The 57671-nt window shown below is 38.0% G+C and carries 54 protein-coding genes and 1 other annotated feature (2 of these 55 cut by a window edge); of the genes, 40 read left to right on the top strand and 14 right to left on the bottom strand.

Annotated elements, in window-relative coordinates; translation table 11 throughout:
• Positions 1-260, top strand: partial view of a rhodanese-like domain-containing protein gene (locus tag ACQ5H4_RS16550; RefSeq protein WP_119709527.1) — the 3' portion only. The gene continues 40 nt to the left of window position 1, outside the view; only the last 260 of its 300 coding nucleotides appear in the window; its start codon lies beyond the left edge, outside the window; the stop codon is at positions 258-260.
• An 89-nt stretch (positions 261-349) separates the two neighbouring features.
• The gene (locus ACQ5H4_RS16545; RefSeq protein WP_066057499.1) at positions 350-532 is read left to right on the top strand and encodes a sporulation protein Cse60; all 183 of its coding nucleotides are present in this window, start codon (positions 350-352) and stop codon (positions 530-532) included.
• 14 nt (positions 533-546) lie between these two features.
• On the opposite strand, the gene ACQ5H4_RS16540 is transcribed toward ACQ5H4_RS16545, so the two are convergent.
• Positions 547-1818: a BaiN/RdsA family NAD(P)/FAD-dependent oxidoreductase gene (locus ACQ5H4_RS16540; protein ID WP_430776097.1), complete on the bottom strand. Its 1272-nt coding sequence runs from the start codon at positions 1816-1818 to the stop codon at positions 547-549.
• Positions 1819-2020: 202 nt separating this feature from the next.
• On the opposite strand from ACQ5H4_RS16540, the gene ACQ5H4_RS16535 reads away from it, so the two are divergent.
• Together ACQ5H4_RS16535 and ACQ5H4_RS16530 are read left to right on the top strand one after the other, a co-directional pair.
• Positions 2021-3637, top strand: coding sequence for a putative polysaccharide biosynthesis protein (locus tag ACQ5H4_RS16535; RefSeq protein WP_430776096.1), 1617 nt, complete (start codon positions 2021-2023; stop codon positions 3635-3637).
• Positions 3638-3659: 22 nt separating this feature from the next.
• Positions 3660-4379 carry a pseudouridine synthase gene (locus tag ACQ5H4_RS16530; RefSeq protein ID WP_391558761.1) on the top strand — a complete coding sequence of 240 codons (720 nt, stop codon included), beginning with the start codon at positions 3660-3662 and terminating at the stop codon, positions 4377-4379.
• 39 nt (positions 4380-4418) lie between these two features.
• Here ACQ5H4_RS16530 and ACQ5H4_RS16525 read toward each other — a convergent pair whose 3' ends face one another.
• Complete coding sequence (locus ACQ5H4_RS16525) at positions 4419-4640, bottom strand: DeoR family transcriptional regulator (protein ID WP_066057490.1); 222 nt, start codon at positions 4638-4640, stop codon at positions 4419-4421.
• Between the two features lie 350 nt (positions 4641-4990).
• Between ACQ5H4_RS16525 and ACQ5H4_RS16520 the strand changes: the two genes are divergently transcribed.
• The 3 genes from ACQ5H4_RS16520 (at position 4991) to dat (ending at position 8687) form a co-directional block, all read left to right on the top strand.
• The gene (locus ACQ5H4_RS16520) at positions 4991-6259 is read left to right on the top strand and encodes a M48 family metallopeptidase (protein ID WP_430776095.1); all 1269 of its coding nucleotides are present in this window, start codon (positions 4991-4993) and stop codon (positions 6257-6259) included.
• Positions 6260-6395: 136 nt separating this feature from the next.
• Complete coding sequence (pepV, locus tag ACQ5H4_RS16515) at positions 6396-7808, top strand: dipeptidase PepV (protein ID WP_430776094.1); 1413 nt, start codon at positions 6396-6398, stop codon at positions 7806-7808.
• Positions 7809-7832: 24 nt separating this feature from the next.
• Positions 7833-8687 carry a D-amino-acid transaminase gene (gene dat, locus ACQ5H4_RS16510; RefSeq protein WP_430776093.1) on the top strand — a complete coding sequence of 285 codons (855 nt, stop codon included), beginning with the start codon at positions 7833-7835 and terminating at the stop codon, positions 8685-8687.
• A 40-nt stretch (positions 8688-8727) separates the two neighbouring features.
• Here the strand turns inward: dat and cysK are convergent, their stop codons facing one another.
• The gene (gene cysK / locus ACQ5H4_RS16505) at positions 8728-9654 is read right to left on the bottom strand and encodes a cysteine synthase A (RefSeq protein ID WP_430776092.1); all 927 of its coding nucleotides are present in this window, start codon (positions 9652-9654) and stop codon (positions 8728-8730) included.
• Between the two features lie 210 nt (positions 9655-9864).
• Here cysK and thpR point away from each other — a divergent pair, with 210 nt between their 5' ends.
• The 5 genes from thpR (at position 9865) to ACQ5H4_RS16480 (ending at position 15545) form a co-directional block, all read left to right on the top strand.
• Positions 9865-10428: an RNA 2',3'-cyclic phosphodiesterase gene (gene thpR, locus ACQ5H4_RS16500; RefSeq protein ID WP_430776091.1), complete on the top strand. Its 564-nt coding sequence runs from the start codon at positions 9865-9867 to the stop codon at positions 10426-10428.
• A 29-nt stretch (positions 10429-10457) separates the two neighbouring features.
• Positions 10458-11438, top strand: a complete 981-nt coding sequence (locus tag ACQ5H4_RS16495) for an NERD domain-containing protein (protein ID WP_430776090.1) — start codon at positions 10458-10460, stop codon at positions 11436-11438.
• A 20-nt stretch (positions 11439-11458) separates the two neighbouring features.
• On the top strand, positions 11459-12427 hold the full coding sequence (locus ACQ5H4_RS16490; RefSeq protein ID WP_430776089.1) for a diacylglycerol/lipid kinase family protein: 969 nt from the start codon (positions 11459-11461) through the stop codon (positions 12425-12427).
• A complete protein-coding gene (gene pulA, locus ACQ5H4_RS16485; protein ID WP_430776088.1) occupies positions 12424-14562 on the top strand; it encodes a type I pullulanase in 2139 nt (712 codons plus the stop codon). The genes ACQ5H4_RS16490 and pulA overlap by 4 nt, the downstream gene beginning before the upstream one ends.
• Before the next feature lie 197 nt (positions 14563-14759).
• Positions 14760-15545 (top strand): phosphotransferase, encoded by a 786-nt coding sequence (locus ACQ5H4_RS16480; RefSeq protein WP_430776087.1) that lies wholly within the window; start codon positions 14760-14762, stop codon positions 15543-15545.
• Here ACQ5H4_RS16480 and ACQ5H4_RS16475 read toward each other — a convergent pair.
• Positions 15533-15811 (bottom strand): YtzH-like family protein, encoded by a 279-nt coding sequence (locus ACQ5H4_RS16475; protein WP_430776086.1) that lies wholly within the window; start codon positions 15809-15811, stop codon positions 15533-15535. The two genes, ACQ5H4_RS16480 and ACQ5H4_RS16475, sit on opposite strands and share 13 nt — an antisense overlap.
• 178 nt (positions 15812-15989) lie before the next feature.
• Between ACQ5H4_RS16475 and trmB the strand changes: the two genes are divergently transcribed.
• The 3 genes from trmB (at position 15990) to ACQ5H4_RS16460 (ending at position 18467) form a co-directional block, all read left to right on the top strand.
• Entirely contained in the window at positions 15990-16634 is a 645-nt protein-coding gene (gene trmB, locus ACQ5H4_RS16470; RefSeq protein ID WP_430776085.1) for a tRNA (guanosine(46)-N7)-methyltransferase TrmB, read from the top strand.
• A gap of 89 nt (positions 16635-16723) precedes the next feature.
• The gene (gene speD, locus ACQ5H4_RS16465) at positions 16724-17533 is read left to right on the top strand and encodes an adenosylmethionine decarboxylase (protein ID WP_430776084.1); all 810 of its coding nucleotides are present in this window, start codon (positions 16724-16726) and stop codon (positions 17531-17533) included.
• A 94-nt stretch (positions 17534-17627) separates the two neighbouring features.
• On the top strand, positions 17628-18467 hold the full coding sequence (locus ACQ5H4_RS16460; RefSeq protein WP_430776083.1) for a YtnP family quorum-quenching lactonase: 840 nt from the start codon (positions 17628-17630) through the stop codon (positions 18465-18467).
• Between the two features lie 26 nt (positions 18468-18493).
• Here ACQ5H4_RS16460 and ACQ5H4_RS16455 read toward each other — a convergent pair whose 3' ends face one another.
• Positions 18494-18805 (bottom strand): PepSY domain-containing protein, encoded by a 312-nt coding sequence (locus ACQ5H4_RS16455; RefSeq protein WP_430776082.1) that lies wholly within the window; start codon positions 18803-18805, stop codon positions 18494-18496.
• Positions 18806-18965: 160 nt separating this feature from the next.
• On the opposite strand from ACQ5H4_RS16455, the gene ACQ5H4_RS16450 reads away from it, so the two are divergent.
• From ACQ5H4_RS16450 to murC, 7 genes are all read left to right on the top strand, one after another.
• Complete coding sequence (locus tag ACQ5H4_RS16450) at positions 18966-20039, top strand: M42 family metallopeptidase (RefSeq protein WP_430776081.1); 1074 nt, start codon at positions 18966-18968, stop codon at positions 20037-20039.
• Positions 20040-20098: 59 nt separating this feature from the next.
• Positions 20099-20629 (top strand): DUF84 family protein, encoded by a 531-nt coding sequence (locus ACQ5H4_RS16445; RefSeq protein WP_430776080.1) that lies wholly within the window; start codon positions 20099-20101, stop codon positions 20627-20629.
• Between the two features lie 82 nt (positions 20630-20711).
• Positions 20712-21230 (top strand): hypothetical protein, encoded by a 519-nt coding sequence (locus tag ACQ5H4_RS16440; protein ID WP_430776079.1) that lies wholly within the window; start codon positions 20712-20714, stop codon positions 21228-21230.
• 119 nt (positions 21231-21349) lie between these two features.
• The gene (locus tag ACQ5H4_RS16435; protein WP_430776078.1) at positions 21350-21661 is read left to right on the top strand and encodes a thioredoxin family protein; all 312 of its coding nucleotides are present in this window, start codon (positions 21350-21352) and stop codon (positions 21659-21661) included.
• Positions 21662-21753: 92 nt separating this feature from the next.
• Entirely contained in the window at positions 21754-22557 is an 804-nt protein-coding gene (locus ACQ5H4_RS16430) for a DUF1444 domain-containing protein (protein WP_430776133.1), read from the top strand.
• 185 nt (positions 22558-22742) lie between these two features.
• On the top strand, positions 22743-25304 hold the full coding sequence (locus ACQ5H4_RS16425; RefSeq protein ID WP_430776077.1) for a DNA translocase FtsK: 2562 nt from the start codon (positions 22743-22745) through the stop codon (positions 25302-25304).
• Positions 25305-25539: 235 nt separating this feature from the next.
• Positions 25540-26835: a UDP-N-acetylmuramate--L-alanine ligase gene (gene murC, locus ACQ5H4_RS16420; protein WP_430776076.1), complete on the top strand. Its 1296-nt coding sequence runs from the start codon at positions 25540-25542 to the stop codon at positions 26833-26835.
• A gap of 32 nt (positions 26836-26867) precedes the next feature.
• On the opposite strand, the gene ACQ5H4_RS16415 is transcribed toward murC, so the two are convergent.
• A complete protein-coding gene (locus tag ACQ5H4_RS16415; protein ID WP_430776075.1) occupies positions 26868-27983 on the bottom strand; it encodes an aminopeptidase in 1116 nt (371 codons plus the stop codon).
• 193 nt (positions 27984-28176) lie between these two features.
• Between ACQ5H4_RS16415 and ACQ5H4_RS16410 the strand changes: the two genes are divergently transcribed.
• The 3 genes from ACQ5H4_RS16410 to ytxJ all read left to right on the top strand — a co-directional run bounded on the left by ACQ5H4_RS16410 (position 28177) and on the right by ytxJ (position 29559).
• On the top strand, positions 28177-28647 hold the full coding sequence (locus tag ACQ5H4_RS16410) for a DUF948 domain-containing protein (protein ID WP_430776074.1): 471 nt from the start codon (positions 28177-28179) through the stop codon (positions 28645-28647).
• Positions 28648-28661: 14 nt separating this feature from the next.
• Entirely contained in the window at positions 28662-29123 is a 462-nt protein-coding gene (locus ACQ5H4_RS16405; RefSeq protein ID WP_430776073.1) for a YtxH domain-containing protein, read from the top strand.
• Positions 29124-29232: 109 nt separating this feature from the next.
• Positions 29233-29559, top strand: coding sequence for a bacillithiol system redox-active protein YtxJ (gene ytxJ, locus ACQ5H4_RS16400; RefSeq protein WP_430776072.1), 327 nt, complete (start codon positions 29233-29235; stop codon positions 29557-29559).
• A gap of 20 nt (positions 29560-29579) precedes the next feature.
• Here ytxJ and pilM read toward each other — a convergent pair whose 3' ends face one another.
• Positions 29580-31745 (bottom strand): pilus assembly protein PilM, encoded by a 2166-nt coding sequence (gene pilM, locus ACQ5H4_RS16395; protein WP_430776132.1) that lies wholly within the window; start codon positions 31743-31745, stop codon positions 29580-29582.
• 247 nt (positions 31746-31992) lie between these two features.
• Between pilM and ACQ5H4_RS16390 the strand changes: the two genes are divergently transcribed.
• The 4 genes from ACQ5H4_RS16390 to motS all read left to right on the top strand — a co-directional run bounded on the left by ACQ5H4_RS16390 (position 31993) and on the right by motS (position 35899).
• Positions 31993-33069, top strand: a complete 1077-nt coding sequence (locus ACQ5H4_RS16390) for a bifunctional 3-deoxy-7-phosphoheptulonate synthase/chorismate mutase (protein ID WP_430776071.1) — start codon at positions 31993-31995, stop codon at positions 33067-33069.
• Between the two features lie 234 nt (positions 33070-33303).
• Positions 33304-34305: a catabolite control protein A gene (gene ccpA / locus ACQ5H4_RS16385; RefSeq protein ID WP_430776131.1), complete on the top strand. Its 1002-nt coding sequence runs from the start codon at positions 33304-33306 to the stop codon at positions 34303-34305.
• A gap of 60 nt (positions 34306-34365) precedes the next feature.
• A complete protein-coding gene (gene motP, locus ACQ5H4_RS16380; RefSeq protein WP_430776070.1) occupies positions 34366-35184 on the top strand; it encodes a flagellar motor protein MotP in 819 nt (272 codons plus the stop codon).
• Positions 35171-35899, top strand: coding sequence for a flagellar motor protein MotS (motS, locus tag ACQ5H4_RS16375; protein WP_430776130.1), 729 nt, complete (start codon positions 35171-35173; stop codon positions 35897-35899). Before motP ends, motS begins: the two co-directional genes overlap by 14 nt.
• A 19-nt stretch (positions 35900-35918) precedes the next feature.
• Here the strand turns inward: motS and ACQ5H4_RS16370 are convergent, their stop codons facing one another.
• From ACQ5H4_RS16370 to ACQ5H4_RS16360, 3 genes are read right to left on the bottom strand one after another with little or no spacing between them, the layout of a single operon-like run.
• On the bottom strand, positions 35919-37097 hold the full coding sequence (locus tag ACQ5H4_RS16370) for an acetoin utilization protein AcuC (protein WP_430776129.1): 1179 nt from the start codon (positions 37095-37097) through the stop codon (positions 35919-35921).
• Positions 37094-37741 carry an acetoin utilization AcuB family protein gene (locus ACQ5H4_RS16365; protein ID WP_430776069.1) on the bottom strand — a complete coding sequence of 216 codons (648 nt, stop codon included), beginning with the start codon at positions 37739-37741 and terminating at the stop codon, positions 37094-37096. Before ACQ5H4_RS16365 ends, ACQ5H4_RS16370 begins: the two co-directional genes overlap by 4 nt.
• Before the next feature lie 50 nt (positions 37742-37791).
• Positions 37792-38424: a GNAT family N-acetyltransferase gene (locus ACQ5H4_RS16360; protein WP_430776068.1), complete on the bottom strand. Its 633-nt coding sequence runs from the start codon at positions 38422-38424 to the stop codon at positions 37792-37794.
• A 208-nt stretch (positions 38425-38632) separates the two neighbouring features.
• Between ACQ5H4_RS16360 and acsA the strand changes: the two genes are divergently transcribed.
• Complete coding sequence (gene acsA / locus ACQ5H4_RS16355; RefSeq protein ID WP_430776128.1) at positions 38633-40351, top strand: acetate--CoA ligase; 1719 nt, start codon at positions 38633-38635, stop codon at positions 40349-40351.
• A gap of 42 nt (positions 40352-40393) precedes the next feature.
• On the opposite strand, the gene ACQ5H4_RS16350 is transcribed toward acsA, so the two are convergent.
• A complete protein-coding gene (locus ACQ5H4_RS16350) occupies positions 40394-43291 on the bottom strand; it encodes a transglycosylase domain-containing protein (RefSeq protein ID WP_430776067.1) in 2898 nt (965 codons plus the stop codon).
• Positions 43292-43435: 144 nt separating this feature from the next.
• Positions 43436-43665, top strand: a binding site (T-box leader).
• 56 nt (positions 43666-43721) lie between these two features.
• On the opposite strand from ACQ5H4_RS16350, the gene tyrS reads away from it, so the two are divergent.
• The 4 genes from tyrS (at position 43722) to floT (ending at position 48588) form a co-directional block, all read left to right on the top strand.
• Positions 43722-44981: a tyrosine--tRNA ligase gene (gene tyrS, locus ACQ5H4_RS16345; protein WP_430776066.1), complete on the top strand. Its 1260-nt coding sequence runs from the start codon at positions 43722-43724 to the stop codon at positions 44979-44981.
• A 118-nt stretch (positions 44982-45099) separates the two neighbouring features.
• On the top strand, positions 45100-45408 hold the full coding sequence (locus ACQ5H4_RS16340) for a nuclease-related domain-containing protein (RefSeq protein WP_430776065.1): 309 nt from the start codon (positions 45100-45102) through the stop codon (positions 45406-45408).
• A 1125-nt stretch (positions 45409-46533) separates the two neighbouring features.
• Positions 46534-47064, top strand: a complete 531-nt coding sequence (locus ACQ5H4_RS16335) for an NfeD family protein (protein WP_430776064.1) — start codon at positions 46534-46536, stop codon at positions 47062-47064.
• Between the two features lie 12 nt (positions 47065-47076).
• Positions 47077-48588 (top strand): flotillin lipid rafts scaffold protein FloT, encoded by a 1512-nt coding sequence (gene floT / locus ACQ5H4_RS16330; protein ID WP_430776063.1) that lies wholly within the window; start codon positions 47077-47079, stop codon positions 48586-48588.
• Between the two features lie 40 nt (positions 48589-48628).
• Here floT and rpsD read toward each other — a convergent pair whose 3' ends face one another.
• Positions 48629-49231 (bottom strand): 30S ribosomal protein S4, encoded by a 603-nt coding sequence (gene rpsD / locus ACQ5H4_RS16325; protein ID WP_119709411.1) that lies wholly within the window; start codon positions 49229-49231, stop codon positions 48629-48631.
• Positions 49232-49552: 321 nt separating this feature from the next.
• On the opposite strand from rpsD, the gene ACQ5H4_RS16320 reads away from it, so the two are divergent.
• From ACQ5H4_RS16320 to megL, 3 genes are all read left to right on the top strand, one after another.
• The gene (locus ACQ5H4_RS16320) at positions 49553-50137 is read left to right on the top strand and encodes a hypothetical protein (RefSeq protein ID WP_430776062.1); all 585 of its coding nucleotides are present in this window, start codon (positions 49553-49555) and stop codon (positions 50135-50137) included.
• A 65-nt stretch (positions 50138-50202) separates the two neighbouring features.
• A complete protein-coding gene (locus ACQ5H4_RS16315; protein WP_430776061.1) occupies positions 50203-52071 on the top strand; it encodes a sensor domain-containing diguanylate cyclase in 1869 nt (622 codons plus the stop codon).
• A gap of 113 nt (positions 52072-52184) precedes the next feature.
• Positions 52185-53375 carry a methionine gamma-lyase gene (gene megL / locus ACQ5H4_RS16310; protein WP_430776060.1) on the top strand — a complete coding sequence of 397 codons (1191 nt, stop codon included), beginning with the start codon at positions 52185-52187 and terminating at the stop codon, positions 53373-53375.
• A 25-nt stretch (positions 53376-53400) separates the two neighbouring features.
• Here the strand turns inward: megL and ACQ5H4_RS16305 are convergent, their stop codons facing one another.
• Complete coding sequence (locus tag ACQ5H4_RS16305) at positions 53401-53883, bottom strand: GAF domain-containing protein (protein WP_430776059.1); 483 nt, start codon at positions 53881-53883, stop codon at positions 53401-53403.
• 149 nt (positions 53884-54032) lie between these two features.
• On the opposite strand from ACQ5H4_RS16305, the gene refZ reads away from it, so the two are divergent.
• On the top strand, positions 54033-54656 hold the full coding sequence (refZ, locus tag ACQ5H4_RS16300) for a forespore capture DNA-binding protein RefZ (protein WP_430776058.1): 624 nt from the start codon (positions 54033-54035) through the stop codon (positions 54654-54656).
• On the opposite strand, the gene hisJ is transcribed toward refZ, so the two are convergent.
• The gene (hisJ, locus tag ACQ5H4_RS16295; RefSeq protein WP_430776057.1) at positions 54653-55444 is read right to left on the bottom strand and encodes a histidinol-phosphatase HisJ; all 792 of its coding nucleotides are present in this window, start codon (positions 55442-55444) and stop codon (positions 54653-54655) included. The genes refZ and hisJ overlap by 4 nt on opposite strands.
• A 219-nt stretch (positions 55445-55663) precedes the next feature.
• Here hisJ and ezrA point away from each other — a divergent pair, with 219 nt between their 5' ends.
• A complete protein-coding gene (gene ezrA, locus ACQ5H4_RS16290; protein ID WP_430776056.1) occupies positions 55664-57361 on the top strand; it encodes a septation ring formation regulator EzrA in 1698 nt (565 codons plus the stop codon).
• Positions 57362-57481: 120 nt separating this feature from the next.
• Positions 57482-57671, top strand: partial view of a cysteine desulfurase family protein gene (locus ACQ5H4_RS16285; RefSeq protein ID WP_430776055.1) — the beginning only. The gene runs 953 nt beyond the window's last position; only the first 190 of its 1143 coding nucleotides appear in the window; its start codon is at positions 57482-57484; its stop codon lies beyond the right edge, outside the window.

Genomic DNA, 57671 nt, shown 5'->3' with positions numbered 1-57671 from the left:
TAGAAAAAGGGGAAAAGCTAGAACTGATCGACGTGCGTGAGGACGAAGAAGTAGCTGCTGGAATGATTCCTGGTGCAAAGCATATTAAAATGGGGGAAATCCCTATGCGTTTAGACGAATTAGATCAAGATACGGAGTACATATTCATTTGTCGCTCAGGTGGAAGAAGTGAAAATGTATGCTATTTCCTGCATGACCATGGCTATAATGTAGTGAATATGGTCGGCGGCATGATGAAATGGACTGGAAAAGTAGAATAATGTAATGGGGCCTAGGAAACTAGGCTTTTTTTATGCTTTTAAAATATCTGAATTTTGTTAATACTCTATAATAAAAGGGAGTGAGACTAATGATTCAGGTAAAACTGTTTGATGAGGAGCATGAAAAAGACCTTGAAAAGAAAATGAATCGTTTTCTCGAAAAGGTGGATGAACAAAAGCTAGTTGATATTAAATACAATATTGCTGCCTTACCAGAAGACGTGGATGAGCAAATTTATTGTTTTACCGCCATGATTATATATAAAGCCTGAGGAAGAAAACATCCTCAGGCTTGACTTAAAGCATATTCAGCACTATTCACTCCAGCTAATCGTCCCGTTACGAGGGCAGAAGTAATATTATACCCACCAGTATATCCGTGGATATCTAGTATCTCCCCACAAAAATACAACCCATCAACAAGCTTGGATGCCATTGTTTGCGGTTCAACTTCTTTCACAGACACTCCGCCACCTGTAACGAAAGCTTTTTCAAGGGAAAGAGTTCCATTCACCTTAAACTGAAACTGTTTGCAAGCTTTTACAAAGTTTCGAAGCTTATCATGGGAAATGACACCACCCTGTTCGTTTGCATCGATGTCAGCAACCTGTAATAAAAACAATAAATAGCGTTCGGGCAAATACCCCTTAAGTATATTTTTTACACTTTTCTTTGGGTCGGCTTTTACCATCGCAATGATTTCCTGGAATAGTGGTTCCTCTTTTTTACCAGGAAGGGCATCAATACTCATTACCACTTCCTTTAGATCCCATTTTTTCATCGCCTTCACCACATACTGGCTGCAACGAAGAACTGCCGGGCCACTAATCCCAAAGTGAGTGAAAATCATATCCATCTCATGGGTGATGAGAGGCTTGCCCTTTGGATTTAACACACTAAGGCCGACTCCACGTAATGACAATCCTTGAAGCTCCTTTGACTGAATAAAAGGTTCATTTGAAGTAATAGGAACTTCGGTTGGAAATAGGTCAGTGATTGTGTGTCCTGCCTTTTCCGCCCAAGCATATCCGTCTCCCGTTGAACCTGTATGAGGAACAGACTTTCCACCGACTGCTAAAATAATCGCAGAGGCAGAGTATCTTTCTTTGTTTTTTAATCGTACTGCAACCGCCTTGCCATTTTCATACTCAACTGTTTCGACTGGGGAGTTTGTCTGTATATCCACCTTAAGCTCTTTCATCCTTCTGATCATTGCATCAACAACAGATTGGGCTTTATCTGAAACAGGAAACATCCGTCCATGGTCTTCCTCTTTTAGTTGAATTCCAAGCTTTTCAAAAAAGGAAATGATATCCTCGTTACTAAATATCGAAAACGCGCTATATAAAAATCGACCATTACCAGGGATATGCTTGATAATTTCATCCACTGGAAGTCGATTCGTCACATTACAACGACCACCACCAGATATAGCAAGCTTTCTCCCTAGCTTGTCTCCTTTATCAATTAAAAGCACCTTAGCTCCTTTTTCACCTGCAGCAATGGAAGCCATTAAACCAGAAGGGCCACCACCGATGACGATTACGTCATAATTCATATCAATCACCAACTTTCATTACATCATTATAAGACAGCTTGCATAGAAAGAAAACTTTTCCACAAAAAGTAGCATCAAAGCACGGAGTTGTGTACACTCAAATTAGGTTCACACAAAAATCACAGTTTTTTTCATACTTTATGATAAAATATGAATTTGGCGTTTGAAATCATTTCTGCATTTCTACATAGGAAGGGATCACATGCAATCTAAGTTATTACGAGGAACATTTATTCTAACTTTAGGAACATTTATTTCAAAATTATTAGGTCTTTTTTATGTTATTCCGTTTGCAAGGATTGTAGGAGAGACAGGGACCGTCCTGTATCAATATTCCTATGTTCCTTATACCATATTTATCAGTCTTGCAACCGCTGGAGTACCTCTAGCTGTAGCTAAATTTATTTCTAAATATAATGCCATGGATGAATATGCGGTTGGCAGGAGGCTCTTTAAGTCAGGATTAGTCGTCATGCTTGGGACAGGTTTGGCTGCCTTCCTAATTCTATATTTATCAGCACCAATTGTTGCAGACATAATCATTGCTGATCATGACAAACAAACCAACCCAAAAGATGTTGTAACAGTCATTCGAGCAGTAAGTTTTGCACTTATCATAATTCCGTTTATGAGTTTAATACGTGGATTTTTTCAAGGTCATCAATCGATGGGACCTTCGGCTGTGTCACAGGTGGTTGAACAGATTGTTCGAATCGCTTTTCTATTATCGGGAGCCTTTATCGTCCTAAATGTAATGAAAGGTGAAGTTGTTACTGCCATTAGTATTGCAACATTCTCAGCCTTCGTTGGAGGTTTGGGTAGTTTATTTGTTCTCTTTTGGTATTGGTATAAGAGAAAGCCACATCTTGATGAATTACTTCTACAAGATAAGGGAACCGTTCAAGTATCATTAAAAGATATGTACAAGGAAATTCTGATTTATTCCATTCCATTTATTCTTGTTGGAATTGCCAATCCTTTATTCCAATGGATTGATACGATGACCTTTAACCGGGCAATGACTTCGATTGGTCTTGGAAGTATTTCAGAAATAGAGCTTGCTAAATTAAGCTTTAATACCCATAAGTTAGTGATCATTCCTGTATCGTTGGCAACGGCTTTTTCATTAACACTAGTGCCTAGTATTACTCAAGCCTTTATTTCAAAAGACCAAAAGGCAGTAAACAAGCAACTCAACCAAACCTTTCAGGTGCTGATGTTCATCACCTTGCCAGCAGCACTTGGACTTTCACTACTTGCTGAGCCTGCGTATACGGTTTTTTACGGACCTAATGCATCTGGGACTGACATCCTCCAGTTATATGCACCAGTTGCGGTTTTGTTTGCCCTTTACTCAGTGACAGCAGCGATATTACAAGGAATTGACCAGCAAAAGTTCACCATACTAAGCCTGTTAGTAGGAATTCTGGTGAAGCTCTCCCTAAATATTCCATTCATAAAGTGGTTTGAGACAGACGGAGCAATTTACGCAACCGCACTTGGTTACGGAGTTGCGATTGCGATTAATTTGGTCGTTATTAAAATATTCTCTGGGTATCGTTTCCGCCTCGTTATGCGGAGAGGATTGCTGATTGTTATTTTTAATGTGCTTATGATACTCGTAGCAGCCCTTGTATACTATTTAACAACACTGGTTTTATCTCCAAAATCTGAGATGGAGTCTATTATTATTATCCTCCTCTCAGCAGCAGCTGGCGCAGGAATTTATGTATATTTAAGCTTTAAAACTCGTCTCATCTACTTTTTATTTGGTGAACGTGTGGAAAGAATCATGAAGAAGGTCAAACTAAGAGGGTAAGACTCCACTGGGAGGGAAACAATTGCGTATTGATAAAATGCTTGCTAATTTAGGCTATGGAAGTAGAAAAGATGTAAAAAAACTGTTAAAAGACGGCGCAGTAGTCGTGAATGATAAAGTAATAAAAGATTCCAAACAACATATTGATCCAGACAATGACGTGGTTACCTTAAATGGAGAGGTAGTCGAGTACAAGGAATTTGTTTATTTAATGATGAACAAACCACCTGGTGTCATATCAGCTACTGAAGATAATCATGATGAGACAGTGATTGATCTGCTTGAATATGAGGATCAAGTGTTTGAACCGTTTCCAGTAGGACGCCTTGATAAAGATACGGAAGGACTCTTATTGATAACAAACGATGGGCAGCTATCTCATCGTTTGTTATCTCCAAAGAAGCACGTACCCAAAACTTACTTCGCAGTTATTGAAGGAATGGTCACTAACGATGATGGGGAAGCTTTTCAAAAGGGAGTCACACTCGATGATGGGTATGTGACGAAGCCAGCATATTTAACGATTTTGAAATCAGGAATAACATCTGATATTGAGCTAACGATTACAGAAGGGAAATTCCATCAAGTAAAACGAATGTTTGAAGCCGTAGGAAAAAGAGTCATTTATTTAAAAAGATTATCAATGGGGCCACTAAAGCTTGATGAGACTCTAGAATTAGGGGAGTATCGAGAATTAACGGACGAGGAACTAGAAGAGTTAATCAATTACGAAGTGAAATAAAGAGTTCGCCCTTCCGATGAGGGAAGGGCGAACCGTCATTTAAGATGATATTTTTACCTTTTTTTCGGTTGTTGTCCATTTTCCACGACTTGGACTTTCGACTAGGTCATTATAAGCTAAAACATTTAGATCTCTCTGGATCGTTCGAGGAGTGATACCAAATTCCTCCACAAGCTCTTGCGTCGTGACAATTCCATGGTTATTAATAAACATGTAGATGGATTTGATACGGTTTAACATCCGGTTAGTCGAAGGTTTCAAAAAACCACTCCCTATCCTTTTTTCAAACCTTTGGCAAATAGCTACAACGGACGACTTCTTGAAGATGACTCTCCAAATGTATGTAAGCTTCTTTTCCCTAGACAACCCCTTTACAAGTGAATTATAAGCTGACTAAATGAAAATGTCTTTTCTTGTAGATTATTGTACTCTTATTTACAGATAATTTCTACTTTTACATAATAATTTAATAAAACGGTAATCTTTTCTTTAAAATATCCCTCCTTTTTCTTGCTGCTGTTACATTCTATTACTTAAGTCATACCAGTTATGATAAGAAATTTGATTTTTGAAAAAATAGGACAATAATAATTTGAAAGGAATGACACAGATTGAATACTTATTTACCTGCACAGCTTGTCCATCGCAAAGAGAATATCTATTTTGCACTTGTTTTAACTTTTAGTATTTTAACCTATCTTTTTTTAGTTTTTTCTATTCTAGGTATAGGAATTATTATCGTCATGGTCCTCTTATCCGTATTTTTTCATGGATTAATGGTCGGAGGCATTAGAAGAAATGGTGTACGTATAAGTGAAGAACAATTTCCTACCCTTTATCAAAAGGCACAGGAAACGGCCGCACAAATGGGCTTAGAAAAGATGCCCCAAATGTATGTTATTGAATCACAAGGAACATTAAATGCATTTGCGACCAGATTTTTTGGGAGAAATATGGTGGTCCTTTATTCGGAGATATTTGAACTTATTGAAAGAGATGCAGAAGATGAAGTACTATTTGTTCTTGCTCATGAGTTTGCTCATTTAAAAAGGAAGCATGTAACGGTGAATTTTCTTCTATTACCAGCCATGTGGGTCCCTTTTTTAGGAGATGCCTACTTACGGGCATGTGAATATACATGCGACCGTTATGCAACCTATTACTCTGGATCACTACCAGCATCAAAAAACGCTTTGACCATTTTAGCAATTGGGAAGGAGCTTTATAAAAAAGTCAACAAAGAGTCATATATGAGACAAATAGAATCGGAAGCAGGCTTCTTTGTTTGGTTAAATGAAAAGCTCTCTACACATCCTCATCTGCCAAAAAGATTATATGAAGTTGATAAATTCTTTTCAGAAACAGAAGTGGAGACGTTAAAGGAACCAAAAAGAGGAATCGTAATTGGAGTAATCGTAGCTTTATTGCTATCACTTGTATTTGCTGGCGGCGTGTATATGACCTACAAGGCACTAGAGAAGTTCAATGTATTCTCTGAAGCTTTTGAAATCGAGGGTATGACACCCCTAATGGAAGCGGCAAGTGAGAACGATACGGATGCCATATCCACTCTTTTAGATGAAGGTGCTGATGTAAATGAAGCAGATAGTGAAGGCTCAACTGCTCTACATTGGGCGGTTTACTCGGGTTACTATGATGCTGCAGCTTTATTACTTGAAAATGGAGCAGATGCCAATACGGTCGATATATATGATGCCACCCCACTCATCAGTGCTGTTTTTGCGGAGGACGTAGAAATGGTAAAGCTATTGTTAGAATACGGGGCAGATGCAAACTACATCGATGCTTCTGGCTACACCGCCTATGATTACGCATTAGATTACGAAAATGCCGAACTGCAAGAGCTACTGGGTCCATAAGAAAAATGCTGTCCACAAAAAAGGACAGCATTTTTTATTTTGAAACTTCTTCTAGGAATTGTCATTGCGGTTGTCTTTTCCAGCACGGGGATATATTATTTAAGTCAAGTAGATTGGATTTTTTAGGAGGATTTTCGTGACAAACATCAATTGGTTTTCAGAAGTCGAAAAAAGAAAAGATTCATTAATTGAAGATACAAGAAAGCTTTTACAAATAAAAAGCGTTCTAGATGAAGAAAATGCCACTGATGATGCACCGCTCGGACAGGGGGTAAAGGATGCACTCGTCCACATGCTTGAACTTGGGAAGTCTGATGGCTTTGCAATCAAGAATGTAGGAAATCTTGCTGGGCATGTAGAATTCGGAGAAGGACAGGAAATCGTCGGCATTCTTTGTCACGTTGATGTGGTGCCAGAAGGAGATGGATGGTCGAGTGATCCGTATGCAGCAGAAATTCGTGATGGAAATATATATGCTCGTGGGGCCATTGATGATAAGGGACCAACAATGGCCGCTTATTATGCAATGAAAATTGTAAAAGAACTTCAATTGCCTCTTTCGAAAAGAGTGAGAATGATCATTGGAACGGATGAAGAAAGCAACTGGCGCTGTGTGGAGCATTATTTTGAACAGGAAGAGATGCCGACTATGGGTTTTGCGCCAGATGCTGATTTCCCGATCATATTTGCTGAAAAAGGAATCTCGGATTTTGACATTGTGCAAAGGGTTTACGAAACGGAGGAAAACAGTGGAACCACTGTTTTATCTTTTCAAGCAGGCAGACGCTACAATATGGTTCCAGACTTCGCCAAGGTGGCCTTACATACCAATCAAGAAGAAACACATATTATTCAAGAATTCCAAACCTTCCTAAATGAGCAACAGCTGAATGGAAAATACTTAGTTGATAATGGACAACTTATTTTAGAACTAGAAGGAGTATCTGTGCATGGGATGGAACCTGATCTTGGGAAAAATGCCGGCATCCTTCTCGCTGTTTTCCTAAATAAATTATCGCTAAGTGGCCTAGCCAAACAGTATTTTTCGTTTATTCAAACCTATTTCTATCAAGATAGCCGTGGAAAACAATTGGGAATTGCTTATACAGATGAGATCTCTGGGGATCTTACGTTGAACGTTGGTAAACTTTCCTTTACAAAAGAAAATGGCGGGATGTTAGGAATCAATCTTCGTTACCCAGTTACAGCTGAACTTGATCAAATACAGGAAAAGTTAGCTCCTGTTCTACATGAACAAGGGTTTGAGGTTCAAAATATATCAGACTCCAAACCTCATCATGTGGATGAAAAGGATTTTCTAATTCAAACCCTGAAAAAGGTTTATGAAGAACAAACAGGTGAGAAGGCAGAGTTGCTTGCGATTGGTGGGGGCACTTATGCACGTTCACTGCAATCAGGAGTTGCCTTTGGGCCATTATTCCCAGGTCGACCGGACGTGGCTCACCAAAAGGATGAGTATATGGTTGTAGAGGATTTGCTAAAAGCAACAGCAATCTATGCTCAAGCCTTATATGAATTAGCTAAATAAATAGAGAACAAAGGGAGTGTATGTATGGAATACGTTATTGTGGGTGGAGAAATAGTAGATCGTGAAATTGCAACGGTAGATATTGAAGATCGTGGCTATCAGTTCGGCGATGGTGTTTATGAAGTAATACGGGTGTATAATGGAAAAATGTTTACGGCAAAAGAGCATTTGAATCGATTGCAGGAAAGTGCGGAAAAGATAAGCATTCAAATACCTTATCAACCGTCGGAACTAGAGGAAATGTTAAAAGGTCTTATTGAGAAAAATGGGCTGGCAAATGGCATTATTTATATGCAATTTACAAGAGGGGCGTCTCCGCGTAATCATGCCTTCCCTCACAACGTAGCTCCTACTTTTGTTGCATATACGAGAAAAGTGGACCGTCCGGTTAGCAGTATGCAAGAAGGCATAAAGGCTATATTCATTGAAGACATTAGATGGCTTCGCTGTGATATTAAGAGTCTCAATTTACTAGGAAATCTACTTGCTAAACAAAAAGCAGTTGAAGCTGGTTGCTTTGAGGCCATACAACATCGAGGGAATATCGTAACAGAAGGCAGTTCCTCTAATGTTGCCATTGTGAAAAACGGAACGGTTATCACTCATCCTGCGAACAACTTGATATTAAACGGAATTACAAGGCAAAAAGTAAAGCAAGTATGTGAGCAAAATCAAATTCCTTTTGAAGAAAGAGAATTCACAGTTGAAGAGGTTTTACGTGCAGATGAAGTATTTTTATCTGGAACAACCGTGGAGGTAACACCCATTGTAGAAGTAGAGAAGAAAAAAATTTCTGAAGGAACTCCAGGTGAAGTTACGAAAAAGCTTCAGCAGTTGATAAAGGACGAAATAGAGAAGGAATGCGGATCGATAGAGTAACTAAAATAGGCTGCCTACTAGGGCAGCCTTCTCTAGTATCTTAAGAAAATAAATCACTTGAAAGATATCTTTCACCGGTATCGCATGCGATGCAGACAACCACGTCATCAGGGCCAAGAGTTTTAGCAACTTCAATGGCAGCGTAGCAAGCGGCACCTGAGGATGGTCCAACTAATATTCCTTCTTCACTAGCCAATCTTCTTGTGATTGAGTAGGCATCTTCATCCGTAATTTTATGAATCTGGTCGTATACATCCTGGTTTAGTATTTCAGGTATAAATCCTGGGCTCGTTCCTACTAATTTATGCTTCCCGGGCTGGCCCCCAGAAAGGACTGGGGAGCCTGCAGGTTCCACTACATGGACGTGCAAATTTGAATAATGTTCTTTTAACACTTCACCCGTTCCAGTTATCGTCCCTCCTGTTCCCGCAGTGGCAACAAATGCGGAAAGGGGCTTACCAATTTCCTTCATCGCCTCAACAATTTCAAGAGCGGTAGAGTGTCTGTGTGCATCTGGATTTGCTTCGTTTTCAAATTGCATAGGTAAATAACTATTTGGTATTTCTTTCGCAAGCTCTTGTGCCTTTTTAATCGACCCAGGCATTTTTTCATCACCTGGTGTTAAAACAACTTCAGCACCGTATGCCTTTAATAAATTTATGCGTTCCTTTGTCATGGTATCAGGCATGACTAATATGGAACGGTATCCTCGGGCTGCAGCATTCATGGCTAGTCCAATTCCTGTGTTCCCGCTTGTCGGCTCAATAATGGTTGCACCTTTTTTTAATAATCCCTTCTGTTCAGCTGTAATAATCATGTTGAATGCAGCACGATCCTTTACGCTTTTACTAGGATTAAAAAATTCGAGTTTTAAATAGACGGAAGCACCATTATTTGGGGCCAAACGATTTAATTTAAGTAAAGGGGTTTCCCCAATTAGTTCTGCAATATTTTGAACAACTTTCATCTAATGTTCTCCTAACCTTCAATTATTTTCCTTAGAATTCGAAATTTTTACTACAAAAATGGGAAATGTAACATATAAAAGAGAATAACTTTATTATACCTAAAGAGGTATATTGTATTCAAACATATGTGCTTCATGTAATCGTCATTTTTTCGATTCCGTTACAATCTCTGTTAAAATATAAGAAAGCTTGAAAGGTTTGAAAAATTAATGGATAAAAAAACTCATTTTTTTTATGCAGTAAAAATACCAAGTGATACGAAAAAACTTGTATATAATAAATTACTTCCACTCCAAAAAGAATTTCCTTTTCAAAAATGGGTTCATCCTGAGGATTATCATATTACTCTAGCCTTTTTAGGTAACTCAGAAATAGGCATGTTGGAAAAGTCAATTCAATTTGTATCAGATGCACTTAAGAAAGAAAATACTTTTCCTTTAGAAATGGAAGGACTAGATACTTTTGGAAGAAAGGAGTCTCCAAGAATCTTTTGGGTGCGATTAGTGGAACAAATATGTTTATACGAAGTAAGGAAAAAGGTATTTCATGCTTGTGAGTTAGCGGGTTATTCCCTAGAGAAGAGACCGTTTCATCCACATATAACAGTAGCAAGAAAGTGGAAGGGTGATACCCTATTTACGCCTGAATCACTACAACAAAAGAACCCTTTTGTTCGTGACACTATCTCGTTTGTTGCTAATGAAATGGTGTTATACCAGACACATTTGGAAAGAGAACCAAAATACGAGGTTATTCAATCTTTTAAGTTATAGATCATCTGTTTATAGAAAGGAAAACCCGTATGGGACAATTAATTAAACTGCAAGATTATGTTTCACGTTACGAACAAAATATTTATGAATATCCAACTAGATATGTAAGGTTGAAAAAGCAGCAATGGGAAAAAATCTATTCTCTCTGGGAGTCAGATTCTATTATTGAAAGCATTCAACCCGTCTTAACGAATTGGTTAGAAGAAGATAAACAGCCTTTAGTTGATCGTATGAAGGGGTTTTTTAAAAGAGAAAGAAAAGACGAAGTAGCGGTGGAGAAGGAGATACAATCGGAGGTACAAGAATCTTCAGGTCTTTCATTTTCCCCTTCTTTTACCTTTAAACCAGCTACTGAAGTTGAGCTCAAGCATCAATTTCTTGACCAATTATTTCGTTTTCAAATGAAATGGGCGAGCACAACCTTGTTAGAGCAATCAAATATCAGTAAGAAGTATTTGTATGATCACAGACTTAAGTACTTTTTGCAACGCTTTCCCGATACAACGCTCGTGATGTATGAGCCAATCTTTCTATTGAAAAAAGCTCCGGTAGAAGTAGAGACGATCTTGATCACTCCAACAGATGTGTGGTGTATCAGTTTCTTAGAGGAAGAGGACCATGCTGTATTTCAAGGGACGAAAGAAAGGTTTTGGATAATGCGTCATCAAGATCAGGAACAAAAGGTGCTAAATCCACTTATTGGACTAAATCGTACAGAAAAAATTGTAAAGAAAATATTTGAGTTGTATGAAATAGAGTTGCCGATTCATAAAGTAGTATTAAGTAGAAATGGCTATATTGATTATCCTTATCCACCCTATGGTATACAACTCATTGAAAAAAGAAATTACGAAGATTGGTTTCGAACGATGAGAAGCAATAAAACTCCACTAAAGCATGCTCAGCTAAAAGCAGCACAAATGCTCCTGCAGTTTAGCCAAACAACTAGTATGCGCCGACTAGAATGGGATGTTTTAAATAAAGGGGAACAAGAAGAAAAAGAATTTTAGATACGTATGGGATGAGAAAAATGGGGAAATTATACTTTATTATTAATCCAAATGCGAAAAATGGCTACAGTTTAAAAGTATGGGCTAAAGTAGAAAAAGAATTAGAAAGAAAACAAATACCCTACGAAGCCTTTCTGACCGCTTATAAAGGAAATGGTGCTGAAATAGCGATGTTTCTTGCTAAGCAAGAAGGCGAGATAATAATCACTGTTGTTGGAGGAGATGGAACATTAAATGAGGTAGTTAATGGGGTCATCTCTATTCCACATGTAAAGGTTGGATTTATTCCCGCTGGTTCTGGAAATGATTTTGCAAGAGGATTTCAAATACCAAGAAATCCTCTTCATGCATTATCTGTATTGTTAAGAGAGAGAAAGCAAGAACCGAGGTTAGCAGACATTGGTAGAATATCAAGCTCTAGTATGGAGGACCTGTACTTCATAAATAACATGGGAGCAGGTCTAGACGGCTTAATTTCCAAACTCTCCAATCAATCTAAGGTGAAAAAGTGGCTAAATAATTTTTCCTTGGGTGGCCTAGTATACGTGTACTTGCTTATTAAGGAAATTCTATTTTATCAACCGACAGATGTTCAACTTACTGTGGATGGAATCGTTTATGATTTTCCTGCTACCTGGTTTGTGACTGTGGCCAACCAGCCGTTTTATGGCGGAGGAATGCAAATTGCTCCAAATGCCAAAACCGATGATGGCTTGTTAAATATTATTATCGTACATCGTTTATCAAGGCTAAAAATGCTTTCTGTGTTTGTAAGCGTTTTTTGGGGTGGTCATGTCGCCTTCAAAGAAGTGAAGATGTTAACTGGACGAGAAATTCAAATATATTCTTCTACCCCAATGATGGCACATGCTGATGGTGATTATTTTGCTGAAACGCCTTTACAAATTCAGGCTTGTCAGCAGGTGTTGCCAATTATAACAAGGGGAATAAAGAAGGATAGGGGGCAGAAGGAGCTGAAAAATGCATGATTATTATTGAAAGACTTTTTTATGCCTATTTAGATGATGTGAACATAATTACGATCTTGTTACCTATGAGTTATCATAATGGCGAGTCAAAGGAATTTTCACTTAAAGCTGGTGATCAAACGGAGAAATTAGCTATTATTGAGAAAATACGATTACATGATTCCGTTAAATATATTTGTACTACCGATAATAAACCAGAAATCGGATTGACTTATTGTGTAATGGATGAATATGGAGGAGAGACGGATCTCCAAATTGGAGCGGTTATCCGTACTCCGCAGTTTGACGAAAAATTTTACTATGACGGGCCTTTAGGGATTCAATATTCACCAGAAAGGACCATCTTTACACTTTGGGCGCCTACCGCAACACAATGTCAGCTTAAACTTGCTAGAACAGCTGACGATCAAACATGTCATTACGAAATGACTCGTATGGAAAAAGGAATATGGGTCACTACGGTAGAAGGAGATCTGGAAGGATATCACTATACTTATCTCGTTTGTGTGAATCTTCAATGGAGAGAAGCGGTAGATCCTTATGTTGTTGCTGTTACAGCTAATGGGGAAAAAGGAGTGATAGTCGATCTGAATCGAACCCCTGTGGTCAGTAAACCGCTAACAGGATTTAATTCCCCAACTGACGCTATTATTTATGAAGCACATATTAGAGACTTAACCATCCACCTAAATAGTGGAGTTACAGATAAAGGTTTATATTTAGGTGCGAGTGAACGAGATACGTTTACTAGCCACGGTCAGCTTACGGGTCTTAGCTATATAAAAAATTTAGGAGTAACTCATATTGAGCTCCTTCCGCTTCATGATTTTGCAGGTGTTGATGAGCTGGGGGATAAGGAAGATTATAACTGGGGATATAACCCAATACACTTCAATGCGCCTGAAGGAAGTTATTCATCAAATTGTCATGATCCGTATGCAAGAATCAATGAATTAAAGATGTTAATTGGCGCTGTTCATGATGAAGGACTTCGAGTGATATTGGATGTTGTATACAACCATGTATACATTAGAGAAGAATCTTCTTTTGAAAAAATTGTACCCGGCTATTTTTTTCGACATGATCAAAATGGAATGCCCTCTAATGGAACTGGAGTAGGAAATGATATTGCTTCAGAACGAAAAATGGTGAGGAAATTTATCGTCGAATCGGTACTCTTTTGGAAAAAAGAATATGGTATAGATGGGTTTCGGTTTGATTTGATGGGGATCTTAGATATAGAGACAATGAATGAAATAAGAAAATCACTTGATTTATTGGATCCTTCAACCATTATGATTGGGGAAGGATGGGATTTAAATACGCCAATTGCTATTGATACAAAGGCGAGTATTCGTAATCAGAAGAAACTTCCAAGAGTTGGTCAATTCAATGACTTCTTTAGGGATACGGTAAAGGGCAATACATTCAATCTCCATGATAAAGGCTACGCATTAGGAAATGAAAGATATTACGAGGCTGCAAAGAAAATTTTAGCAGGTAGTGTAGGTTTGAAGGAAAAGGGATTGTTTCAAGAACCGATTCAATCGGTAAATTACATTGAATCTCATGACAACCATACCTTTTGGGATAAACTCCTTATATGTGAAAAAGAGGAACCTGAGGAGATTAGAAAAAAGCAACAGAGATTGGCAACCGCATTTGTTCTCCTTTCTCAAGGAGTTCCCTTCTTACATTGTGGCCAAGAATTTTTTCGGACAAAAAAAGGTAACGGAAATAGTTATAGAGCCCCTAATGACATTAATCAAGTTGATTGGGACCGAGTATTTGAAAACAAAGAGCATGTAGATTATATCAAGGGATTAATCAAATTAAGAAAATCACATCAAGCATTCCGTTTTCATTCTACCGAACTGATTAATAAGCATATGTCTTTTTTACCAGTGGAAAAGCCCGTTATAGGATACACCCTTCGTGATGTTAGGAAATTTGGAATATGGAGTGAAATCATCGTACTACTCAATCCTCTAAAAACAGAACGTTATGTTTCGTTACCTACCGTTGATTGGCAGGTCATTGTGGACCAAAACATCGTGGAAATGAATGGGATTTATCAATTACATGAAAAAGAATTTAGTCTCCCTCCACTTAGTGTGTATGTACTAGTCAAGTAAGAAAGTATGATGTCTCTACTTGACGAAGGAAACACTAGGAGATAAAATCTATAAAAGATGGCTATTGTCGATTTTCTTTACAATAGCCGTCTTTTTTACTTGTAAGAGACTTGTGCATTGCCATGGTGAATACTTAATAGAGTAAAGCTACTTATTTATAGAAACTAACGACGCAGTTAAAATGAAGGTGAACAATTTTGGAACACTTATTTGGACAAGAGTGGGAAATCGTTCCTGCAGGAGGAGCGACAGGAGAAGCGTTTATTGCACAGCATGAAGATCAGAGGCTCTTTCTTAAACGAAATTCCTCTCCATTCCTTGCCGTATTATCAGCAGAAGGTATTGTTCCAAAGCTAATTTGGACGAAAAGGCTTGAAAACGGGGATGTAATCACTGCTCAGCAATGGTTAGAGGGCAGAGAGCTAAAGCCGCAAGATATGAATACGAAGCGAGTGGCAAAACTTCTAAAGAAAATCCACCAGTCGGAAGCCTTACTCGGCATGCTAAAAAGGATGGGGAAAACACCCTTAGAGCCTGTTCATCTTTTGTCCATTGTAGTGGAGGGGCTAGATAAGGAAGTGCAATCTCAAGCGGCCATCCAAGAGGCTCTATTATTCTTGCATCAGGAGCTCGATCGTATACATTATGAGGAAAAAGTTGTTTGTCATTGCGATGTTAATCACAATAACTGGTTGCTCACAGTAAGCAACCAGTTGTATCTCATTGATTGGGATGGCGCGATGATTGCAGACCCTGCCATAGACTTAGGGATGATGCTGTACTGGTATCTCCCGCAAGACAAATGGCGCGAATGGTTGGACATGTATGAAATAGAGCTGACGGACGAACTGATGCTACGAATGAAATGGTATACGATTGCACAGACCATTTCATCTATTCAATGGCATAAAAATAAGGATAGATACGAAGAGATGAATTACTGGGTCAATTATTTAGCTACACTGGTTGCTCAAGAAAATTGATCGATTTCTGATACCCACTGTCCAAGTTGTTCTTGGTGTGACTCGATATGTTGATCAAGTTCATTCGTATTTGTACCTTGCTGTGAATAACTGTAAATTTGTTCCAGTATATTTTTTGTATCATGATTGAGTTCCGTGTTAACCATTAGTGATTTTACCAAACGTTCTAATTGTTCACATTCAGATACGGACCCGCAACAATCGGTACTGTGATTCGTTAATATATCTTTTAATAAATTCATTTGATCTTTCTGTTCTAAAGGCATTCGATACACCCTTTCAAGGTTGCTTGAAAATACGCAAAAAGGAACTTCACATTTATGTTGTGAATTCCTTTTTTTATTTATACGTAAATTAATTATATGGACGAAGTATTAGTTTGGGTTGCAACAAAATTGTTCGCATGATATGGTTTGAACGATAGATTATTTTAGGGGTGTCAACATGCGTTTAAGAAATAAGCCTTGGGCAAAGGATAGGCTCGAATCCTATCCGCAATATGTTGTAGCAAATCCAGAAAGCTACAAAGGAAATTGGAATAAAGTATTCGGTAATGACCAGCCTATTCATATCGAAATTGGAACAGGTAAAGGTCGTTTCATTACTGAAATGGCTAAAGCAAATCCACATATTAATTATATTGGGATTGAGGTATATAAAAGTGTAATTGTGATTGCTCTCGACCGTCTAATTGAGGAAGACCTTCCTAATCTGCGTCTAATGAACGTAAATGCTGTCGAACTTCAGAACTATTTTGCTAAGGGTGATGTTGATCAAGTTTATTTAAATTTCTCTGATCCTTGGCCAAAAACACGCCATGAGAAGAGGCGGTTAACATACAAAACCTTCCTTTCCATTTATGAAAATATTCTGGTAGATAATGGTGAGATTCATTTTAAAACAGATAATCAAGGCTTATTTGAGTTCTCTCTTAAAAGCTTTTCAGAGTACGGAATGCTTTTAAAGTATGTAAGCTTAGATCTTCATAATAGTTCTTATGAAGGAAATATTATGACAGAATACGAAGAGAAATTTTCCGCCAAAGGCTTTCGTATCAATCGTTGCGAAGTTCAATTTCAGAAAAAATAAGCAGTCCTACTATTGTAGGACTGTTTTTTTCGTAAGGAGTTGGGTAAGTTAATAATATTTACGGAGATTATGTGAAGGGGGAAGAATGAATGCTCACTCCAGAACAGCGAATTGAGTTGCATGGATTTAATAACTTAACTAAGTCACTTAGCTTCAATATGTATGATATTTGTTATACAAAAACCAGGCAGGAGCGGGAAGCTTACTTAGAGTATATTGATGAACAATATAATGCAGATCGGTTAACAAAAATTTTAAAAAATGTGTCCGATATTATTGGTGCACATGTTCTAAATATTGCTCAGCAGGACTATGTACCACAGGGTGCAAGTGTGACCATTCTCGTGTCTGAAGGACCTGTAGTAGAGGTTCCCACAGAGTCAACATATGATGAATCACCAGGACCATTACCAGATAATGTTGTGTTTCAGTTAGATAAAAGTCATATCACTGTTCACACGTACCCTGAGTATCATCCATATGAAGGAATAAGTACCTTCAGAGCCGATATAGACGTTTCTACCTGTGGGGAAATTTCTCCTTTAAAAGCGTTACATTACTTAATACATTCATTTGATACAGATATTATGACTATTGATTATCGGGTACGCGGATTTACGAGGGATAAAGATGGTCATAAATTATTTATAGACCATGATATTACTTCCATTCAAAACTTTATTCCAGACGAGATCAAAAATCAATATGATATGATTGATGTGAATGTGTACCAAGAAAACATCTTTCACACGAAGTGTAAATTGAAAAATTTTGATTTAAATAATTACTTATTTGGATACACAAAGGATTCGTTAAGCCTATATGAGCAGGAAGAAATCACAGAAAGCTTAACCTCTGAAATGGATGAAATTTTTTATGGGAAGAATTTTTTACAGTAAATTGAGTGAGTCTATTTTCTTAATAGACTCTTTTTTATATTCCTAAAAAAGGAAGGGATGGTACAATACAGGTATATGACCTAGGGGGGATGAAATGGAAACGTTGCAGTTAAACCATGTTAAGCTTACTTGGTTGAATGGTGGAGTTACTCATTTAGATGGTGGTGCCATGTTTGGTGTCGTACCGAAAGCACTTTGGTCAAAGAAATACCCTCATAACGACAAGAATCAAATTGAACTTAGAACCGACCCTATTCTAATCCAGCAGGATGGAAAAAACTTTTTGGTTGAGACTGGAATAGGGAAAGGAAAGCTCTCTGACAAACAATTAAAGAATTTCGGTGTAACAGAGGAATCAGAACTGCTACAATCCTTAGAAGTACTTGGATTAACAAAAGAAGATATTGATTATGTCTTAATGACACATATGCATTTTGATCATGCTTGTGGGCTAACAGAAAAAGTAAATAACGAGTATGTATCTGCATTTCCTAATGCAGAAATTATCGTTTCCACAGTAGAGTGGAATGAAATGAGAAAACCAAATATTCGGTCTCAAAATACATACTGGAAAGAGAATTGGCAAAGTATAGAATTACAGGTTGTTCCCTTTGAGCAAGAGTGGGTCAATGGGAAAATAAAAATGGTTCATACTGGTGGACATAGTGATGGACATTCCATTCTTATTGTAGAGGATGACAATGAAGTGATTGTTCATATGGCAGATATCATGCCCACTCATGCCCATTTAAATCCACTTTGGGTTATGGCATATGATGATTATCCAATGAATTCGATAGAGGCAAAACAAAAGTGGCTCCAATTTGGAATGGAGAAACATGCTTGGTTTACCTTTTATCATGATGCTTTCTATCGAGCGATAAAGTGGAATGAACATTATGAAATTGTTGAGTCAGTAAAGAAAGTCATATAAGAAAAGCTGCCTTTCGGCAGCTTTTCTTATAGTGGATATACTTCTAAAATAGATCCGGTTTTTGCATCTGAAATAAATTCGTATTGTTCTAAAGTATCATTTACCGTTCGTGATACTCCACCTTTATACACATCATAGGTGATGTTATTTTTTTCAAACGGCTCGGTTGTCATTTGAATCCAAGAGCCGCTAATCGGACCTCTTTCTTTAAATTTTGCCTTTGCGTGTGAAAGGGCTTTTTCTGGGGACACTTTGCCCTTTTGGGAGACCCACTCGCTAGCTAGAAAGCCTGAAATGATTCCAACAGAAACACCAGTTAAAAATGATTTCCAGTTCATAAAGCCCCTCCTTTTACATACCAATAACTCCTTCTTCCATCATATCAAATTTTGCGTACATAATTAAGAGTGACAGCCAATAAAGTGGTAACACGTAGGAAAGTTCAGTAAAATAAGATTGTAGATAAAGAGTCATGTGAATATTAGGAGGTCATAATACATGAATTCGAAGACATTACAGCTTTTTAAAACGTTAACGGAACTTCAGGGTGCATCTGGAAACGAGCATTTGGTTAGAAAGTTTATGCGTGAACAATTTACTCAGTATTCTGATGAAATCATTCAAGATAATTTAGGAAGTATTTTTGGAGTGAAGCACGGAAATGCCAATGGCCCTCGTGTTATGGTTGCAGGACATATGGACGAGGTAGGATTTATGGTTACTGCGATTACTGATAATGGGATGATTCGTTTTCAGCCATTAGGCGGCTGGTGGAGCCAAGTTCTACTAGCACAGCGTGTACAGGTCATGACAAATGACGGTCCTGTTATTGGGGTGATTGCTTCCATTCCTCCTCATCTATTGGACGAAAGTAAGAGAAGTAAGCCGATGGAAATTAGCAATATGTTGATTGATATTGGGGCAGATAGCAGGGATCATGCAAAAGAATTAGGAATTAAGCCGGGGCAGCAAATAGTGCCAATCTGTCCGTTTACCCCAATGGCAAATGAAAAGAAAATAATGGCAAAGGCTTGGGATAATCGATATGGATGTGGTTTAGCTATTGAATTATTAGAAGAAGTTCAAGGAGAGACCTTACCAAACACTTTATATTCTGGAGCAACCGTTCAGGAAGAAGTTGGATTAAGAGGGGCGCAAACAGCAGCGTCATTGATAAAACCAGATATTTTCTTTGCCCTTGATGCAAGTCCTGCAAATGATGCTGCGGGTGATAAAAATGAGTTTGGTCAATTAGGAAAAGGAACGTTGCTAAGAATTCTAGATCGATCAATGGTAACCCATCGTGGGATGAGAGAGTTTGTTCTAGATACAGCAGAAACGCATAATATATCCTATCAATACTTTGTCTCCCCTGGTGGTACTGATGCTGGACGAGTGCATATTTCAAATGAAGGTGTTCCAAGTGCTGTTGTTGGTATTTGCTCTCGATACATTCATACTGCCGCTTCGATTGTTCATGTTGATGATTATGCTGCAGCAAAAGAGCTTTTAATAAAACTTGTAAAAGCTTGTGACCAGACTACAGTAGATACAATTAGACAAAATAGTTAAAAACAAGAGGAGGTAACCATTGGGAACCTCCTTTCATATTGAAGTTGAGGTGTAGGTATATGCATGTGGCAGTAGGTTCAAAAAACCAAACGAAAGTAAAAGCTGTTGAAGAGGCTTTTAAGGGATATGATGCAAAAGTTAAGGGAATGGATGTCGCATCTGGAGTAAGTGAACAACCATTTTCAGATGAAGAGACGATTCAAGGAGCCATCAATCGAGCGCAAGCAGCCCTTGAAATCAGTGGTGCAGAAATAGGGATTGGTCTTGAAGGTGGAGTACAGCAAACGAAATTTGGTATGATGTTATGTAATTGGGGGGCATTAGCTCAACATGGAACTCCCCCCATTATCAGCGGCGGAGCTAGAATCTTATTACCAAAAGAAATTGAGCATAGGCTTTTAGTAGGGGAAGAATTGGGTCCGATTATGGATGATTTCATGGATAAAGTAAATATTCGAAGCAAAGAAGGAGCAATAGGAATCTTGACGAATGGGCTTATTCCAAGGAAGGAAATGTTTCTTCACGTTAGCTCTTTGCTTGTCGGTCAATATGAATACAGGAACATAAATGGTTTAGATACACAATTGTAACAATTGGAAGGCTTGTCATTGGATAGGGAGACGGGTATGATAGAAAAGAAGACAATAGTTCCTATGTAGGGAGGAAGAAAGTATGAGAAAGTATATACAGGCATCTCTCCTCTGTATAGCTGCTCTATTTTACCTTAGTGGATGTTCTGCATCCTTTGACGAAGAGGAAACAGAAACAGTTGATGTTGTGGAGAACTCATTTAAGGAAGAGGCTAAAAAACCAAATAATAAAACTGAGGAAATTGAGTATTATTTACCTTTTGGTTTTGAAGTGGATGAAGAATCTCCGAATAATATTATTTTAAAGAATGGTTCAAAAACATATATATTGTTTTACAATCCAATAGAAGCTCAAGATAGTGAAGTCGTTTACCAAGCAACTGTCGCTCAAGACAAATATGATATCGATAAAGTAATTAAAACAAATGGGAAATATGGCTTTCTATTAGTAAAAAAGCTCGAAGATCATATGAATGAGCTTACTATTGGTGTCGGTGGTATGAAGATTACCACAGAAACAAAAACTAGGTCCCTAAGCAGCGAAGCAGATATGATGAGTGACATCGTTAACTCCATAAAGTTAAAAGAAAGCGAAGGATGAATTCCTTCGTTTTTTATTAGAAGCTAATTTCTTTTCAAAAGAAGCTACAATGTTTTAGAATATGGGGTAGTCTGAATAACTATTTACGTACTGTATAAACTGTTATGGGAGGTAATCATATGAAAATGCTTGAGAGTGTAGAACAGTTTGAAACGATGAAAAACAACGGGAAACATATATTTATGTTTTCAGCAAATTGGTGTCCAGACTGCCGAGTGATAGAGCCAGTCTTGCCAGAAATAGAAGCGAAATATAGTGAATACAAGTTTGTACATGTGGATCGTGATCAGTTTATTGATCTTTGTATTAGCTTAGATGTGTTTGGAATCCCAAGCTTTATTGCGTTTGCAGATGGAAACGAGTTAGGTCGTTTTGTCAGCAAAGACCGGAAAACCCAAGAGGAAATTGAGCAATTTATCGAAGGTCTATAATAAAAAAATAGCTCCCAATCCTCACAAGATTGGGGCTATTTCATGTAGATAAAAGCGAAATTCTCCAATAAGGAGGCAAAGTATATATGAAAATGGATAGTAAAAAAATGAAGATGGAGCTTGAAAAGCGCCTTCAAAGTGATAACCGAACGATCACTTATGATCGTAAAAATGATCAATTACGTATAGAGAGCAAGGAAAGTGGAAGAGGAATTACGGTTGAGTTTCCTAGAATTATAGCAAAATGGGAAGTAGACAAAGAAAAGGCCATCGACGAAGTTGTATATTATGTGGAGGAAGGCCTTAAGGCAATGGATGAGAAAACGACTCAAGAAGGTGAAAAGACTCGGATTTTCCCTGTCATACGCTCTACGTCTACTCCTGTTGTATCGCGTGAAGAAATTCCTTTAGTATATGATGATCATACGGCTGAAACTAGAGTTTATTATGCGTTAGATTTGGGAAATGCATACCGAATTATTGATGAAGCATTAATGGCAAAGGAAAATTGGACGAGAGACTATATTCGGGAAGTCGCTCTTTTCAATGTAAGAAGCCTAAAAACTACTATGAAACGTGATGAAGTGGCAGGAAATATCTTTTATTTTCTCAATACAAATGACGGGTATGATGCAAGCCGTGTCCTAAACGATGCGTTTTTGAAGGAAATGAGTTCGAAAATTACTGGAGATATGGCGATAGCGGTTCCACATCAGGATGTATTAATTCTTGCAGATATTCAAAATGAGACAGGGTATGATATTCTCGCACAAATGACCATGAGCTTTTTTGCCAGCGGTCGCGTCCCAATAACGGCATTATCCTTTTTATATGAAAATGGTGAATTAGAACCCATCTTTATCTTAGGAAAAAACAGAAGTAAAAAACCAAACTAAAGGGCCAATGGTGGTCCTTTTTTTCGTTAGGGTGTCCTAAATCTAAGATCAACAAGCTAAGAATTGGTTAGGTCAAAAGATTCAAAATTATATTATTACTAGCAATCTTTTATTTCTTATCGATATTATTGTATTCAGTGATAAAATAAGAAGACATGATGAGATAGAAGAAAGAGTGATAAGGTTTGAATTGGTTTAAGAAATTGTTTAGCAAAATAAGTGACGATGAAGCGGAAGAAATATATGAACAAAAAGTAGAATCATTTAAAGAAACAAAAAAAGAACAAAAAGATATGGATGCTCGAATTGTCTACCAGTATCCGAAAGGTAAATTTAAGTTTCCGTTAATACCTGATGAACGAGAAATGCAACAAACAGCTAGAAAAAGTAGAAAAGAAAGGACTTCTTCCCGTCAACGAACAGAACCAGTTATGAAAAGTGAAACGGTTCGTTCGAAACCTAGAGTCAGCCCACTGACAGAAAGCAAAGTAAGTCCACCTACTAAAAGTGAAACGAAAAATAGAGATGTGTCAAGAAGGCCGTTTCGACCAACAGAAATTCCTTCTCCCGTCCATGGATTTGAGAAAAGGGTAAAAACGCAGGAGGAAAAGCCGGTAGAGTACGAGTTAAATTCCTTTTTGAAGAAAGAGTACATAGAACGTTCTTCAGAAACACCTGTTAAAGTAGAAAAAATAGAAAAACAGACCATTGAAGAAATTGTTCAAGTAGAAGAAACGATTATAAATACGGATCCAATTGATTTCATTAGCATGGATGTTACGGAGGAATTGCTTCCTGCAGAAACAGGTGCAGAAACGGATCATGATCATCTAGATCAAATAGAGACAGTTGAAGAGGAAGTTTTAGAGCACTATGTCCCATTGGTGACTACTGGGGAATTGGAGGTTGCCGTAGCAGTTGAGAGTTTTGCCGAGGAAGCGGAAGAACTAGAAGGTGAACAGAGTGTACAAATAGACGAACTGAACGTATTTGAAAAGAGTATACAGACAGAAGATCTCAATGTAGCTGAAGAGGAACTTGAACAGGTAGAGGTGCAAACAATCGAAGAAAGCACGCAACAAAATACCGAACAGGAGGAATTAGATGGTCATGAAGAACCTCCTGTCGAACCTGCGCCTAAACGCAAGCAATTGCCTTTTAATGTATTAATGTTGAAAGAAGATCGTCGTAAATTAGAGGAAAAAAGAAATCAAATAAAGAATGAGGCCACTATTGAACCTCCGATACCTTTGATACCTGAAAAGGAAGCAGAAGACAAAGAGAAGCTTACTAATGTCAATCAGATAGCTGAAGTGATTGATGAAGAAAATCCGTACTACGTTTTCCCAGAGCTCGATCTCCTGTCACCTCCTGTTATTTATGATACAAGTGGGGAATGGCTTGAAGAGCGGGAAAGACTTCTTAACGACACGTTAGAAAGTTTTAACGTTCGAGCAAGTGTGGTAAATGTAACACAAGGTCCATCGGTTACAAGGTTTGAAGTGCAACCAGAGCCGGGTGTAAAGGTAAACAAAATTACTAATTTAGCAGATGATATAAAATTAAGTCTTGCCGCAAAAGATATTCGGATTGAAGCACCGATTCCCGGGAAGCACACGATCGGGATTGAGGTCCCAAATGAAGTAAGTAGACCGGTTTTACTCTCAGAAATTATTAACAGCCCAGAATTTCTCGAATCGAAATCACCTTTAACAGCTGTACTCGGACTAGATATATCAGGGAAGCCAATTGTAACTGATTTGCGTAAAATGCCGCATGGCTTAATTGCAGGTGCTACTGGATCGGGGAAAAGTGTGTGCATAAATACCATCTTAGTCAGTCTTCTCTATAAAGCTAGACCGGATGAATTAAAGCTTCTTTTAATTGATCCGAAGATGGTGGAGCTAGCACCTTATAATCAAATACCGCATCTTGTAAGCCCAGTAATTACCGATGTAAAAGCAGCTACAGCAGCCCTAAAGTGGGCTGTCGAAGAAATGGAAAGACGATACGAATTATTTGCACATACAGGTGTACGTGAGATTAATCGTTTTAATGAACAATGTGAACAGCATAATCAACATGCTGATAAGCTACCGTTTATTGTCATTATTATAGATGAATTGGCAGACTTGATGATGATGGCTCCTGCTGATGTCGAGGAAGCGATATGTCGTATTGCCCAAAAGGCTAGAGCATGTGGTATTCACTTAATTATTGCAACACAACGCCCGTCTGTTGATGTTATTACCGGATTAATTAAAGCAAATGTTCCTACAAGAATCGCCTTCTCTGTATCAAGTCAAATCGATTCTCGTACGATTATTGATATTGCCGGAGCGGAACGTCTACTTGGTCGTGGGGATATGCTATTTTTAGAAAATGGTTCTTCAAAGCCTGTTCGTCTACAAGGTACATTTGTATCGGATGAAGAAATTGATCAAGTAGTCGCTCATGTACGAAGGGAACAAAGTCCAAACTACTTGTTTCATCAAGAGGAACTCTTAAAGAGGGCTGCTGTTACAGAAGAAGAAGATGAACTATTTTTTGAAGCTTGTGAATTTGTTGTTGATCAAGGATCTGCTTCTACCTCTAGCCTTCAAAGAAGATTCAAGATTGGATATAATCGAGCAGCTAGGTTAATTGATATGATGGAGAAAAACGGGTATATTTCTGAAAATCGTGGAAGTAAACCGCGTGATGTATTAATTACTCAGGATGATCTTCAAAGTATACAAGAAGTGTAAGTATGGTTATTTTAGGCTTTTTTTCATAAACTATGGAGTAAAATAGACATAGAAAGAAAAGGTATTATGGCCAAACGTTGCATAGTTTTTATAATTAAAAAATGATATAATGTCACAATATGATAAAATCGTGTTCACTATTTGCAAACAAAGAGGCTTGTAATGCAAAAATGAGCAAATAAAAGAAAATGTCATATACTGTGATACAGTTAGAAGATGGTTGGAGGTTCTTTATATGACAATTTACCATTTTGTGGGTATAAAAGGATCTGGAATGAGTGCACTAGCACAAATTCTTCATGATATGAATTTTGAGGTTCAGGGTTCAGATGTTGAGAAACGTTTCTTTACACAAACGGCCCTTGAGCATTTAGGAATAAAGATCCTACCTTTCCAAAAAGAAAATATTGTACCAGGATTAACAGTTATTGCTGGAAATGCCTATAAAGATGAACATGAAGAAATTCAAGAAGCGATGAAACTAGGTTTACCTGTCATTCGATATCACCGTTTCTTAGGTGATTTTATGCAAAATTTCACTAGTATTGCTGTGACTGGTGCCCACGGGAAGACATCTACAACCGGGCTCCTTTCGCATGTCATGAGAGGTGCAAAACCAACTGCGTTTTTAATCGGAGATGGTACTGGTAAAGGAGAAGAGAATGCCGATTATTTTGTATTTGAAGCTTGTGAATATAGAAGGCATTTCCTTTCGTACTTTCCAGATTATGCAATTATGACGAATATTGATTTTGATCACCCTGACTATTTTGCCAATATTGATGATGTTTTTTCAGCATTTCAAGAGATGGCATGGCAGGTGAAAAAAGGGATTTTTGCTTGTGGCGATGATGAACAGCTTCAAAAGATTCAAGCAAAAGTGCCGGTTGTTTTTTATGGCTTTGGCGAAGAAAATGACTTCCAGGCTAGAAATGTTGTAAAAACTACTGAAGGAACGACCTTTGATGTATTTGTTAGAAACACTTTTTATGATACATTCCAGGTACCAACCTTTGGTGATCACAATGTATTAAATGCTCTTGCTGTTATTGCCATTTGTCACTATGAGGAGCTGTCAGCTGATAAGGTCAAGGAACAGCTCTTAAGCTTCACAGGTGTTAAGAGAAGATTTACAGAAAAACATGTCGGCTCTCAAGTGTTGATTGATGATTATGCACATCATCCAACGGAGATTAAGGCGACGGTTGATGCAGCAAGACAAAAGTATCCAGATCGTGAAATTGTTGCTGTATTCCAGCCTCATACATTTACAAGAACACAAACATTTTTAGAGGACTTTGCTAATAGTCTTCAATTAGCAGACAAAGTCTATTTATGTGATATCTTCGGTTCGGCCAGAGAAAACCATGGTAAGTTATCCATTGAGGACTTACGTAATAAGATTGAATCTGCTGAAATGATTAACGAAGAAAATACAGAAACTCTAAAGCAACACGTAAACAGTGTCATCCTGTTCATGGGAGCAGGAGATATTCAAAAGTTTCAAGAAGCTTACGAACGCCAATTATAAAAAGATGCAGCTTTGATGGCTGCATCTTTTTGTTATTTTAAATTTTCGGGATTTAATACCTCGAGCTCTTTAATTACGAAGCGTCCATCCTTTCTAACTAACACATCATCAAAGTACATTTCTCCTCCGCCGTAGTCGCTGCGTTGAATATTGACCATATCCCAGTGAATGTTCGAATGATTTCCATTAAAGGCATCATCATAACATTGGCCAGGCGTAAAATGGAAGCTACCATCAATCTTTTCATCAAATAAAATATCTTGCATCGGATGTAAGATAAAAGGATTCACACCAATGGCAAACTCTCCGACAAAGCGTGCCCCTTCATCTGTATCGAATATTTTATTAATCCGCTCTGCATCATTTGCAGTTGCCTCAACAATTTTCCCATCCTTAAAGGTTAGTTTTACATTTTCAAATGTAAAGCCTTGATAGGGAGATGGTGTGTTGTAAGTGATGACTCCATTGACAGAATCACGTACTGGAGCCGTATATACCTCTCCATCAGGAATATTCATTTGCCCCGAGCACTTGATGGCAGGTATGTCTTTGATCGAGAAGGATAGTTCCGTTCCTGGGCCAGTGATTCTTACTTTGTCGGTTTTGTTCATTAATTCTACCAAGGCATCCATTGCCTGATCCATTTTCCCATAATCTAAATTACAAACATTAAAGTAAAAATCTTCAAAGCCCTCTGTGCTCATTTTTGCTAGTTGCGCCATTGATGAATTTGGATAACGCAGGACTACCCATTTCGTTTTAGGAACACGGATATCACGGTGTACTTTCTTTCCGATTGTTGATCCGTGAATTTTCATCTTGTCATCGGGAACATCAGCGTGCTCATTGATATTGTCACCGGAACGTAACCCTATGTATGCATCCATTTGACTCATAACGTTTGCTTCAAAATCTGCCATCAAGTTAAATTGTTTTTCTTCGGCACCAAGAAGCAATGCTCGGTCCACTTGCTGATCTTTAAGAAGTACGAAAGGATGTCCTCCCGCTGCATATGCTTCCTTTACTAATGCTGTTACTAGCTCTCGCTGCAAACCAAAATTTTCAATTAGCACCTTTTCACCAGGTTGTAGCTTAACAGAGTAATTAATAAGGTTTTTGGCTAGAAGCTCAATGCGTGAATCTTTCATTTTTTTCCCTTCCTTTAAAAAAACTTTTTAATACATTTATTATTGTAACCTAAAGGGCGAAAATTGGCGCATTTATAACAATTTTGTTTTATTTATGGTAAAATTTTAATATTGATTTATTACGATTGACGTTTAATGAATTCTTAGTAGGGTAAGTAATGAAATGTAAGCGTCAATGGAGGTGCAGGATATTTTGGAGTGGATACTTTATGTCAGTGCAGGGATTGCGGCAATTGCTTTTCTTATTTTAGTTATTTTTCTATCGAAAGCGTTACAGTCTCTTCAAGTAACCTTAGATAGTATTTCAAAAACATTAAATGGGTTGGAGCGTCAGCTGGACGGCGTCACAAGGGAAACAACGGACTTGTTGCATAAAACCAATGCCCTAGCGGAAGATATTCAAAAGAAATCAGATAGCTTAGGAAGTGTCGTTGATTCCGTTAAGGATGTAGGAGTAACGATTCAAAAGTTTAACTCTTCACTTCAAACGATCACAAATTCTGTGAACTTTGCAGTTGAGGAAAATAAGGACAAGGTTAGTCAAGTCCTCCAATGGGGCAATGTCCTTCTGGAAATGAAGGATCGATGGACTCATAGGAAAAAGGAAAAGGCAATTGTTGAAAAAGGTCCTACCGAGAAGGGAAGAGAAAGAGGTTATTATTAGAGGAGGAATATGATATGGTGAATCACGAAACTGAAAAGGAAAATCGACAAAATGTAAATGAAACATCAGGGTCGAAAGAATTTTTATTGGGTGCCATCATCGGAGGGCTTGTTGGAGCAGCAACGGCACTATTCCTCGCTCCAAAGTCAGGAAAAGAAATGAGAACAGATTTAAACACACAAGCTGGAAATTTAAAAGGGAAGACTAGTCAGCTCTATGATGTAGCAAAAACAAAGAGTACTGAATTAGCAGAGGTTGCTAAAGTAAAGTCCTCTTCCATTGGACAAGCTGTTTCCAAGCAATCCAATGACATTATGAGTAAAGTGAAGTCAGTCAAACCTGTTGATGTCACGGAAACAGACGTCGTATATGAAGAAGATTTTTCTCCTGTGTTAAGTGAAGACAAGGAGCTTCAAAGAAAGCTAGAAGAAACAAAAAGAGCTTTTGATGAAACAGAATCTCAGTTAAATCATTAATAAGCAGATAAATATTCAAAAGCGCAGTGTAATGATATTATATCTACACTGCGTTTTTTATTATAACTTGTGTAAAATATACTTATACATATCCTTAGGAGGGTTAGAAATGGAACAAATTCAAACGAAGGAGCAATTTGATGCTCTTGTAGACAATGAGAGTTTTTATCTTTTAAAGCACTCGAATACTTGTCCAATCAGTCAAGCAGCTTATGAGGAATACGAAGAATTTACTAATAACTCAAGTGTTAAAAGCTATTATTTAATTGTTCAATCATCGAGAGAGCTTTCAAATTATATCGCAGAACGCTTTCACATTAAACATGAGTCACCACAAGCCATCCTATTTGTAAAAGGGGACGTTGCTTGGCATGCCTCTCACTGGAAGATTACAAGCAAAACGTTAGCTACCGTTTCGCAAGAAAATCAAATATGATAATAAAAGGAAGCCAGGTATCATGTGATAACCGGGCTTCCTTTTTGAGTTGGAAAAATGATCTGTAAAGAGTCGAACGGTTCAAGAGGATCATAGAACGTTGTTACTTCTTTGTTCTTCAAAAGTATGAATGACCCATTTGTTTCTTTTGGAAGGTCAATGTTGACCTCTTTAAAAATGTCTTGAAAGATAAAGGGCTGTAAACGTTGATGGATGATACTTAAGGAGTCACCATCATAGATGATGCTATCTTCATACAAAATTTGATTTCCTCGTTTCACAACGGTGATACTCTTTTTTAAGAGTATTTCTTTATCATTAAATGTAACAGGTATGGTTTGATTAAGTATATATTGATTTGCATCAGCAAGATCTTGTAGAGTAATATTTTCCCTCAGTTGTACGGTGATTTTGTCATGATTCTCAAAGCTGCTTTGAAGCCTTGTTTCCATCCCATTACGGTAGAGCTTAGCTGAATAGGAGGGGTAAAATGTATCCTTACCATTCAGGATTAGATGAAGTGGTCGAAGATCTGCCATAAGATTGGACAGATTTAGATAATGAAACAAATCTTCAAGTGTCTTCGGAAATTGAAACACAATGACATCTCGATCATTTAGTAGATAATTTTTATCGATCGTTTCACCATTGCATATAAATATTGGTTCAACTTGATATGCTTTTCCGTTGATCTCTATTTCTTTGGTTGGGATTTCATCAAGTAACTGACCAATGGATAATGTAGTACGTTCTCCATCTTGTCCTTTTTCAACATACAGAATATCTCCGTTTTCAATAGAATCGTCTAGGGCACAACTTTCTCCATTTTTCATTAATGTCGGAGGATGACCATATTGACCAGGAATGGTTATATTTTTCTCATTTAAAGTAATGATCATGGCTAGTCCAGGTCGACCGTACAGCTTATTCATTTTAATTCCTGCAGCTAATAAACAATCTCCAACTGTTAATTTTTTTACCTCGAATAGTCGAACGGGTTGTTCATTTACGTAAACCGTCATATATTGTACCGGTGATTGTTTGGCAGCTAAGGCAATACCAATAGGTGTGACAAGCTCTGGTCCTTTAGTGATTTTCTCAGAAATCGTTAATGACGAAATGGCATCGATCCCTCTAATGGCGACTCGATTTGGAGGAAGCTCAAGCCTTTCAGCCATTTTTTTTGCCAGTTCAGGTGTTAAGCTTCCACCTCCGACCAGCATAACTGCTTTTGGAGATTTTCCATTGTTAAGCTGTAATACCTCATCGCAAATGGAACCAGCAAGGCGATCAATGGCATAAGAAATTTGTTCGATTGCCTCCCCCTTCGAAACCTCTGTCTCAAATCCCAGAATATCAGTGACTGTTATGGACTCTTGGGTATTTAATTGTCTTTTAGCCTTTTCGGCTAAAGGGAAATCAAGTAAGTATTGATCACTGATTGCTTCTGTAATTTCATCTCCTGCGATAGGAACCATTCCATAAGCAATCACTGTTCCCATATCAGTTAAGGCAATATCAGACGTTCCAGCACCGATATCCACCAACGCTACATTTAACCGCCTCATGGAGGGGGGGATGAGAACATTGATGGCTGCTATCGGTTCCAGAGTTAGAGCTTCCATCTCTAACCCTGAGCGTGTTAAGGCAGCTAATAAAGATTCAACCACAACTTTCGGTAAAAAAGTGGCAATAATTTCGACAGATGCCTCGTCTCCTTGTTGGTCAATCAGGCTACCGATTTCTTCTCCATCTAAACGATAATAAAGCACAGAATATCCGACACAATAATAATAATGACTTTTCTCTTCCTTATATTTCTCAGCAACTGCTGCTTGAGCTTGTTGAACAGCTAAAAGCTCCAGATGAAGAATGTCCTGTTTTTGCATAATTGGTTTGCCGTTAATGGGAAGTGATACCTTTGAGCGTTCCGTTTGTAAAGCCCTTCCCGCAGCTGCGACGCATACCTTTTGAAGAGGACCATGTTTTTTTTCAAGTTTTTCTTTTATTTGGGTAATAAGCTTTGATACAGCCATAACATCATGAATTTGGCCATCTAACATCGCGCGCTCCGAATGTTCGATTGATAACATATCAACCACATGATATTGACCATTGGTTTCTTCTAGGATAATACCAACACATGAGCGAGTACCTATATCTAAAGCAAACAATTTATTATTCATTGACAAAGTAAATCACACCTTCTAGCTTAGGTTCATATAATAAAGAATCTACTTTAATACTTAAAAGCGTTTAATTATTAAAGAAAATTGCGTGACATTTGAAAAAATTTCATATATAATGACTCTAACTTATATAGAAATGTAACACACTTTATGAAGCGGATAAAGAACAATCCTTCTTTGGTTTTCCTTTTCGCATGTAATAAAGCATTGTTTTCAAATCTACAATTCAAAGGGGCGAGAAATGATGAGTAATGTTGAGTTAGATCAGCTTAGGGACCGTGTTGACGAGTTAAATGTTGAGCTTTTAAAGTTAATTAATGAAAGAGCTAGACTTGTTCAAGAAATTGGACGTGTAAAGGAAACACAAGGGGTATTCCGTTACGATCCAGTTCGTGAAAGAAGCATGCTTGATATAATTAAGGAAAACAACGATGGACCTTTCGAAAATTCTACGGTTGAACATATTTTCAAAGAAATATTTAAGGCTGGGTTAGAGCTTCAAAAGGATGATCATAGCAAAGCATTGCTTGTTTCTCGTAAGAAGAAAGCTGAAGATACAATTGTTGAAGTAAAGGGAGAAAAAGTTGGACATGGCATCCCACAATTAATTTTCGGACCATGTGCAGTTGAGTCATATGAGCAGGTTGCTGCTGTTGCTGCTTCCATCAAAGAAAAAGGATTAAAATTCATGCGTGGTGGAGCATACAAGCCTAGAACTTCACCTTATGATTTCCAAGGACTTGGTGTAGAAGGATTAAAAATTTTAAAAAGAGTAGCTGACGAGTACGATCTAGCTGTAATTAGTGAAATCGTAAGCCCAGCTGACATAGAGAAAGCTGTTGACTATATTGATGTCATCCAAATTGGTGCACGTAATATGCAGAACTTTGAGCTTCTAAAAGCTGCAGGTGCTGTAAATAAGCCGGTCCTATTGAAGCGTGGACTTGCTGCAACGATTGAAGAATTTATTAATGCAGCTGAATATATTATGTCTCAAGGTAATGGCCAAATTATCCTTTGTGAGCGTGGTATTCGTACGTATGAAAGAGCAACAAGAAACACATTAGATATTTCAGCTGTGCCTATCTTAAAGCAAGAAACACATCTACCTGTTCTAGTTGACGTAACTCACTCAACTGGACGCAGAGATCTCCTTCTTCCAATGGCAAAAGCAGCCCTTGCTGTAGGTGCAGATGGAGTAATGGCAGAAGTTCATCCAGATCCAGCAGTTGCATTGTCGGATTCGGCTCAACAAATGAACATTGACCAATTTAATGCTTTCTACAAAGAAATTCAAGCTTCTAACTTAGTGCGTGTATAAGATATAACACAAAAAACCGACTTATGAGAGCTGATCATAGTCGGTTTTTTTGCGTTTTCCACCGTAAAATTGTTTTTTTTGTTAAATAGATAGCCTTTACATTGCGACAATTCACTATGTGAAGTATGATAATGATACATAAATAGACAAGTTTCGATTTTTATATAATGGTTAAAAATGACAGACTTGCAGTAAAATAAACGTAAAGTTAGGACGTATATAGAAGGAGTGGGTATTGTGAACATAACAATTTATGATGTAGCACGTGAAGCAAATGTTTCCATGGCTACAGTGTCACGTGTTGTGAATGGTAATCCAAATGTAAAACCAGCTACAAGAAAGAAAGTTTTAGAAGTGATTGAAAGATTAGGCTATCGTCCAAATGCCGTAGCAAGAGGATTGGCTAGTAAAAAAACAACAACGGTTGGGGTAATTATCCCAGATATCTCGAATCCATTTTTTGCAGAACTTGCTCGTGGTATTGAAGATATTGCGACCATGTACAAATATAACATCATCTTAAGTAACTCAGACCAAAATAAGGACAAGGAGTTACACTTGTTGAACACCATGCTTGGAAAACAAGTGGATGGAATTGTATTTATGGGTGGAAATATATCTGAGGAGCATGTGGCAGAATTTAAAAGATCCCCAGCTCCAATTGTTCTTGCTGGATCCTTGGAAGATTCTGAACAAGTACCTTCTGTAAATATTGATTATGAGCAAGCTACGTTTGATGCTGTAAATACCTTTATTGAAAAGGGACATAAAAGAATTGCTATGGTAATTGGTCCTTATCATGAACCGATTAACAAAGAGAAGAAGTTGGTAGGTTACAAAAAGGCATTAGAGGCAGCTGGAATTCCTGTTGAAGAAGCCCTTATTGTTGAGGGAGATTATACGTACGATTCAGGTATTGAAGCGTTTGACAAGTTAATCGAACTTCCTGAAAAACCAACAGCTATCTTTGTTGGTTCTGATGAAATGGCCGTCGGAGTTGTACATGGAGCACAAGATAAAGGGTACAGCGTTCCTAATGACTTCGAAGTGATCAGTTCAGACAATACAAGAATTTCTCTTATGGTAAGACCACAACTAACAACGGTTATCCAGCCTCTGTATGATATCGGTGCAGTTGCGATGCGTTTGTTAACGAAATTTATGAATAAGGAAAAAGTCTCAGAACATACAGTAGTACTTCCGCACCGAATTGAGCTAAGAAGCTCAACAAAGTAAACCGTTTGTCGATATGTAAGGTAGTGGACAAATTCGTTTATGATAGTTGGGAGAGAAACTATGAAAAAGCTTGATGTTCTAACACCTATCGGATTATCGATAGGTGTAATTATGCTGTTATTTGGAATTGTATACAACGGGGGAATAAGCGGACTATTGTCATTTGTTGACCCTGCATCATTGCTTATTGTTATAGGGGGACTACTTTCAGGCTTACTTGTCAGCTTTTCTTTAAAAGATATAAAGCAGATGATCAAAGTTATGAGACAGTCTTTTTCTTCTGACGAAAGGAAGCTTCAAGATTTGATTGATACCTTTGTCCATTTATCGGGCAAAGCGAGAAGAGAAGGTCTCCTTTCACTTGAAATGGAGATTGACCAAGTAGAAGATCGATTTTTACGAAAAGGAATGTTATTAGCTATTGATGGAACGGATCCTGATGTTATTCAAGATATTCTATTTGCTGAAATTTCTGCGATGGAAGACCGGCATAGAAAGGGAAGGGCAATTCTCGAAAAGGCTGGTGATTATGCTCCAGCTTGGGGGATGATTGGGACATTAATTGGGCTTGTTCTCATGCTTAAAAATTTAAATGACCCATCTACACTTGGACCTAATATGGCTATCGCTTTATTAACAACATTATATGGATCCTTGCTTGCGAACCTTGTCTTTATCCCTATAGCAGCAAAGCTAGAGTTGAAGACAGAAAATGAAGCTTTTATCAAACAGGTCATTGTTGAAGGGGTGATCGGTGTCCAATCAGGGCAAAATCCGAAACTTCTTCAAGAGAAGCTAAGTGCATTTCTGTCTGAAGAAGAACGTGAAGCCAAGGAAAAAGAGTTAAATAGCGAGGCTTTAGATGATGAAAATTACTAAAAAACAGCGGCAGTCTCATAAAGGGGCACCACGTTGGATGGTAACTTTTTCTGATTTAATAACGCTTGTACTTGTATTTTTTATTCTCTTATTTTCTATGTCGCAAATCGATCTGATTAAGTTCCAAGCACTGGCTGACTCGATGAGAGATAAGCAATTCCTAGATTTTTATCCTTCAATTGTACCTCTCGAAGGGGAAGGTGAGACGGAGCAAGAAGAGAATAATGACTCTGCTCAAAGTTTAGATGATCTTTTGGAGGAGGTTCAATCCTATTTAGATAATAACGGATTAAACAACGTTATCGTTGCCAATCGAACAGAGCGTGGCGTTGTATTAGTACTTCAAGAACAAGCATTGTTTCAGTCAGGAGAAGCAGAAATTCTAAATGAATCAAATGCCTTTTTGGACAAAGTGGGAGCATTGCTTGTAGAGATGCCGAATCTAGTAAAGGTTGAAGGACATACAGATAATCGACCAATTACAACTGAGCGTTATCCATCCAATTGGGAGCTTTCTGCAGCTAGAGCAGGGTCAGTCATCAGATATTTAATTGAAAACTTTCAGCTTGACTCAACCAGATTTATTGCTGTTGGATACGGTGAAACGAGGCCGATTGTTCCAAACAACAGTGAGGAAAATTGGCAAAAAAATCGAAGGGTTGAGATTGTCATCTCTGATCCAAAATACCATGCAAATGAAATAGCTGATAAATGAGGAAAAAGGCTGAAAAATTTCAGCCTTTTTCAATACTCTTTTTATGGTTACGAATGGGAAATAATGCTTTTTCGACTGTTTGTGAATTTTTTTCAGTAATTTCATCTTTCCGAGGGATAGGTGGATATAAATCGCTTGGGTCATCCCATTGTTTGGGTAGAGGGACAGAGGCTTTTGACTGCCAAGCTTGAATCCACTCAACAGGTAATGGATGCTTTAAAAGTTCTAAGTTATTGGTCATTTCAAGCCAGAGTAATGACCAAGCCCTAGGAACAACTCTCCAAATATCATATCCCCCACCACCAACAGCTATCCATCTACCTTCACAATACTGATGGGCAATACGATGCGCAAGTTTAGGGATTTCACGATAAATGTTCATGGTAGCTGATAAATGGGTTAAAGGGTCCAAGTAATGAGAATCAGCGCCATTCTGGGTTACGATCACATCTGGTTTGAAAAAAGCTGCAACTTCTGTTAAAGAGGTGGTATACGCTTCAAGCCATGATTCATCTTCCGTAAAGGCATCAACAGGGATGTTGAAGGAAAAACCATAGCCTTTACCCTGCCCTCTTTCATTCACATTCCCAGTACCAGGAAATAAATACCTCCCTGTTTCATGTATGGATAATGTACAAACATCGGGATCATCATAAAAGGACCATTGTACCCCATCACCATGGTGAGCATCTGTGTCCACATAAAGAACTCTTGCATGGTATTTTTCTTGAAGATACTTTATAGCTACGGAACTATCATTATAAACACAAAAGCCAGAAGCCTTTCCTTTAAAACCGTGATGCAAACCACCACCAAGGTTCAGGGCATGTTTGGCTTTCCCTGTCATAACATAGTCAACGGCGGTTAATGTTCCCCCAACTAGCCAAGAACTCGCATCATGCATATCGGGGAAGATTGGAGTATCATCTGTTCCAAGTCCATAATTTTCTGCCTTTTCGGCAGAGAGTTGACCGAGACCAGCTAGCTTTACCGCATTAATATAACTAGGATCATGAATAAGCTGTAACTCTTCATCGCTAGCTTTTCTAGGTTGAATCATTTGATGATCAGATAGGGCATTCAATTGTTTTAATAAATCTAAAGTAATTTTTAGGCGAAGTTGATTAAAAGGATGATTGGAGTTGAATTTGTACTTCAGTTGTTCTTCAGAAAAGATAAAAACAGAATCATGAATCATGTCGTAATCCCTGGCAGATTGGGCCATAGGACCGTATATCCTGCTTTTTTTAATTCGTTAATGAGAGTGACGGGATTCATCGTTTGTACTCTCAATACTAGAATTTTATAGTTTTCATCCTTTTTGTCTGGATAGACAAGCACGCTAAGTAAATTGGCTTTTCGCTTACTAATTACTGAAGTAACTTCACAAAGCATTCCAGCTCGATTAGGCACTTTTACTTCTATTTGAGAACCAGGCTGATGGGCTCCAGTTAATTGTACTAACGTATGTAATAGATCCGTTTCCGTTACGATTCCAACAAGTTTTTGATCTTTTATGATGGGGACACAGCTTATATGATGTTCATAAAAAACAGCTGAAATTTCTTCTACAAAATCTAAAGGATGTCCAGTAATTAGATTGGTTCTCATAATTTCATTTACTGGTTTTTGTAGCACATCACTGTGTTCTGACGCATAAAAAATGGACGGCGTTGCATCCTTAATATCACGGTCCGTCACTAATCCGATGATCTGATTGCTTTTATCTACTACTGGAAGATGTCTAATCCGCTTTGTTTTCATCATTTGAATGGCGTCTGCTATCGTGCTGTCAGAGGTTAAAGTTGAGACGTCAGATTTCATAATCTCTTCGACTATCATACTATTTCTCCCCTTCTATAAATACATCACTCTTAGAGAATAATAAAGAGTTAGTACATGAAACGATTCATAAATCTTAATCGATCAAACTTTTCAATCGATTCATTGGGAACACGTTTTCCAATCTTAGCCATAAGACAGTTAGCTGGATGAGAGCTAATTTCAGGGTCATCAGTAGCAAAATATTCTAAACCGCCGGCATTCATCATTTTTTCCATGATTTTACGATACTCCCATACATTCAAGCCAGTACCTTTCAAATCCCAGTGCCAGTAATATTCTGTTGTAATAGTAATGAAATCTTCCATTGCATCATCCATCATGGAGACGATAAGTAAGTTTTTCCCTAAACTACAGCCTCGGTATTTTGGAATAACTTCAATGGCACCTAATTCAATTAGGTCTTCCATTTTCCCTTCAGACCAGCGTTCGAGAGGATCTGGATATAAATAAGTAACATAACCAACAATTGTATGCCGGTCCCTCGCTACAATAATCCTTCCCTCTGGCAGGGCTGCAATTTCAATTAGTGCTTGATGCTGTTGCGCTGGGGGGCGAAAAGCAACTAAGTCATGATGAAATTCATAACCTGATAAGGCTTCAGAAGAAATAGGGCCTTCAATAATTAAATCACCATGAGGCGTTTTTAATTTTTTTGCATTATATATTTTAATATGTTCCATCTATACACCACCCAATGAAAATCATACCTTTTGTAATCCATATTATACATGAAAATCACTGAATTTAAGCGCTTTCACAAAATTTTCTGTTAAATTTAAATAGATTTTGTGACATAAATATTTTCCTAAACAAATATTTTAAAAATTGAGAAAAAGATTTTTCTGTTATATAATAACAGTAAGCATGAACAAAGGGGGATACGGTTTGATGAAAGTGGAAGCGCTATCAGTAGTTAATGGTGTATTTAATCTAGGAAACTACGATCAAATGTACAAGCAATTCGACTGGCGTGAAGTGGAAAAGGAATTTTCATGGTCTGAAACAGGTCGAGTAAATCTTGCGTATGAAGCGATTGACCGACATGCAGAATCCTACCGTAAAAACAAGGTTGCTCTTTACTATCGAGATGCAGATCGTAATGAAAAGTATACGTTTAAAGAAATGAAGCAATTCTCAAACAAAGCTGGTAATGCATTAAAATCATTTGGAGATGTGGAAAAAGGGGACCGTGTCTTCATTTTTATGCCAAGATCACCAGAATTGTATTTTGCTGTTTTAGGAGCAATTAAACTAGGAGCGATTGTTGGACCATTATTCGAAGCATTTATGGAAGGTGCTGTTCGGGATCGTTTGGAAGACAGTGAGGCAAAGGTTCTAGTGACAACACCGGAACTTCTTGAGAGAGTCCCAGTCGATGAACTTCCTGCACTAAAAACGATTTTCTTGGTGGGAGAGAATATTAAAGAGGAAGGAAAGTTTATTGATTTTAAAAAGAGATTCGAAGAGTCAAGCAGCAAGCTAGATATTGAATGGGTAGACCGAAGAGATGGACTCATTCTCCACTATACATCAGGATCAACAGGGAAACCCAAAGGTGTCCTGCATGTACATAATGCAATGATTCAACACTATCAAACGGCAAAATGGGTATTAGACCTTAAGGATGACGATGTGTACTGGTGTACGGCTGATCCAGGTTGGGTAACTGGAACTTCCTATGGAATTTTTGGTCCATGGCTTACAGGGACATCTAATGTGGTTGTAGGTGGCCGTTTTAATCCGGAAACATGGTATAAGATGATTGAAGAATATGGCGTTAGTGTTTGGTATAGTGCTCCAACTGCCTTTAGAATGCTGATGGGTGCGGGAGATGAAGTGGTGAAGCGCTTTGACCTAAGTAGCTTAAGGCATATTTTAAGTGTGGGTGAGCCTTTAAATCCAGAGGTCGTTCGTTGGGGAATGAAAGTATTCCAACTTAGAATTCATGATACATGGTGGATGACTGAGACGGGTGCTCAGTTAATTTGTAATTATCCTTGTATGGAAATCAAGCCAGGCTCTATGGGAAAACCAATCCCAGGAGTAAAAGCAGCAATCGTTGATGACCAAGGAAATGAATTACCTCCATATAGAATGGGCAACTTAGCCATTCAAAAAGGCTGGCCATCCATGATGCATACCATTTGGAAAAATGAGCAGAAATACGAGTCGTATTTTATGCCGGGTGGTTGGTATGTGTCTGGTGACTCTGCATATATGGATGAAGACGGTTATTTCTGGTTCCAAGGAAGAATTGATGATGTAATTATGACATCTGGTGAACGTGTTGGACCCTTCGAAGTGGAAAGTAAACTGGTTGAACATCCAGCAGTCGCTGAAGCAGGTGTCATAGGGAAGCCAGATCCAGTTAGAGGGGAAATCATTAAAGCATTTGTTGCTTTAAGAGATGGATACGAAGTAACAGAAGAGTTAAAGGAGGATATCCGTCAATTTGTGAAAAAAGGGTTAGCAGCTCATGCTGCACCTCGTGAAATTGAATTCCGTGATAAACTTCCGAAAACAAGAAGTGGTAAAATTATGCGACGCGTCTTAAAAGCGTGGGAGTTAGATTTACCAACAGGTGATCTTTCTACAATGGAAGATTAAGAAAAAAGCAATCCTCTTTTTCATAGAGGATTGCTTTTTTTGTTATCCGTTTGAACCATTTCCACCGTTATTACCAGGATTTGTCCCGTTACCATTTCCGTTACCATTTTCTGAACCGGTTTCACCACCTGTACCAGGGTCTGTTCCGGTACCAGGGTCTGTTCCAGTCCCTGGATCTGTTACTGGTGGTTCAGCCGGCTTTTCCTCTTCTTTTGGCCCGATTAATGCCTCATTCGAAGGTGCTGATTCTTGTCCAGCAATGTCAACTGCTGTTACATAGTATTTTCCGTTTCCACCACTAAATGAAAGTGAAGAGCCGGTCTTAATACTAGCAACTTTATTTCCATTCAAATACACACGATATCCAACAATATCATTTTCAGGGTGAGAACCCCAAGTAATTTGATTGCCATTAACACCTATTGATAAAGGAGATGGTGCCTTTCCGTTATCTGTAAGTTTATCATCCGGAAGAAGAATGTTTGCCCAATTGCTATTGTTCTTTTTCGGAATCAGGTTTTGAACTCCTGTCTTAATTCCAAAGAGTTTTTCAATATAATCAGGGTTTAATATCATTCCTGTTTCAGCAAACTCAGCTGGTGTTGAATCTAGGGCTAAATACTTTTTATCTCCAATGGTGACATATTTTCCTTGGGCTAAGCTGTCATCAACCGTCGTCGGAACGTATTTCGCATTAAATAAGTCGGTTTGAACTAGGCCAGCCTTTGAACATGCATCTGAAGGGAGCAATCCGGAAATACCACAGAATGAACGCCTCACAATTCCACCAGGCATGTTAAAGCTTTCAGCAGGGTCAATTAAAGCTGGATTTACATCATAAGCTGCATTCATGAGATCAGCCCATAAATAATTATTTCGTAAGCTATAATTGAGACCAGATGATTTTAGAGATTTTGGCGTATCATACCCGTTCCAAATACCAAAGGAAACATTTGGATTTACCGCCACGAACCAAGCATCGTGGAAATCTGTTCCTGTACCAGTTTTCCCAGCCCAATCTGATGAAAACTTTAGTCTACTTTTAACGGAAGTAGCTGTCCCCGAATTAATTACATCACGCATCATATCGATTGTGAGGTAAGCGGTTTGTGGACTAAATACTTCTATTGGTTTTACTTCATGCTGGTAAAGAATATTTCCATCATTATCAACGATTTTTTCAATCATATATGCATCGATAAATTGTCCACTATTTGCAAAAGTACCGAATGCATTTGTGTTTTCTTCAACGGTTACTCCGTTATCTAATGAACCAATAGCTGTTGATAATTGTTCATAATCCCCAGGAGTTAAAGATGAGAATCCCATCTTTTTTAAGTATTCTGCTGGCCTTTGACTAATAATATCTTTGTAAAGTTTAACAGCAGGTACGTTAAATGATTTAGCTAACGCATATCTAGCTGTAACTAGTCCACTATAAGTCTTGGTGTAGTTAGTTGGCCAAGGACGATTAATGCCTGGTGCTAAACGTAACGGTACATCAGGTAAAATACTTCCTGGTGAAGCCTTTCCAAGCTCAAAAGCTGGAGCGTAAACAAGCAGTGGCTTCATTGTTGACCCGTTTTGACGAATGGCATTCGTAGCATGATTCAGCTGCGAGTCTTCAGAATACTCTCTACCACCTACGAAACTTAAGATCTTACCGGTTTTGTTTTCAATAAGAATCGCACCTACTTGGACAGGTTCCATAATGGTCACTTCTTCCCCTGTTTCAGGGTCTATCACCGTTTCTGACTTGTCCGGCCCATAGTTTTGATACTCATTTTTCACCTTATCCATTGCGTCGTAAATGTTCTTATCAATCGTGGAGTGAATTTCATACCCGTTACGACGAATATCTCTGTCTGCTAAAGTTTGATATTCTTCAAACAAAGCATTGTCATTTTGTAAGTCTTCTTCTGTATAACCATCTTTTTCAGCAAGAATTTTCGCTAGTATGTCTACGGCTCTTTTTTCGATTTCAAAAGTAACCCAAGGGTATTGTTCAATTGAGCTTGTCCCAGCAGGGATAAAATCCTTTGTTACATCATACGCTAATGCCTCGTCGTATTGATCTTTTGTAATCGAGTTATTTTCGTACATTCTTTGCAATACCGTCTTCATTCTTGTTAACCCTGGCTCAAGGTTCTTTTTTAGTTCGCCTTTATTGGTAAAGGGAGTATAGCCGAAAGGACTTTGCGGCAAACCAGCAATAAAGGCTGCCTGTGGGAGTGATAATTCCTTTGCACTAATACCGAAAAGGCCCTTTGCAGCAGATTGGACCCCTGCAATATTTCTTCCAGAGGAATTTCTACCAAAGGTCGATACATTTAAATACGCTTCCAAAATTTCTTTTTTGTCAAAAAACTTTTCGAGACGTAGAGCAAGTAGAATTTCTTTCGCTTTACGTTCAAAAGAAATTTCATTTGTAAGGATTTGATTCTTAATAAGCTGTTGTGTTAACGTACTTCCACCAGACTGGACAGAGGAGTTTGTTACCTCTTGGAAAAGTGCGCGTAGAATTGCCTTAGGAACGACTCCGTCATGCTCATAAAAGTATTCGTCCTCAGTAGCAACGACCGCTTTTAAAAGGTAGTCGGACACTTCCTCTAATTTTACTTCTTCTCTCTCCAAATCCGTTCGAAGCTTTCCGAGGTATACATCATTTGCAAAATAAAGATTTGATGTTTCTTCATAGTTGTATATATCTTTCTTCATACTTTCGTAAGATCGGATAGGTTCGTTTTTTGTCAATGATGCGAAGTAGCCCGCTCCAACACCACCTGCAAACGCCCCACCAAGTAGAATAATAATAAGTAATATTAAGGTCAGGTTCCAAACTACTTGATAGGTAATGCTCGCACCTTTTACTGTTTTTTTATTTGTAAAAAGTTGAAGCAATGTCCTCAGTTTTTCTTTCCAATTACGTTCTTCATTCATTGGCAACATTCCCCCTAAAATCAAGTTATATTATAACATAAAAAGGCTATCAAAAAGGGGAATCCTGTCGTTTTATGAGAAATTACCTAAAATTGGATTGACAATAAAGGTTCCTTTATGTTAAAAATGCTAATAACACCTAAATATTTTGCCTTGACGGGAAATTAGTAGTTGTTCTATCTCTGTTAAAGAAAGCTGACGGTTGATGCGAGTCAGTACATGTAGAATATCGAATTACCTCCCTGAGCATTTACTGTGAACCTGTATTTAAAGTCAGTTATAGCAGTAAACGGTTAGTCCGTTATCTTTTTAAGTGGAGGAGCTTGCTGTTCCTCAAGTTGGGTGGTACCGCGATTATATAAGTCGTCCCTTCGAATCTTTGATTCGGAGGGGCTTTTTTTATTTTTTCACAATTAAGGAGGATCTTTCTATGGATTTAATACAGGACTTACAATGGCGAGGAATCGTCTACCAGCAAACAGACGAAGAAGGTATAAAAGAAGTTTTAGATAAAGAGAAAATTTCGTTGTACTGTGGTGTGGATCCAACAGCTGACAGCATGCATATTGGCCATTTGTTACCTTTTTTAACATTAAGACGTTTTCAACAAGCAGGACATCGACCTATCGTATTAGTTGGTGGAGCCACAGGTCTAATTGGTGATCCGAGTGGAAAAAGCGAAGAGCGAAAACTGCAAACACTTGAACAAGTTCAGGTGAATGTAGAGGGAATCAAGGGTCAGTTGAATCGACTGTTTAACTTTGAGGGTGAGAACGGGGCAGTTATGGTAAATAACTACGATTGGGCTGGATCCATGGATATCGTTACGTTTTTACGTGATTTTGGAAAGCATGTGGGAGTCAATTACATGTTGGCGAAGGATACCATTTCCTCACGTTTAGAAACGGGAATTTCTTTCACTGAATTTACGTACACCATTTTACAAGCAATGGATTTCTACTACCTGCATAAAAACCACGAGTGTAGAATGCAAATTGGTGGAAGCGACCAATGGGGGAATATCACAACTGGGCTTGAGTTAATCAGAAAGATGTCACCAGAAGGTTCAAAAGCTTTTGGTTTAACGATTCCTCTAGTGACAAAAGCTGACGGAACGAAATTCGGGAAAACGGAAGGTGGAGCCGTTTGGTTAGATCCAGAAAAAACGTCACCTTACGAGTTTTACCAGTTCTGGATTAACACGAGTGATGCAGACGTTGTGAAATACTTAAAGTTCTTTACATTCTTATCTAAAGAAGAAATTGAAGAACTTGAAAATGCCGTTCAAGAAGAACCACATCTTCGTAAGGCACAAAAAGCTTTAGGTGAAGAAATGACTCGTTTGATTCATGGTGAAGAGGCATTACAACAAGCCATTCGAATTTCCGCCGCTTTATTTAGTGGTGATATTCAAAGCTTAACAGGAAGCGAAATTAAACAAGGCTTCAAGGATGTACCTTCATTTACTTACGAGCAAGGCAGCAGCCTGAACATCGTTGAATTACTTGTAAATGCGGGAATTGTACAGTCGAAGCGTCAAGCACGTGAAGACGTAACAAATGGTGCGATTTCTGTAAATGGAGTCCGTGTGAATGAGCTCGAATACACATTAGACGAAAAAGACCGCATTGACGGAGAATTTACAGTTATTCGACGTGGCAAGAAGAAGTACTTTTTGATTAAATACTAATGAATGTTGGGACCGCTGATTAAGCGGTCTTTATTTAGGTTGTAATAAAATAGACAATCATGTAGGTGGGAGGCAATAAAAACAATTATATAATTAAAGAAACGAAAGGATGTGGACAATGATATACAAATCCCGAAGTGAATCAGCAGAGTTGTTGATACTTGGCTCCTTAAACAAACGAATGAGTTTAACGGAAAAAGACAAACAACATTATTTGGTCTTAAGAAAAGGATACGAGGGGGAGGTACTCTTTGATTCAATGACAGAAAAGCTTGAGTGTCAGTGTTTGATTTTGAACGATTTATTACTAAGAATTAATCACACCGTCTTTCAAATTGACGCACTGATGATTACTTCTGACACCGTTCATATTTTTGAGGTCAAGAATTTTGAAGGAGATTATTCTTATGAAGACGACAAATTGTAACTTACAAACAAAAAGGAAGTGACCAATCCTCTTCTTCCCCAATTAAGTAGAAGTGAAACTTTATTACGACAGTTATTTCTCCACCTCGGCTACCATTCTCCAATAAACGGAAAGGTCATTTTTATTAACCCAGAATTCTCTTTGTATCAAGCTCCTCTTGGAAAACCCCTTATTCTCCCAACTCAAGTTAAACGATTCCTAAATAGAGTAAACAACACTCCATCCAAATTAAACGGAAAGCACAAGGTATTAGCAGAAAAGTTAAAATCGCTTCATCTAACTGAATCTCCCTATCAGCAATTGCCGAGCTATAGTTATGATGAGGTTCGGAAGGGAATTATTTGTGAAAAATGTCATTCTTTTTCTGTTTCAGTAAGAGGGAGGAGTTGTATATGTCATGAATGTGGTTATGAAGAAAATCTATCGTTAGCGATATTACGAAGTGTGAAAGAGTATAAGCTACTATTTCCGAATAGGAAAGTCAGTACTAACGAAATATATTTATGGTGTAACGAAGTTATATCAAAGCAGAGGGTTAGAAGATACCTTGAAAAAAACTTCAAAATAGTTGGAATACACCAATGGGCTTATTACGAGTAGTGAATCGATTTGTAAAAATCAAGAAATAATGATTTTTTTGTTACGAAGATCAATAGGTTAGAGAAATACTATGATAATGAATTTTGATTCTTTGTATAAGGTATAAGATTACATCATTTGGGTGGTATTTCATCAACCAAATATACTTATTTCGGAGATGAACTTCATTTCTGTACCGTTTCTCCATCCCAATGATCTTCATTGCCGTGATGAACTTCATTTCTGTGGCATTTCTCCATCCCAATGATCTTCATTGCCGAGATGAACTTCATTTCTGTGGCATTTCTCCATCCCAATGATCTTCATTGCCGTGATGAACTTCATTCCTGTGGCATTTCTCCATCCCAATGATCTTCATTTCTGTGGCGTTTCTCCATACAAATGATCCTCATTGCCATGCTGTATATGGTAAAACCCTTTTAAACTAATAATAGGGAATTTTTTGAAACCTTTTCCTGCAACTTTCGTATTACTTATTAACTACATACGAAAGGAGATTTCAGTTTTATAAAAGAGGTGATATAAATGGAGCTATTTGGTTATCCAATCCAGACGATTTATTTAACAACACTGATTGTTTCGGGTGCGTTTACGGTGCTGTACATTTTCTTTGGGGATATTGCAGAAGCTGCACTTGATTTTTTGACAACACTTATTCTTGCGTTTCTCACCTTTTTATCAGCTTCAGGTTATTTATTAGAGTTAATAACTTCGTTAAATAGTTTGGTGATTCTTTTTATCTCCATTGTCATTGCTTTTATATTAGATATTCTCTTAAATATCTTTGTGCTTGTTCCATTGTCTTCTGCGGAGGAATCGCTAGTGTATACTTCAGATTCATTAAAAGGGAGAGTAGGAACGGTACTTATTCCCATTCCGCAAGACGGATTTGGTGAGGTTGTGATAAAAAGCAGCAGTGGGACGATTTCGAAACCAGCGGTGAGCTTTGAGAATGAAGTGATTGCTGAAGGACAAAAGGTGTTGGTGATTGATGTGAAGGATGGAGTTTTGCATGTTGCACATTACGAGAAAACAGAAAAGCTATTTTTTACTTAAGGAGAGATGTCTATGTTACCCATTTTTATCGTAGGGGGCATTGTTGCCTTTTTACTAATTGCACTTATTGCTGTATTCATTACAAAATATCGTACGGCTGGACCTGATGAAGCCCTAATCGTTACAGGAAGTTATTTAGGTAATAAAAATGTACACGTGGATGAGTCAGGAAATCGTATTAAAATTATACGAGGTGGCGGGGCATTTATTTTCCCAGTATTCCAACAAGCAGAACCATTGAGCTTGCTTTCTAGCAAACTTGAAGTAACGACACCTGAAGTGTATACCGAGCAGGGCGTTCCTGTTATGGCTGATGGGGTTGCGATTATTAAGATTGGGGGATCCATCGAGGAAATCGCGACAGCAGCAGAACAGTTTTTAGGAAAAGCGAAGGAAGACCGAGAAAACGAAGCGAAGGAAGTCTTAGAAGGACATTTACGTTCAATTCTCGGCTCAATGACCGTGGAGGAAATCTACAAGAACCGTGATAAGTTTTCCCAAGAAGTACAGAGAGTGGCTTCACAAGACTTAGCAAAAATGGGACTTGTCATCGTATCCTTTACAATCAAGGATGTTAGAGACAAAAATGGATACTTGGATTCATTAGGTAAGCCAAGAATTGCCCAGGTAAAAAGAGATGCAGACATTGCGACTGCTGAGGCAGAAAAAGAAACCCGAATTAAGCGGGCAGAAGCAGCAAAAGACGCACAGAAGGCAGAACTTGAAAGAGCCACAGAAATTGCTGAGGCTGAAAAAGTGAATCAAATGAAAATTGCTGAGTATCGTCGGGAACAGGATATTGCGAAAGCACGAGCTGACCAAGCGTATGATCTTGAAACGGCAAGAGCCAAGCAGGAAGTTACAGAGCATGAAATGCAAATCAAAATCATCGAGCGTCAAAAGCAAATTGAATTAGAAGAGAAAGAAATTCAGCGTAGAGAAAGACAATATGATTCTGAAGTGAAGAAAAAAGCGGATGCCGATCGTTATGCGGTTGAACAAGCGGCGGCTGCTGATAAGGCAAAACAGCTTGCCGAAGCGGATGCGAATAAATACCGCATCGAGGCGATGGCAAAAGCGGATGCTGAAAAGGTACGTTTAGATGGACTTGCTAAAGCAGAGTCAGAGCGAGCGCAAGGGGAAGCGGAAGCTGAGATTATTCGCTTGAAAGGTTTGGCTGAGGCAGAAGCGAAGCGCAAGATTGCAGAGGCATTTGATATGTACGGTCAAGCAGCTGTTATGGATATGATCGTAAGGATGCTTCCGGAATACGCGAAGGAAATTGCAAGCCCACTATCTAATATAGATAAAATCACCGTTGTTGATACAGGTGGTGGTGAAGGTGGCGGAGCGAATAAAGTGACAGGTTATGCAACCAACTTGATGTCTTCTTTACAGGAAACATTAAAAGCTTCATCAGGAATTGATGTGAAAAATCTGCTAGAGACTTTTGCTGGTAAAGGGAATGTAAGACAAAGTATTGATCAGTTAGCAGAGGATTTAAAAGAAAGTAAAGCAGAATAATAAAAAAAGATCCAGCGAACATTCGCTGGATCTCTTTTTATTAACGAGAGTAGAATTCAACGATAAGAGCTTCGTTGATTTCAGCAGGTAATTCAGAACGCTCAGGTAAGCGAGTGAATGTACCTTCTAATTTGTCAGCATCGAAAGTTAAGAAATCAGGTACGAAGTTGTTCACTTCAACTGCTTCTTTAACGATGTCAAGGTTACGTGACTTTTCACGTAAAGAAATTGTTTGACCAGGTAATACGCGGAATGATGGGATATCAACGCGCTTGCCATTTACTAAAATGTGACCATGGTTAACAAGCTGACGAGCTTGACGACGAGTACGAGCAAGACCTAAACGGTACACTACGTTATCTAAACGAGACTCTAAAAGAGCCATGAAGTTTTCACCGTGCTTACCAGAAATCTTACCAGCTTTGTCAAAAAGGTTACGGAATTGACGCTCAGTTACTCCATACATATGACGAAGCTTTTGCTTCTCTTGTAATTGTAAACCGTATTCAGATAACTTCTTGCGTTGGTTTGGACCATGTTGTCCAGGAGCGTAAGGACGCTTTTCTAATTCTTTACCAGTGCCGCTTAGAGAGATTCCAAGACGACGTGATAATTTCCAGCTTGGGCCAGTATAACGAGCCATGAATGACTCCTCCTCGTGTTTTTATTTTGTTGTAAAATAAAAACAGTAGTGTTCACAAGCAGTATGACCATTTTGTTTTCATGTACCTTCGCCCTAGCAGCTCAAGGGTTACCGATACCCCATCCTAGAAGGAAATTCTTCTATTGAGGAACAAAATGTATTCATAAAGGCGTTCACATATGCTGCGCTATTTTACACAAAGAATATTATATATTTTAAAGTGGTAGAAAGTCAAGGAAATTTTATTTTTTAGGAATATGTTATTATCTAAAGAATGATTGTTATTATGGTATAATCTAATTAAGAAAAAGAGTGGTTAAAGTGCGTGAAACTAGGAAAGAAAGAAGAGTACGATTTCTTTTGCTTTTTATGTGTATTAGTTTTACAATAGGAGCATTGTACTATAAATATAGTGAACAAAGAGAAAAAAATAACCCTCCACTTGTTACAGTCCTCCATCAAAGTCTAAGTAAAGAAGATAATCCTATCATCGTTTTAGCAAAAGAACAAGAAAACAACTATATATTAGCTGAATATGAGATTCAAATAGATGATAACTATCTATTTAAGACAAGAAAGGCAGTAACCTTAGATGGAAAGCCAACGATGATTTCTTTAGATCAAAAGCGTATAGGTGTATGGGTGAAAATTGACGGACGGTGGAACTATTTTACAAGTGATTTGAAACAAGCTACACGATCACCTGAGTATAGAGAACGTGAATCTGTAGAACAATCAAACTTGATCGAAAAAAAAGAAGGTGGACACACCATGGTTCAATGGGGAGACAAGCAGTTCGATGTGGGCGAGAGGAAGATTAAGCAGCTATTATCCTTATCAACGGACGGTTCCCTGTGGCTTGTTATTACTGATCAAGAGATAATAATTTCGACATTGAACAATTAATATATATTTCATGCGGGATGGGATCAAATGGTTTCAAACCAGCTAAGGTATTAGGTGATGACGTAATGAGATTTCTTACTGATAAATCAATTGAAACACTTAAAAGTCAGTTCTTTGATCTAATCGAAACGGAGTCGGGAGCTTTTCACTATCAAAATGTATTAAAGACCATGCTTAACACGATTCAAAACATGCTCGAGGTTGATGAAGTTACTTTGTTCATTTGTCATGCTTGGAAGAATCAATTTTCATTTGAAGTTTCTACAAACGAAAACATTATAGGGGTTACACCATCCAAGGATTCAAGTGACTGGTTAAGTTCATTGAAAACGATCGATTTTTCCCCAACAGATATGAACTTTAAGGATTACCAAGTCCTAATTCCGCTTGTGAAATCGGGCAGGAATTTAGGTGTTTTATGCTTAAAAGGGAATCAAGAGTTCATTATCCCTTCCAATCAAGAGTGGTTTGAACCATTTGCGACAGTGTGCTCGTCATTTGTACAGAAGGCTCAAGAATTATACAAAATTGTCATGGAAGAGAAACGTTATAAACAGCTATTTCGCGTGAATGAAAAATTTCATTCGACAATGGATATGGATGCTGTGTTAGGTGAGATTATCTATACGCTTCAAGAAGTATATCCGAGTTTTACGTACTATTTAATGCTATCTCATGACAATGATAATCATAGCGAACTGCCAATTAAGGATTTAGAATATGATAGTGAAAATTTAGCAGCTATGGAAGCCTATGTTACTGGTACGATCCAAATGGAGGATTCTTTGAACGAACGACGTTCTATTCTTTATGCACCTTTAAAAGGAAAACAAGGTGTATACGGAGTACTCCAAGTCATTGCTCCAGACACATTGACGTTTCCAAGTAACGAAGTGGAGTTTATAAAACTATTAGCGAATACCGCTGGTTCTGCGCTTGAAAATGCACAGCTCTATCAGCAATCAAAACGATTAATAGCTGACCTACAACTGATCAATGAGACTTCGCATCGTTTAAATTCTAATTTACGATTGACCGAAACAATGTCATACATGACGGAACAAATTGTTCAGTCGTTTGATGCGGAAGAGGTTTGCTTTGTATGGCTATCACCGGATTTGAGACCAATTAGCGTATTAGCAGGTTCGACACCATTTTTTGATACGGAAGCTTCCATGGCATACGTTCAATACGTAGTCGACAGATTGAAGAAAGAACATGATTCCATTTTTATTGGTGATGTAGAAATAAACCTCGATCATGATGTGAAACAATATCGTTCTATTATGGCGGTTCCAATGGTACAATCCGGAGTAATTAAAGGGATAGCTCTCGTTATGCATACCGAGCCGTATCATTTTTCATTCGAGATCTTTAAGTTGATGCAGTCATTAATTCATCATTCTACCTTAGCTTTTACAAATTCCATGCTTAGAGAAGAATTAGAAAAAATGGTTGTTACAGATCATTTAACGAAGCTGTACTCAAGGAACTATTTAGATGCGAAAGTTCATGAATCACTTGATGACGATCAGCAAGGAACCTTCCTTTTAATTGATATTGATAATTTTAAAGGTGTTAACGATAAATATGGTCACCAAGTGGGGGATGAAATCCTTATTCAAGTCGCGGATATTATAAAAAGTAATATAAGAGAAAGCGATATTGGTGCCCGTTGGGGTGGAGAGGAACTTGCTGTTTACCTACCACGTATCCCACTCGAGGTGGGAATAGGTATTGCAAACCGGTTAGTAGATAAAGTAAGGGAATTATCTAAGCCATCAATAACCATTTCATGTGGGGTTTCGTATTGGAATGTGGACAATCCAGATAACTTTACAAACCTGTTTAAGCGAGCGGACACAGCCCTTTATGTGGCAAAGGATACAGGCAAGGATCGAGTTGTGGTTCAAGAAAATGTCCCCTCTCAGTAAAAGGAGCTCAAATTTCGAGCTCTTTTTTACTTTCCAATTGGATAGTATCACATATGTTAGTAAAGAGGGAATCACGATAAAACTGTAAGCGTTTACAAATCAAGGAGGAGCATATGGGAGAGAAAAAGTCTTTTAAAATTGAAACAGAAGTGATTCATCATGGCTATGATGCTAGTTCATTTGAAGGTAGTTTAGTTCCGCCTGTTTTTCAGACATCAACGTATTGCTTTGAAACAGCAGAGCAAGGTGAAAAAAGGTTTTCTGGAGAAGATTCAGGATATATTTACTCCCGTTTAGGTAATCCAACCGTTTCAATACTAGAAGAGAGAATGGCAGCGATTGAGAAAGGGGAAGCCGCTCTAGCATTTGGTTCAGGAATGGCTGCCGTGTCGGCTGTATTAGTTTCTCTTACGAAAGCAGGTGACCATGTTCTCTGTTCTCAAGGTGTATACGGTTGTACTTTTGGTTTGCTTAAGATGCTAAATCATAAATATCAAATCACATCTACCTTTTCAGAAATGGAAACAAAGGAACAAATTTTACAAGCTATCAAGCCCGAAACCACGTGCATTTATGTGGAAACCCCAATCAATCCAACCATGAAGCTTGTTGACCTAGAGATGATTGCTACAGTTGGAAAAGAAAAGGGGATTCCGGTTGTTGTCGATAATACGTTTTGTTCTCCTTACTTGCAGACACCTCTTGAGCTTGGTTGTGACGTAGTCGTTCATAGTGCAACTAAATATATTTGTGGGCATGGGGATGTGATTGCTGGCATTGTTGTTGGAAAGCGTGATTTTCTTCAAGAGGTGGCAATGACCACACAAAAAGATATTGGAGGAATTATTTCTCCGTTTGATGCATGGTTGCTATTGAGAGGGTTAAAAACCTTGCCGATAAGAATGGATCGGCATTGTGAGAATGCTAGGAAGATCCAATCGTTTTTAAGTGAGCATGTGGCCGTTAATCAAGTATTCTACCCAGGGGATAGTAAGCATCCAGACTATATAATTATGCAAAAGCAAATGCGTCAGGCAGGCGGATTACTATCTTTTACATTGCATGGAGGGGTGGAAGAAGCACAGAAGTTCATGAACCGGTTACAGTTAATAAAGATTGCTGTTAGTCTTGGTGATGCCGAAACCTTAATACAGCACCCAGCAACGATGACCCACTCAGTTGTTCCGAAAGAAGAGAGAGAAAAGATGGGGATACAAGATAATTTGATACGGTTATCGGTCGGGTTAGAAGCATGGGAAGATATTCAGGAAGATTTGAATCAAGCTTTGAACGCTTTAATATAAATAAGAGGCAGACCATCTGCCTCTTTTATAAATGATTGATTAATTCTTCAACAAATTGCTCAAGCATTTTTTGATCTAGAGTGTCAAAACGTTTCTTGTTAGGTGAATCTATATCTAGAACTCCCAGAAGTTGTCCTTCTTTTATCATAGGAACAACAATTTCTGATTGAGAAGCTGCATCACATGCAATATGACCAGGGAATTGATGGACATCCTCAACTAAAATCGTCTTTCTTTCTTTCGCACTAGTTCCGCAAACACCCCTGCCAAGAGGAATTCTTACACATGCAGGCAGGCCTTGGAATGGTCCGAGCACTAATTCTTTGTCCCCGTCCATTAAGTAAAAACCAACCCAGTTAACGTCAGACAAAAATTGATTTAAAAGAGATGACGCATTGCTTAAATTGGCAATCGAGTTTGTTTCACCTTCGAGAAGCGCCTTCAGTTGTTTTATTAATAGACGATAGTTTTCCTCTCTCGTCCCTTCGTAATTCTTTACTTCAAACATTTCCTTCCCTCCAAACACATAGGTAATTATCATATTTTAGCGAAAATATGAAGACTTTGTCGAGTTTTTTATACAGGAGAACAAATGTCGAATAAAGAATGTTATACATAAGGCTATTTTCTGTGATTAAGAGATGGAGGTGGTTCCAAATGAAGAAAAATTCAAAGGATTCCATTGTCGAGGCAGCGATTTATCTTTTTAACACGAAGGGGTTTTCAGGAACAACGATTCGAGATATTGCCCAAAAGGCAAACAGCAACGTCTCTAACATCTCCTACTATTTCCAGAATAAACATGGTCTACTTGAGTATTGCTTTTTAAAGTATTTTGAAGCGTATATTGCAGAACTTGAATCAGCGTTTTTATGTATTGACCAAGGAGCAAAGGCAACACTTCAGAAAATGGCTGAAAGCATTATTAATTACCACACGGAGAACATGCAGCTGACAAGATTAATTTTAAGAGAAATGTCCATTGATTCACAAACCGTTCGAGAAATAATGAGTACGTACTTTGCAAAGGAAAAGTATTATTTTAAAGCGGTTATTGAGGAAGGAATCATAACCGGAGAGTTCAGACAAGTGTCTGTCACTTTTACTATTGTCCAACTCAAATCGCTTTTATCCATGCCTTTTCTAAATACCCATTATCTCTCAGAGGTTCTTCATGTTTTTCCTCATGAACCGTATTTTACACAGAAATATATTGGTGAAATCAATAACTGGATTGAAGGTGTATTAACACCCCACCATCCAAAGGAATTAGTGTTTTAATTTCTTAGTAATTGCTCGTACCCTTGAAGGAGTTCCTTCGCCTGATGAGCATCCGATCCATATATCATCGGAATGTTTAATTGAATGGCTTGGTTAGCTATCGCTGTTGGTGGATAAGGTTCCCGACATAACGGCTTTGCTGTACCTGCGCCGTTATAATCGAGCTCGTAGTTTTTTTGTTTTATTTCTATTAAAATACTTTGTATTTCCTTGTTAAAGTTAACTGAACAAGGATATTTTTTTTGGAATTTATTCACTAAAGTTATATGTCCGATACGTTTGGGCTTATACCTTCCTAAATTAGATTTTATGGATAGTAAAAGCGTTCGGTAGTAGGCTTCATATACTTTTTCTATCCCACCATAACGGTTAATCAGATCACCAAATACGTCAGGACTATAATCTAAACAATCATATTCTCCTTCATGCTTTAAAAAATGGACTGACAAAATACTATCTGTCAGTAATGGACCGTATTTGTTTAGAAATTCTGTTGTTTCTTTTTCAAATCCCTCAATGAAATCTACTTCTAAACCTGTATGTATGGTAATCTTTCCTTTATATTTTTCTCTTAGAACAGCTAGCTCTTCTAAATATGCCGGTAAATCCTCCATTTTCATAGCGCTGTCTTTAAGTGGAGTTGGATCGGTAAATCCAGCAGGAAGGGGAGCGTGTTCCGTAAATGAGATAGTGGTAAATCCAAGTTCCATAGCGTGCTCTATATAGGTATGAAAAGCATCTTTTGAACCATGGGGACAAAACTTTGAATGGACATGACCATCACGCATGTTGAGTAAGCCTCCTTGTTTATAATTTTGCAGTATTTGTCGAAAAAAGAGATGTGATGTAGCTGAAGTGATTGTAAATAAATTTTAGTACAAAAAATTTGAAATTAATAGTCAAAAAATGTCGTTTACATGGTATCATAAGAGCATTGAAAATACATTTATATGAACCTTTATTATAGATAACATAAATGTAGCTCGGATGAGAACAGGGGGCTTAACATGGAGTACATAATCGGGGGCTTAGTTCTTTTACTAGCTCTGTACGTGATTGGATATACGATGAAAAAAAAGCTTTATAAAGAAATTGACCGTCTGGAGAACTGGAAAATAGATATAACGAATCGCCCAGTCCTTGATGAAATGTCGAAGGTAAAACAGCTTAATATGACGGGTGAAACAGAAGAACTATTTGAGAACTGGAGAAATGATTGGGATGACATCGTAACCAGTCAGCTTCCAGAGGTAGAAGAGTATCTATTTGATGCGGAGGAATACATTGACCGCTACCGCTTTAATAAAGCCAAACAGGTTCAGCGTGCCATTGATTCTCATTTAAAAGAAACGGAAGAAAAAATTCAAAAGTTACTTGACGAAATCAATGAATTGGTTGGAAGTGAAGAGAAAAATAGAATAGAAATTGAAGAGTTAAAAGAGGTGTATCGTGAGCGCCGTAAAACTCTACTTGCACACCGTCATAATTTTGGACGTGCTGAAGCAAAGTTAGAAATCCTTCTAGATGAAATAGTAGCATGCTTTACTAATTTTGAGGAAAGAACAGAAAACGGCGATTATCTGCAAGCTCGTGAGGTTGTGCTTTTAATTCAGTCAAAAACAGATGAATTGAGCAAGAAGATGGATGCTATTCCAAATTTACTCATTGAATGCCAATCAAGTATTCCTTCAGAAATCGAGAATCTTAGAGACGGATTCCGTGAGATGCAGAATCAAGGCTATCCGCTAGAACATCTTCATTTTGAAGAGGAGTTAGAAAAACTTCACTCAGAAGTAAATGAATGTTTGGAGTTGATTGAACAAACGGAGATTGATGAGCTTCAAAAGAAAATAGATGAAGTAAAGGAAAAAATTGAAGTAATTTATGATCAATTGGAACAAGAGGTTAATGCCAAACGGTTTGTTATAGAAAACGAAGAGCCAACGAGAAGCATGTTATTTGCAGTAAAAGAAGAAAATAATGTACTAAAGGTTGAAGTGCAGGAAGTCCTGCAGAGTTATCACCTTGAAGAGAGCGAAGTCGAAGGGCAAGTGCAGTTTGAAAAGAAATTAGCTCAGTTAATGAAACGTTTTGAAGTATTAGAACACAAAATTGTAGCTGATGAAACGGCTCTTACGATACTAAAGGATGAGCTAGCTGAGTTAAAGCTCGAGCTTGAAAAATTAACTGTTGAGCAAAAAGAATACGCTGATCGACTACAAACACTTAGAAAAGATGAAATTGCCGCACGGGAGACAGTAGTTGAACTTTCCAAAAAAATTGCTGATTGCATTCGCCTTGTAAATAAAAGTAATATTCCAGGTCTTCCAGAAGAATATCGTTATTTATTAGAGGATGCAAGAGAGAGCATTTTTAATGTGAAATCAAAGTTAGAAGAAAAGCCATTAAATATCCCTACCGTTCAAAAATATTTAGAGGTGGCTGTAATGACGGTAGATAAAGTATTTGACCATACGTCTCAGCTCATTGAAACGGTTCTTTTATCTGAAAAGGTAATACAGTATGGCAATAGATACCGGAGCAGTTATCCGGCAGTACAAAAAGCTTTGGTAGATGCGGAAATTGCTTTTAGAAGCTATGACTATCAAGCAGCACTGGAAGTTGCAGCAACCTCTATTGAGGAAGTAGAGCCTGGTGCATTAAAGCGGATTGAAGCGTTATTACAAGAAACGGTAGAGGTTTAAATGGAAAAGACCGCTTTTGTTGAAGCGGTCTTTTCCTATTCGTTTTCCTGATTGTCATTTATATGATAACATTGTTAGTTGAGTTTACCCGTGATTGGTAAGAAAAAGGGGTTTTCAGACATGATTTATTTTGATAACAGTGCAACCACGAAACCATTTCCAGAAGTTGTGGATTCATTTGTAAAAGTTTCAAGTGATTTTTTTGGCAATCCGTCGTCTATTCATCAATTAGGTGTAGAAGCGGAGAGCTTGTTAACTCAAGCTAGAAAACAAATAGGTGAGCTATTACAGGTAAATCCGAGCGAGGTTT

The organism is Bacillus coreaensis (assembly GCF_050586445.1).
GTDB classification, from domain to species: domain Bacteria; phylum Bacillota; class Bacilli; order Bacillales; family Cytobacillaceae; genus Robertmurraya_A; species Robertmurraya_A coreaensis.
This window is presented reverse-complemented; position numbering and strand designations above follow the sequence as displayed.

Bases quoted from the DNA above. Each gene is read 5' to 3' on its own strand.
- ACQ5H4_RS16545 (WP_066057499.1), top strand. From the start codon at position 350: ATGATTCAGGTAAAACTGTTTGATGAGGAGCATGAAAAAGACCTTGAA.
- ACQ5H4_RS16540 (WP_430776097.1), bottom strand. From the start codon at position 1,818: ATGAATTATGACGTAATCGTCATCGGTGGTGGCCCTTCTGGTTTAATG.
- ACQ5H4_RS16535 (WP_430776096.1), top strand. From the start codon at position 2,021: ATGCAATCTAAGTTATTACGAGGAACATTTATTCTAACTTTAGGAACA.
- dat (WP_430776093.1), top strand. From the start codon at position 7,833: ATGGAATACGTTATTGTGGGTGGAGAAATAGTAGATCGTGAAATTGCA.
- cysK (WP_430776092.1), bottom strand. From the start codon at position 9,654: ATGAAAGTTGTTCAAAATATTGCAGAACTAATTGGGGAAACCCCTTTA.
- thpR (WP_430776091.1), top strand. From the start codon at position 9,865: ATGGATAAAAAAACTCATTTTTTTTATGCAGTAAAAATACCAAGTGAT.
- ACQ5H4_RS16495 (WP_430776090.1), top strand. From the start codon at position 10,458: ATGGGACAATTAATTAAACTGCAAGATTATGTTTCACGTTACGAACAA.
- ACQ5H4_RS16490 (WP_430776089.1), top strand. From the start codon at position 11,459: ATGGGGAAATTATACTTTATTATTAATCCAAATGCGAAAAATGGCTAC.
- pulA (WP_430776088.1), top strand. From the start codon at position 12,424: ATGATTATTATTGAAAGACTTTTTTATGCCTATTTAGATGATGTGAAC.
- ACQ5H4_RS16475 (WP_430776086.1), bottom strand. From the start codon at position 15,811: ATGCCTTTAGAACAGAAAGATCAAATGAATTTATTAAAAGATATATTA.
- trmB (WP_430776085.1), top strand. From the start codon at position 15,990: ATGCGTTTAAGAAATAAGCCTTGGGCAAAGGATAGGCTCGAATCCTAT.
- speD (WP_430776084.1), top strand. From the start codon at position 16,724: ATGCTCACTCCAGAACAGCGAATTGAGTTGCATGGATTTAATAACTTA.
- ACQ5H4_RS16460 (WP_430776083.1), top strand. From the start codon at position 17,628: ATGGAAACGTTGCAGTTAAACCATGTTAAGCTTACTTGGTTGAATGGT.
- ACQ5H4_RS16455 (WP_430776082.1), bottom strand. From the start codon at position 18,805: ATGAACTGGAAATCATTTTTAACTGGTGTTTCTGTTGGAATCATTTCA.
- ACQ5H4_RS16450 (WP_430776081.1), top strand. From the start codon at position 18,966: ATGAATTCGAAGACATTACAGCTTTTTAAAACGTTAACGGAACTTCAG.
- ACQ5H4_RS16445 (WP_430776080.1), top strand. From the start codon at position 20,099: ATGCATGTGGCAGTAGGTTCAAAAAACCAAACGAAAGTAAAAGCTGTT.
- ACQ5H4_RS16440 (WP_430776079.1), top strand. From the start codon at position 20,712: ATGAGAAAGTATATACAGGCATCTCTCCTCTGTATAGCTGCTCTATTT.
- ACQ5H4_RS16435 (WP_430776078.1), top strand. From the start codon at position 21,350: ATGAAAATGCTTGAGAGTGTAGAACAGTTTGAAACGATGAAAAACAAC.
- ACQ5H4_RS16430 (WP_430776133.1), top strand. From the start codon at position 21,754: ATGGATAGTAAAAAAATGAAGATGGAGCTTGAAAAGCGCCTTCAAAGT.
- murC (WP_430776076.1), top strand. From the start codon at position 25,540: ATGACAATTTACCATTTTGTGGGTATAAAAGGATCTGGAATGAGTGCA.
- ACQ5H4_RS16415 (WP_430776075.1), bottom strand. From the start codon at position 27,983: ATGAAAGATTCACGCATTGAGCTTCTAGCCAAAAACCTTATTAATTAC.
- ACQ5H4_RS16405 (WP_430776073.1), top strand. From the start codon at position 28,662: ATGGTGAATCACGAAACTGAAAAGGAAAATCGACAAAATGTAAATGAA.
- ytxJ (WP_430776072.1), top strand. From the start codon at position 29,233: ATGGAACAAATTCAAACGAAGGAGCAATTTGATGCTCTTGTAGACAAT.
- pilM (WP_430776132.1), bottom strand. From the start codon at position 31,745: ATGAATAATAAATTGTTTGCTTTAGATATAGGTACTCGCTCATGTGTT.
- ACQ5H4_RS16390 (WP_430776071.1), top strand. From the start codon at position 31,993: ATGAGTAATGTTGAGTTAGATCAGCTTAGGGACCGTGTTGACGAGTTA.
- motP (WP_430776070.1), top strand. From the start codon at position 34,366: ATGAAAAAGCTTGATGTTCTAACACCTATCGGATTATCGATAGGTGTA.
- motS (WP_430776130.1), top strand. From the start codon at position 35,171: ATGAAAATTACTAAAAAACAGCGGCAGTCTCATAAAGGGGCACCACGT.
- ACQ5H4_RS16370 (WP_430776129.1), bottom strand. From the start codon at position 37,097: ATGATTCATGATTCTGTTTTTATCTTTTCTGAAGAACAACTGAAGTAC.
- ACQ5H4_RS16365 (WP_430776069.1), bottom strand. From the start codon at position 37,741: ATGATAGTCGAAGAGATTATGAAATCTGACGTCTCAACTTTAACCTCT.
- ACQ5H4_RS16360 (WP_430776068.1), bottom strand. From the start codon at position 38,424: ATGGAACATATTAAAATATATAATGCAAAAAAATTAAAAACGCCTCAT.
- acsA (WP_430776128.1), top strand. From the start codon at position 38,633: ATGAAAGTGGAAGCGCTATCAGTAGTTAATGGTGTATTTAATCTAGGA.
- ACQ5H4_RS16350 (WP_430776067.1), bottom strand. From the start codon at position 43,291: ATGAATGAAGAACGTAATTGGAAAGAAAAACTGAGGACATTGCTTCAA.
- tyrS (WP_430776066.1), top strand. From the start codon at position 43,722: ATGGATTTAATACAGGACTTACAATGGCGAGGAATCGTCTACCAGCAA.
- ACQ5H4_RS16340 (WP_430776065.1), top strand. From the start codon at position 45,100: ATGATATACAAATCCCGAAGTGAATCAGCAGAGTTGTTGATACTTGGC.
- ACQ5H4_RS16335 (WP_430776064.1), top strand. From the start codon at position 46,534: ATGGAGCTATTTGGTTATCCAATCCAGACGATTTATTTAACAACACTG.
- floT (WP_430776063.1), top strand. From the start codon at position 47,077: ATGTTACCCATTTTTATCGTAGGGGGCATTGTTGCCTTTTTACTAATT.
- rpsD (WP_119709411.1), bottom strand. From the start codon at position 49,231: ATGGCTCGTTATACTGGCCCAAGCTGGAAATTATCACGTCGTCTTGGA.
- ACQ5H4_RS16315 (WP_430776061.1), top strand. From the start codon at position 50,203: ATGAGATTTCTTACTGATAAATCAATTGAAACACTTAAAAGTCAGTTC.
- megL (WP_430776060.1), top strand. From the start codon at position 52,185: ATGGGAGAGAAAAAGTCTTTTAAAATTGAAACAGAAGTGATTCATCAT.
- ACQ5H4_RS16305 (WP_430776059.1), bottom strand. From the start codon at position 53,883: ATGTTTGAAGTAAAGAATTACGAAGGGACGAGAGAGGAAAACTATCGT.
- refZ (WP_430776058.1), top strand. From the start codon at position 54,033: ATGAAGAAAAATTCAAAGGATTCCATTGTCGAGGCAGCGATTTATCTT.
- hisJ (WP_430776057.1), bottom strand. From the start codon at position 55,444: ATGCGTGATGGTCATGTCCATTCAAAGTTTTGTCCCCATGGTTCAAAA.
- ezrA (WP_430776056.1), top strand. From the start codon at position 55,664: ATGGAGTACATAATCGGGGGCTTAGTTCTTTTACTAGCTCTGTACGTG.